The following is a 57,671-nucleotide window of genomic DNA, read 5'->3' as shown; positions in this document are numbered from 1 at the left end:
ATCCCGGAATCCCAGGCGGTGCTCAAGGCATCCAACCAGGGCGTACCGGTGATTCTCGACGACCAGAGCGATGCCGGTCAGGCCTACAGCGACACCGTCGATCGCCTGTTGGGCAAAAATGTGGAACATCGGTTCCTTGATGTGAAGAAGAAGGGATTCTTCGAGCGCCTGTTTGGAGGCAACTAACCAATGAACCTTTTTGACTTCTTTCGTGCCAGCAAAAAAGTAAGCACCGCCTCGGTCGCGAAAGAGCGTCTACAGATCATCGTGGCGCACGAGCGCGGTCAGCGCAGTACTCCGGACTACCTGCCAGCCCTGCAGAAGGAACTGGTGGAGGTGATCCGCAAGTACGTCAACATCGGCTCCGATGATGTGCAGGTCGCTCTGGAAAACCAGGGCAGCTGCTCGATCCTGGAACTCAACATCACCCTGCCCGATCGTTGATCGGCACCTACGGGTAACCTGCCACGGCGTGTGGGAGCGGGCTTGCCCCGCGATAGCGATTGGTCATTCACATCGCATCGCGGGGCAAGCCCGCTCCCACACGCCGTTGGCGTTTGCAGAGAACACGCAATGCCGCTTTCCAATGTTCACGTCCTCTATGAGGATGACGCGATCCTGGTGATCAACAAACCGACCCTGCTGCTGTCTGTGCCCGGGCGCGCCGACGACAACAAGGATTGCCTGATCACCCGCCTGCAGGAAAACGGCTATCCCGACGCCCTGATCGTCCATCGCCTGGACTGGGAAACCTCGGGGATCATCCTGCTGGCCCGCAATGCCGACAGTCACCGCGAGCTGTCCCGGCAGTTCCATGACCGTGAAACCGAGAAGGCCTACACCGCCCTGTGCTGGGGCCAGCCGGAGCTCGACAGCGGCAGCATCGACCTGCCCCTGCGCTACGATCCGCCGACCAAGCCGCGCCATGTCGTCGACCACGAGCAGGGCAAGCATGCGCTGACCTTCTGGCGCATCCTGGAGCGCTGTGGCGATCACTGCCGGGTGGAGCTGACGCCGATTACCGGGCGCTCGCACCAGTTGCGCGTACACATGCTGTCGATTGGTCATCCGCTGCTGGGAGACCGGCTGTACGCTTATCCTGAAGCCCTCGCTGCCCATGAGCGGCTGTGTCTGCATGCGAGCATGCTCAGCTTCACCCACCCGGTTTCCGGGGAGCGCTTGCGCTTCGAGTGCCCGGCGCCGTTCTGATACACCGTGTCGTTGCTATCGCCGGCAAGGCCGGCTCTTGTAGGAGCCGGCCTTGCCGGCGATAGGGCCGCCACAAATCCCCCGCCAAGTACGCTAAACTCGCGCCACTGCTGTCTGGAGTGACCTATGCGCGATGCACTGAACCAAGGCCTGATCGACTTCCTCAAGGCTTCCCCTACGCCGTTCCACGCCACCGCGGCCCTGGCCCAACGCCTGGAAGCCGCCGGTTACCAGCGCCTGGACGAGCGCGACAGCTGGGCCATCGTGGCTGGCGGTCGCTACTACCTGACCCGCAACGACTCCTCGATCATTGCCTTCAAGCTCGGTCGTCATTCGCCGCTGCTCGACGGCATCCGCCTGGTTGGCGCGCACACCGACAGCCCGTGCCTGCGGGTCAAGCCACAACCGGAGCTGCAGCGCCAGGGTTTCTGGCAGCTGGGCGTTGAAGTCTACGGCGGCGCCCTGCTGGCCCCGTGGTTCGACCGCGACCTGTCGCTGGCCGGTCGCGTGACCTTCCGCCGTGACGGCAAGGTCGAAAGCCAGTTGGTCGACTTCAAGCTGCCGATCGCGGTCATCCCCAACCTGGCGATCCACCTCAACCGTACCGCCAACGAAGGCTGGGCGATCAACCCGCAGACCGAACTGCCGCCAATCCTGGCCCAGGTTGCCGGTGACGAGCGAGTCGATTTCCGCGCCCTGCTCACCGACCAACTGGCGCGCGAGCATGGCCTGAACGCCGACGTGGTACTGGATTACGAACTGAGCTTCTACGACACCCAAAGCGCCGCGCTGATCGGCCTCAACGGTGAGTTCATCGCCGGTGCGCGCCTGGACAATCTGCTGTCCTGCTATGCCGGCCTGCAAGCCTTGCTCACAGCCGATAGCGAAGAAACCTGCGTACTGGTGTGCAACGACCACGAAGAAGTCGGCTCCTGTTCGGCCTGTGGCGCCGATGGCCCGATGCTCGAACAGACCCTGCGCCGCCTGATGCCCGATGGCGACGACTTTGTCCGCGCCATCCAGCGTTCACTGCTGGTCTCGGCGGACAACGCCCATGGTGTGCACCCCAACTATGCCGACAAGCATGACGGCAACCATGGGCCCAAGCTCAATGCCGGCCCGGTGATCAAGGTCAACAACAACCAGCGTTACGCCACCAACAGCGAGACGGCCGGGTTCTTCCGCCATCTGTGCATGGCCGAAGAAGTGCCGGTGCAAAGCTTCGTGGTGCGCAGCGACATGGGTTGCGGCTCGACCATCGGCCCGATCACTGCCAGCCACCTGGGTGTGCGTACCGTGGACATCGGTCTGCCGACCTTCGCCATGCACTCGATTCGCGAGCTGTGCGGCAGCCACGACCTGGCGCACCTGGTCAAGGTGCTGACGGCGTTCTATCGCAGTCGCGATCTGCCCTGAAAAGCATCGCGGGGCAAGCCCCCACAGGTGATGATGTCCTCCTGTGGGGGCTTGCCCCGCGATAAGCCCCTCTACTGACCTCAATCACACTCCCCCACAGCCATACCCGCTATGCTTGCAGCATAAATTCGAAGCCAAGGACCTTGCCGCATGTCAGCATTCCAATCCCTGTTCCTTCCGGTGATCGCCGGCCTGATCCTGCTGACCGTGGGCTTCAGCATGCGCGAGCGCAATGTCGGCGTGTTCATGATGTGGATCGGCACTCTCGGCATGATCGGCATCATGTGCTGGAAGATCCTCGAGAAACTCAACTGACAAATACACTACACTCGGGCGATTGATCGTTTTGAGGTTGATTGTCCGGTGCCCGCTTTTTTCCGCGTTTTAGCTGTATTTCTGGCGTTATTCATCCTGGCCCCGGCCCACGCTGCCGGCCTGCCAAGCCTGCTTGGCGGCAGCAAAGCCCAGCCCGAGGCCAGCGAGCCACTGGCCCAGTCCCTGGACGAAGTCATCAAGAACCTGGAAAACGACCAGCAACGCAGCAAGCTGCTGGCCGATCTGAAGAAGCTGCGCGACAGCACCAAACAGGCCCAGCCCACTGCCGAACAAGGCGTACTGGGCCTGATCGGCACCACCTTCGCCGAGCTGGAAAAGCAGTTCAGTGGCGACGCCAGCCCGCTCACACGCTGGACCCGCGAACTTGAACTGGCGCAGATCGAACTCGACGCCCGCCTAGTGCCGCTCAAGGAATGGCCACCGATCCTCTTTGGCTTTGCTGCGATCATTGCCCTCTGGAGCCTGTTGGCCTACGCCTTGAACTGGGTCAGCCATCAGGTGCGCCTGCGCTTTGGCCTCACCGAAGAATTACCGCAACACCCGCGCACCTGGGACCTCGTAAGCTTTGCCCTGCGCAAGCTCGGGCCGTGGCTGGTGGCCCTGGTGATCACCGTGTACCTGAGCTTCGCCCTGCCCTCGTCCCTCGGCAAATCGATGGCCATGGTGCTGGCGTATGCCCTGGTAGTGGGGACCTGTTTCTCGGCGATCTGCGTCATCGCCTTTTCCCTGCTCGACGGCCCGCATCGCCATCGCGCCCTGCACATCCTTCGCCATCAGGCCTTCCGTCCGCTGTGGCTGATCGGCAGCTTCGCCGCCTTTGGCGAGGCAATGAATGATCCGCGCATGGCCGGCGCGCTCGGCGATCACCTGGCCCATACCCTGGCGACCCTGGCCAATATCCTCGCGGCGCTGTCCACCGGGCTATTCATCCTGCGTTTTCGCCGGCCCATCGCCCACCTGATCCGCAACCAGCCGCTATCACGACGCCTGACCCGCCGGGCCCTGAGCGACACCATCGAAATCCTCGGGACCTTCTGGTACCTGCCGGCCCTGGTGCTGGTGGCGATTTCACTGTTTGCCACCTTCATTTCCGCCGGCGATACCAGCACGGCCTTGCGCCAGTCGCTGGTGTGCACGGTGCTGCTGATCCTGTGCATGGTCGTCAATGGCCTGGTGCGCCGCCACGGCCTCAAGCCACAACGTGCCAACCGCCGTCAGGCGGTGTATGGCGAACGCTTGCGCAACTTTGGCTACACCCTGGTGCACATGGCAATCTGGCTGGCATTCATCGAGCTGGGGCTGCGGGTCTGGGGCTTTTCCCTGGTCGGCTTCGCCGAAGGCGAAGGCCATGAAGTGGCGGTGCGCCTGCTCGGCCTGGGCGGCACCCTGATCGCCGCCTGGCTGGTATGGATCCTCGCCGACACCGCCGTGCACCATGCCTTGACCCGCTCACGCAAAGGCCTGGCCAACACCCGCGCGCAAACCATGATGCCGCTGATCCGCAACGTGTTGTTCGTGGCGATTTTCATCATTGCGCTGATCGTTGCCCTGGCCAATATGGGCATGAACGTCACCCCGTTGCTGGCCGGTGCCGGGGTGATCGGCCTGGCCATCGGTTTCGGTGCCCAGTCACTGGTCGCCGACCTTATCACCGGCCTGTTCATCATCATCGAAGACTCCCTGGCGATTGACGACTATGTCGATGTCGGCGGCCACCTCGGCACCGTCGAAGGCCTGACCATCCGCACCGTGCGCCTGCGCGATATCGACGGCATCGTCCACACCATCCCGTTCAGTGAAATCAAGAGCATCAAGAACTACTCCCGCGAGTTCGGCTACGCGATCTTCCGCGTGGCCATTCCGCACAGCATGAACATCGACCAGGCCATCAGCCTGATTCGCGATGTCGGCCAGAAGATGCGCAACGATCCGTTGATGCGCCGCAACATCTGGTCGCCGCTGGAGCTGCAAGGGGTGGAGAGTTTCGAATCGGGCTCGGCGATCCTGCGCGCACGCTTCAAGACCGCGCCAATCAAGCAATGGGAAGTGTCGCGGGCGTTCAACCTGGAGCTCAAGCGTCAGCTCGATGAGGCCGGGCTGGATCTGGCGATGCCGCGGCTGAGCGTGCAGGTGATCACCAGCGATGCCAGCACACCGTTCAGCGAAACCGCCAGCAAGGGCTAACCAGCCTCGGCCTTGATGCGGATCGCGTCATGGCGCCAATACTCAAGATCACAGTCGATCAGCCTGCCCTGCTGGTCACTATTGACCCGGGTGATGTGCAGACCGGGGCTGCCGGCTGAAACCTTGAGTGCCAAGGCCGCCGCCACGGGCAGCGCGGTGGGCAGAATCTCGAAACGCACCCTGCCGTATTCGATGCCGTAGTGACGGGCATAGAGCTCGGTCAACGACTGGCTGAGGTCGTGCTCAAGAATGCCCGGAAAATACTCGGGGTTCAGGTAATGCTCGGCATACAGCACCGCGCGGCCATCAATCCGCCGCAAGCGGCAGATCTGGATCACGCTCGACAGCGGCGACAGCTGCAGCCGTGCGCATACCGCTGCGGTCGCCGGCAGTAAGCGCGCCGACAACAGCTCAGTGCGCGCCTCACGCCCCTGTTCGCGGACCATCGCATGAAAGTGGCTGCGCTCGATCAGGTCGTAAGTCAGCCGTTCGGGGGCGACAAACCAGCCGCGCCGCTCCTCCCGGTAAATCAGCCCGCGTGCTTCCAGCTGCACCAGCGCCTCGCGCAGGGTGATGCGCGTGGTGTCGAACACTTCGCTGAGCTTGCGTTCGGCCGGCAGCTTGCAGCCGGGCGAGAGCAGGCCATGCTCGATCTGCTCCTGCAGGGCATGACAGATAGCTGTTACTGCGCGCGGTGGCAGTGGCTGCATCGAAGGTTACCTATCTGGACTAGTCCAGCACCGGCGGCGCGCACAATTGGCGCCTTCAGGGCTATGAGAATAGTGCAAGCCTAGGCAAAGCAGATGAATCTCAGATGACAGCCAAGGTGGTCTACGCTTGATTTTCAAGGGTGCAAGCCCTGACCGGGTGCGGCGCTGGACATCAAATTGTCATGCAACAGGCCTACCTTGGCTCGGGTATTGCTGACCTAGACCAACCGAATCGCAACAACGTCCAACAACACCATTCGCGTTTTGCAAGGCACCCACCAAGGAGCTTCGGATGAAACAGCTTTTTCTGGCATCACTGCTAGGCTCGACCATCGCCCTGTGCACTTCCGCCATGGCCGCCGACACCGACCTCAAGGCCCTCGAAGACGCCGCCCGCAAGGAAGGCGCCGTCAATAGCGTGGGCATGCCCGATGCTTGGGCCAACTGGAAAGGCACCTGGGAAGACCTGGCGAAAAAATACGCTCTCAAGCACATGGACACCGACATGAGCTCGGCCCAGGAAGTGGCCAAGTTCGATGCCGAAAAAGACAACGCCAGCGCCGACATCGGTGACGTCGGTGCCGCCTTCGGCCCGATTGCAGTCGCCAAGGGCGTGACCCAGCCGTACAAGCCCAGCACCTGGGATCAGATCCCGGACTGGGCCAAGGATAAAGACGGCCACTGGGCCCTGGCCTATACCGGCACCATTGCTTTCATCATCAACAAGCAGTTGGTGAAAGAAGCAGACATGCCCAAATCCTGGCATGACCTGGAAAAAGGCAAGTACAAGGTCGCCATCGGCGACGTGAGTACCGCTGCCCAGGCCGCCAACGGTGTACTGGCCGCCGCCCTCGCCTACAAGGGTGACGAGAAGAACATCGAACCGGGCCTGGAGCTGTTCACCAAGCTGGCCCAGCAGAAGCGCCTGTCGCTGGCCAACCCGACGATCCAGACCCTGGAAAAGGGTGAAATTGAAGTCGGCGTGGTCTGGGACTTCAATGGCCTGAGCTATCGCCAGCAGATCGACCCGACGCGCTTCGAGGTGCTGATCCCGTCTGACGGATCGGTAATCTCCGGCTACACCACCATCATCAACAAGTACGCCAAGAACCCCAACGCCGCCAAGCTGACCCGTGAGTACATCTTCAGCGATGCCGGGCAGATCAACCTGGCTAAAGGTCACGCCCGGCCGATCCGCGCCGAGCACCTGACACTGCCGGCTGAGGTACAGGCCAAACTGCTGCCCAATGAGCAGTACAAGGCGGTGCAGCCAATCAAGGATGCCGCCGCCTGGGAAGCGACTTCGAAAAAGCTGCCACAGATGTGGCAGGAGCAAGTGATCATCGAGATGGAGTGATCCCTGATCGCGGGGCAAGCCCACTCCCACCGGATTTACCACCAACCCGGTGGGAGCGGGCTTGCCCCGCGATGCGGTCACCGCCTATTGCGGAGAAACCATGAACAACAACGTCATCCTGGTCCTGCTCGATGGTCTCAACCATCAGGTCGCGCACCACGCCATGGGCCATCTGCACGCCTATGTCGAGGCCGACCGCGCGGCCTTGTATCGCCTGGAGTGCGAACTGCCGGCACTGTCGCGACCGCTGTACGAATGCATCCTCACCGGCGTAGCACCAATCGACAGTGGCATTGTGCACAACAACGTCACCCGCCTGTCCAACCAGCGCAGTATCTTCCACTACGCCCGCGAAGCCGGTCTGGGCACCGCCGCGGCGGCCTATCACTGGGTCAGCGAGCTGTACAACCGCTCGCCCTTCGAGCCGCTGCGTGATCGTCACACCCATGCGCCCAAGCTACCGATCCAGCACGGCTTGTTCTACTACGCCGACCATTACCCGGATTCACACCTGTTCGCCGATGCCGAGTACCTGCGCCGCCGCCATGCACCGAACTTCCTCCTGGTGCATCCGATGAACATCGACGACGCCGGCCACCGCCATGGTCTGGACAGCAGCCAGTACCGCAACAGCGCGCGCAGCGCTGACATCCTCCTGGCCGACTACCTGCAAACCTGGTTGCAGGAGGGCTATCAGGTACTGGTCACCGCCGACCACGGCATGAACAACGACCGCTCGCACAACGGTCTGCTGGCCGAGGAACGTGAAGTGCCGCTGTTCGTGTTTGGCGATGCCTTCAGCCTCGACCCCGCTGCCAAACCGCTGCAAACCGAACTGTGCGGGACGATCTGCGAACTGCTCGGCGTGCCCCATGACAAGCCGGTGTGCCGGGAGTTGCTCAAGTGAATTCGATCAAACGCAGCAAGTGGCTGGCGTCACTGTGCCTGCTGCCTTTTGCGCTGTTTTTCATCATTTTCCAGATCGCCCCGCTGGCCTGGGTGGCGATCCACAGCCTGCAAGCCGAAAGCGGCTGGGGGTTGGCCAACTTCAGTAAAGTGTTCGCATCGAGGTTCTACCGCCAGGCGATCCAGCACAGCCTGGAGATCAGCTTCTGGTCGAGTGTGTTCGGCATCCTCATCGCCATTCTCGGCAGCTATTCATTGCGCAAGGTCGACTCGCGCCTGCGCGACTTCGTCAACGCCTTCGCCAACATGACCAGCAACTTCGCCGGCGTCCCGCTGGCCTTTGCGTTCATCATCCTGCTCGGTTTCAACGGCGCGCTGACCATGCTGCTGAAGCAGGCCGGGATCATCGAGGACTTCAACCTCTATTCGAAGACGGGCCTGATCATCCTCTACACCTACTTCCAGATTCCGCTGGGCGTACTGCTGCTCTACCCGGCCTTCGACGCCCTGCGCGAAGACTGGCGCGAGTCGGCAGAACTGCTCGGTGCCAACGCCTGGCAGTACTGGCGGCACATCGGCCTGCCGGTCCTGACCCCGGCGTTGCTGGGTACCTTCGTGATCTTGCTGGCCAACGCCCTCGGCGCCTACGCCACGGTCTATGCCTTGACCACCGGCAACTTCAACGTCCTGCCGATCCGTATCGCGGCACTGGTGGCCGGCGATATTTCCCTGGACCCGAACCTGGCCAGCGCCCTGGCAATGATCCTGGTCGGGCTGATGACCCTGGTGACCGTCGTCCATCAATGGCTGTTGAAGAGGAGCTACCATGTCGCGCGCTGAACCGGGCACGAGCCGCCTCTACCATCGCCTGATGGTCTATTTGCTGTTCATCATCCTGTTGCTACCGCTGGCGGGCACCCTCCTCTATTCATTGGCCACCAGCTGGTCGGCGAGCCTGTTGCCCAGCGGCCTGACCTTCAAGTGGTACCTGGCGCTGTGGAGCGATCCGCGCTTTCTGGCCGCCTTCGCTCAGTCGCTGCTGGTCTGCGTCGGTGCGCTGCTGCTGTCGGTGCTGCTGATCCTGCCGTTGCTGTTCGTGGTCCACTACCACTTCCCGCGGCTCGATGCGCTGATGAACATCCTCATCCTGCTGCCCTTTGCCGTGCCGCCGGTGGTGTCTTCGGTGGGCCTGCTGCAGCTGTACGGCTCCGGGCCGATGGCCATGGTCGGCACGCCGTGGATCCTGATCGGCTGCTATTTCACTGTGGCTTTGCCGTTCATGTACCGGGCGATCACCAACAACCTGCAGGCGATCAACCTGCGCGACCTGATGGACGCCGCCCAACTGCTCGGCGCCAGCACCTTCCAGGCGGCGTTCCTGGTGGTGCTGCCGAACCTGCGCAAGGGCCTGCTGGTGGCCTTGCTGCTGTCGTTCTCGTTCCTGTTTGGCGAGTTCGTCTTCGCCAACCTGCTGGTCGGCACCCGCTACGAGACCCTGCAGGTGTACCTGAACAACATGCGTAACAGCAGTGGTCACTTCAACAGTGCCCTGGTGATTTCCTATTTCCTCTTCGTGCTGGTGCTGACCTGGGCAGCCAACCGCCTGAACAAGGACAAGTCCTGATATGAGCTTTGTCAGCGTACAGAATCTGCAAAAAAGCTATGGCGCAAGCCCGGTGTTCACCGACATCAACTGCCAGATCCAGCGCGGCGAATTCGTCACCCTGCTCGGCCCGTCCGGTTGCGGCAAATCCACCCTGCTGCGCTGCATTGCCGGGCTGACGGCGGTCGACAGTGGCAAGATCCTCCTCGACGGCAACGACCTGGTGCCCCTGAGCCCGCAAAAACGCGGGATCGGCATGGTATTCCAGAGCTACGCGCTGTTCCCCAACATGACCGTGGAGCAGAACGTCGCCTTTGGCCTGCGCATGCAAAAGGTCAATGCCGACGACAGCCGTACCCGCGTGCGCGAGGTGTTGCAGCTGGTGGAACTGCAGGACTTCGCCAGCCGTTATCCGCATCAGCTGTCCGGTGGCCAGTGCCAGCGTGTGGCCCTGGCCCGCTCGCTGGTCACCCGCCCGCGCCTGCTGCTGCTCGATGAACCGCTGTCGGCGCTGGACGCACGGATTCGCAAGCACCTGCGCGAACAGATCCGCCAGATCCAGCGAGAGCTGGGCCTGACCACCATCTTCGTCACCCATGACCAGGAAGAGGCACTGACGATGTCAGACCGGATTTTCCTGATGAACCAGGGCCACATCGTCCAGAGCGGCGATGCCGAAACCCTCTACACCGCGCCTGTGGACGTGTTTGCCGCTGGCTTTATCGGCAACTACAACCTGCTCGACGCCGACAGCGCCAGCCGCCTGCTGCAGCGCCCGGTGCACTGCCGCCTGGCGATCCGCCCGGAAGCCATCGCCCTGAGCCTTAGCGGTGAGCTGGAAGGCCAGGTACGCAGCCACAGCCTGCTGGGCAACGTGATCCGCTACCGCATCGAAGCCCGCGGGGTAGAATTGTTGGTCGATGTACTCAACCGCTCGTCCGCCGACCTGCACCCGGACGGCCAGCGGGTATCCTTGTCGATCGATCCCACCGCCCTCTGCGAAGTTGCCTGAGGGTTGCACAGGAGTTCTTCTGAACATGGCACTAGCGATTTTCGATCTGGATGAAACCCTGATCCACGGCGATTGCGCCTCGTTGTGGAGCGAACAGATGGCTCGCCTTGGCTGGGTCGATGGCGAATCCTTCCTGCGTCGCGACAAGGAACTGATGGACGCCTACGGCAGAGGGCACCTGGCCATGGAGGACTACATGGCCTTCAGTCTGGACCCCTTGATCGGGCGTACACCGGCTGAAGTCGATCACCTGGTGGGGCCGTGGGTGGAAGACTTCATCGAGCCGATCATCTTCAGCGATGCGACCAAGACCATCGCCGCCCACCGCAAGGCGGGGGACCGGATTCTGGTGATTTCCGCTTCGGGAACCCATCTGGTCGGGCCGATTGCCGAACGTCTGGGCATTGATGAAATTCTGGCTATCGAACTGGAAGTGATGAACGGGGTGTATACCGGCAAGACCGTCGGCACCCTGACCTACCGTGAAGGCAAGATCACCCGCTTGCTGGAATGGCTGGATCAGCAAGAAGAGAACCTGGAAGGCGCGAGTTTCTATTCCGATTCGCGTAATGACCTGCCGCTATTGCTGAAGGTGGATTACCCGCATGTGGTCAATCCGGATCCGGTGCTGCGAGAGCAGGCCGAGAAGGCGGGCTGGCCGATTCATACCTGGAGCTGATTGAAGCCATCGCGGGGCAAGCCCGCTCCCACAGTTTTTTCACCCTCCCTGTGGGAGCGGGCTTGCCCCGCGATCAGCGGCTCACACCAGACTCTCGTCGATCACCAGCACCAGCTTGCCCGACACCTGATTGCTGGCAAGCTCGGCAAACGCCGCCTCGGCATCCTTGATCGCAAAGGCCTTGGCCAGTTGCGGCTTGAGCCGTCCTTCGCTGAACAGCGGCCACACCTGCTGCCCCAGATCACTGAGCAAGTCAGCCTTGAACTGATCATCGCGGGTGCGCAACGTCGATCCCAGCACCTGTACGCGCTTGACCAGCAACTGGGCCAGGTCCAACTCAGCCTTGCGCCCGCCCATCAGACCGATGATCACCCAGCGTCCGTCCCGGGCCAGCAACTTCAGGTTGAGCTCGGCATAGTTGGCCCCAACCGGATCGAGGATCACGTCGAACGGGCCGAAATCACTCAGGCCGTTGAGGTCTTCGCCGCGTACCACGCCCCCGGTGGCGCCGAGGTCTTCGCAGTAGGCCAGACGTTCGCTGGAGCCGACGCTGACCCAGCACGGGCTGCCAAAGGCCTTGCACAGCTGGATTGCCGCCGAGCCCACGCCACTGGCGCCGGCATGCAGCAACACCTTCTCGCCTGGCTTGAGCCCGGCCAGTTGGAACACATTGAGCCAGGCCGTGGCGTAAACCTCAGGAATCGCCGCCGCTTCCTGCAGGCTCAAACCCTCCGGCACCGGCAGCACATGACGTGCATCAACCACGACTTCTTCGGCCATGCCACCACCGGCCAGCAGCGCGCAAACCCGGTCACCGACCTGCCAGGAGGAGCCAGCGCCCACTTCGCTGATCACCCCGGAGCACTCCAGGCCAAGAAACTCGCTGGCCCCCGGTGGCGGCGGGTAGAGCCCGGCTCGCTGTAGCAGGTCGGCACGATTGAGGCCGGCTGCAGCCACGCGAATTCGTACTTGACCGATATCGCAAACTGGACTTGTCGTCGCAACCCACTCCACATGTCCGTCAACGCCTTGCAATGCCTTCACAGTGCCTCCATAGTTGAGTCATGACTGAGCCCGGGTGCTGTAGCCCCGGGCTTTTTGCATTATGCGTCCGGTTTTCATGGAACCGGCGAATTCAAAGACGGCCTAATATGCGTGATCAATTGTCCCTACGTCGAATCAGCATGAAGCATTTTTTGCCAAGCACCACCCTCGCACTGTTGATCGGTCTGGGCAGCCTGCCGTTGGCGGGCAATGCATGGGCCGCCAACAGCTGGGATAAACTCCAGCCCGATCGCGATGAAGTGGTCGCCAGCCTCAATGTGGTCGAGCTGCTCAAGCGCCACCACTACAGCAAGCCGCCGCTCAACGATGCGCGCTCGGTGATCATCTACGACAGCTACATCAAGCTGCTCGATCCGGCACGCAGCTATTTCCTGGCCAGTGACATCGCCGAGTTCGACAAGTGGAAGACCCAGTTCGACGATTTCCTCAAAAGCGGCAATCTCGACCCTGGCTTCACCATCTACAAGCGCTATCTGGACCGGGTCAAATCGCGTCTGGACTTCGCCCTGGCCGAACTGAACAAGGGCGTCGATAAATTCGACTTCACCACTAAAGAGACTCTGCTGGTCGAGCGTAAGGACGCGCCCTGGATCAAGACCCAGGCCGAGCTCGACGACCTCTGGCGCAAGCGCGTCAAGGATGAAGTCCTGCGCCTGAAAATCGCCGGCAAAGAGCCCAAGGCGATCCAGGAGCTGCTGACCAAACGCTACAAGAACCAGCTCACGCGCCTGGACCAGACCCGCGCCGAAGACATTTTCCAGACCTACATCAACACCTTTGCCCAGTCCTACGACCCGCATACCAACTACCTGTCGCCGGACAACGCGGAAAACTTCGATATCAACATGAGCCTGTCGCTCGAAGGTATCGGTGCGGTGCTGCAAAGCGACAACGATCAGGTCAAGATCGTCCGTCTGGTCCCGGCTGGCCCTGCCGCCAAGACCAAACAAGTGGCCCCGGCCGACAAGATCATCGGCGTCGCCCAGGGCGACAAGGAAATGGTCGACGTGATCGGCTGGCGCCTGGACGAAGTGGTCAAGCTGATCCGCGGACCAAAAGGCTCAGTGGTACGCCTGGAGGTCATCCCGGCCAGCAACGCGCCGAACGACCAGACCAGCAAGATCGTGCCGATCACCCGCGAGGCGGTGAAGCTTGAAGAGCAGGCGGCGAAGAAGTCGGTGCTCAAGCTCAAGCAGGATGGCCGTGACTACAAGCTCGGCATCATCGAGATTCCGGCCTTCTACCTGGACTTCAAGGCCTTCCGTGCCGGTGATCCGGAGTACAAGAGCACCACCCGTGACGTGAAGAAGCTGCTCACTGAACTGCAGAAGGAAAAAGTCGACGGCGTGGTCATTGACCTGCGCAACAACGGCGGCGGCTCCCTGCAGGAAGCCACTGAGCTGACCAGCCTGTTCATCGACCAGGGCCCGACCGTACTGGTGCGCAACGCCGATGGTCGTGTCGACGTGCTCGAAGACGAAAACCCAGGTGCCTTCTACAAAGGCCCGTTGGCCCTGGTAGTCAACCGCCTGTCCGCCTCGGCCTCGGAGATTTTTGCCGGCGCCATGCAGGACTACCACCGCGCTTTGATCCTCGGCGGCCAGACCTTCGGTAAAGGCACCGTGCAGACCATTCAGCCGCTCAACCATGGCGAACTGAAGCTGACCCTGGCCAAGTTCTACCGGGTTTCCGGGCAGAGCACCCAGCATCAGGGCGTACTGCCGGACATCGATTACCCGTCGATTATCGACACCAAGGAAATTGGCGAAAGCGCCCTGCCCGAAGCCATGCCCTGGGACACCATCCGCCCAGCGATCAGGCCTGCGGTCGATCCGTTCAAGCCGTTCCTGGCCCAGCTCAAGGCCCGCCACGACAGCCGCACCGCCAAGGACCCGGAGTTCGTTTACATCCGCGACCGCCTGGCGTTGACCCAGAAGCTGATGAACGAGAAGACTGTCAGCCTCAACGAAGTCGAACGCCGTGCCCAGCATACCGATATTGAAAGCAAGCAGCTCGCCCTGGAAAACACCCGACGCAAGGCCAAGGGCGAAGAACCGCTCAAGGAACTGAAGAAGGAAGACGAAGACGCGCTACCGGCCGAGCCAGACGATACCAAGCCGGAAGACGACGCCTACCTGTCGGAGTCCGGACGGATCTTGCTCGACTATCTGGGCCTGAATTCGGCTGTGGCAAAAAATAACCCATAAAAGGGTGATGGCAAAATAATGTGACTGTGCCTCTATTGCGTCATTAAACAGTCATGATTCTGTCGTGAAATAAGGGACTGAGCGCCGCTGGCCTCAGTCCCTTTTTTCTAGGTAGTGCAGCCATGACCGTGACCGAACAGCTCAGCGCGTTGAGCACCATTCTTGCTCAAGGCGCCTTGCACAGTCTGTTCCAGCCCATAGTCTGCCTGTCTGAGCGGCGTATCCTCGGTTACGAAGCGTTAAGCCGCGGCCCCTCAAACAGCCCGCTGCACTCGCCGATCAATCTGTTCGCCGTGGCCCGCCAGGCCGGGCGCCTGACCGAACTGGAAGTGGCCTGCCGCGAGAGCGCCTGCCGGCGATTCAGCCAGCAGAACCTTGAAGGCAAGTTGTTTCTCAACGTCTCGCCCGAGTCGCTGCTGGAGCCGCAGTACCAGTCCGGGCGCACCCTGAAGATGCTCCATGACCTCGGCGTACCGCCCAGCCGGGTGGTTATCGAACTGACCGAGCAGACCCCCACCGACGATTTTCAGCTGTTGTTCAATGCCCTGCACCACTACCGCGACATGGGCTTTTCGATTGCCCTGGATGATCTCGGTGCTGGATATTCAAGCCTGCGCTTGTGGTCGGAACTGCGCCCTGACTACGTCAAGATCGACCGCCATTTCATCGACGGCATTCACCTCGACGCGGTCAAGCGCGAGTTCGTCGGCTCCATCCTGCAAATCGCCCGGGCCTCGCGGGCCCAGGTGATCGCCGAGGGCATCGAGCTTGCCGAAGAGCTCAAGGTGTTGACCGAAATGGGCGTCGACCTGGTCCAGGGTTATCTGCTCGGCCGTCCTCAAGAGCAACCGTCTCGGGACATCCAGCAGATGCTTGGCAGCCCCAATCAGGATATCCAGGCACTCAGCGAAGACAGCGGCAACCTCGCCGCCCTGCTCAACGAACAACCCGCGGTGAACCAGGACACACCGACGGCGCAGGTACTGGAGCTGTTCCGCCGTCAGGCCAACCTCAACTCCCTGGCGGTGCTCAACGAGCGCCGCCAACCCTGCGGTATCGTCCACCGTCATTCGCTGTCCGATGCCCTGCTCAAGCCGTTTGCCACTGACCTGTTCGCACGCAAACCGATCAGCCGGCTGATGAGTGATGACTTCCTGGCAGTGGAGCTGACGCAGTCACTGCAACAAGTCAGCCGCTTGCTCACCAGCCGTGCGCGCCAGCGCATCGAAGAAGATTTCATCATTATCCACAATGGCCGCTACCAGGGCCTGGGCCGGGTGATCGATGTACTCAAGCTGATTACCGAACAGAAGATCCAACAAGCCCGTTATGCCAACCCCCTGACCTTGCTGCCCGGCAACGTACCGATCCAGCAGTGCCTGACGCGCCTGCTGCAACAGCAACGTGAAGCGACGATCTGTTATGTGGATATCGACAGTTTCAAGCCGTTCAATGACATCTACGGCTATGCCCGCGGCGATGAGGTGCTGTTGTGCCTGGCCCAATGTTTGAACGAACGGGTCGACCCCAACCATGATTTCGTCGGCCACATCGGCGGCGACGATTTCATGCTGGTGCTGGGCTCGGCTGACTGGGAGCGCAGGTTGCAGTTGCTGCTGGATGACTTTCAGCGCCAGTGCCGGCGCTTCTACCGCCCGGAGCATATGCAGGCAGGGTGTTTTATAGCCCCAAACCGTCAAGGGCAGCGCCAGGAGTTCGCCCTGCTGTCGCTATCGATCGGCGTGGTGCAGTTGCGCCCGCAAGCCTGCGCCGACCTCGATGCCGGGCAACTGGCGGAGTTGGCGTCACAGGCCAAGCATCAGGCCAAAGACCTGAGCGGGTACAGCCTGTACCTGATCGATACGGCGCCGACGGTTCAGGCTTCTTCTTTTTCCGGGTAGCTGTATTCGAACACCCGCACCACCTCCGAAGCATGCCAGGAAGCAGCGGCCATACCGTCCGATGGCCCGGAAAAACGTCCCAGGCGCTCCACGCACTCAAAGAAGCCGGTACGCGGCAAACGGCTGGCGCCCTGGCTGATGACCAATGAACTGCGCAGCGGCTGTTCAGCACGGGCATCCAGTGCCGCCAGATGCTCCAGGGCAGCTGTGAGGGTCTGCATCGCCGGGCTTGGCAGCTGCAGACGCTCGAGCAAGGCGCGGTAGGTCAACAGGTGGCGTTGGCGGCGGGCCAGGTCGAGCTCGCCAAGCAAACCTTCCCAGTGCTGGCGGCTGATCCGCACACTGCTCACGACGGCTCGCTCCATCCCGCCACCCCCAGCTCCCAGGCCAGGCTGCGGCGAATCGCGGCATCCGGCTGGCGTTCGCCACTCTCGATCAGAGCCAGGTACACCGGACTGATGCCAACACTGCGCGCCAGTTGTTCCGCTGCCAATCCCTTGCCCTCACGCAAACGCGCCAGCTCGCTGAAACTCGGCAAGCTGGCGCTTTGTTGAGGAGTGGCCTGTGTGTGTTCGACAGCTGCCGCTTCAAGCTGGCCGGCGGCTTTCAATAGTGCCTGGTACTGCTCCCAGGGTACAACCGCATACTCGGGTTGACCGTCCCGGCTGATGACCTGAATACCCATTACAACCCCCTTGTAGGATTACGATATGTAATCGGTAGGCATAATCCTTATGCCAATTATATTACCAGCCAGCAAGGGTGTGCAGGGTGCTGATGTAATTAGCCTTTTGGCTGCTCCAGGCGCAAGGCTTCGGGGGTAGCTGGCAAACGTTCGACGACCCGTAGTTTTTCCGGTGCCTGGCGATGGCGCCAGGCGCTGAAAGCGGCCAGTTCATCAGACACCGCTTTGAGCACCCAGGCCAACACGGCGATGTCATCGAGCATGCCGACACCCAGCAACCAGTCCGGGATGGCATCCACGGGGCTGACGAAATACAGCAGGCCGGCTACCACGGTCACCAGGGCCTTAGGGCTGATGGTCCGGTACTCTCCACGCCACCAGGCCAGGCACAGGGCCTGCATCAGGCCTACGTCTTCACGCAGCTTGCTTAGCCGCGGGCCTTTACGCGCCACAGCAAAAATCAGCGCCGGTAGACGGCCACGACTGAGCAAGCGCTCGGCCAACGGCAGAAAACGAGCGAAGGTCCACGGTGCTTTCATACAGCCTCCAGGGCACGACCGAGGGAAAGGTTATCCACATTTATTGTGGATAACCTTGTGAACAGAGCTATTTTTAGAGCTCAGGGCGCCCGCCTGGCAAGGGCCTGGCTTAAATCGGGCGTTTTTTACACACCTGTTTCAATGGCGCAACCGTTTTACCCATCCTGCACCTTTTCTGCGTCAGGTCCAGCTTTTCAGACCGCCCCGGGTCGATGGGGTTCGAGTCGATTGCAGAAACGACAACGCCCCGTCGAGACGGGGCGTTGTCTATACCGCGCGAGGATTACTCGGCAGCAGCGTCGGCATCAGGCTTGGCCTGATCCTTGATACCCAGCAGTTCCAGTTCGAAAACCAGGACCGAGTTGGCCGGGATCATCGGGCTCGGGCTCTGGGCACCGTAAGCCAGGTCGGACGGGATGTACAGCTTGTACTTCTCGCCAACGTGCATCAGTTGCAGGCCTTCGACCCAACCCGGGATCACGCCGCTGACCGGCAGGTCGATCGGGCTGCCACGCTCAACCGAGCTGTCGAAGACCTTGCCGTCGGTCAGTTTGCCTTCGTAGTGAACGGTAACCACGTCAGTCGGCTTTGGCTGAGCGCCGTCGGCCTTCTTGATCACTTCGTACTGCAGACCGGAAGCGGTGGTGACAATACCGGCTTTCTTGCCGTTTTCTTCAAGGAACTTCTTGCCGGCAGCAGCCGACTCTTCGCTCATCTTGGCCAGGCGCTCTTCAGCGCGCTTTTGCAGGGCAGCAAAGGCTTCGACCAGTTCTTCGTCCTTGATTTTCTGTTCTTTCTTGCCGACAGCATCTTCGATGCCTTGAGCAACCGCTTTTGAATCAAGGTCGTCCATGCCTTCCTGAGCCAGGCTCTTGCCCATGTTCAGGCCAATACCGTAGGAGGCTTTCTGTGCCGGAGTCTTGAGCTCGACGCTGGTCTGCGAATCGCAACCCGCCAGGACCAGACCAACCAGGGCAACCGCAGCCGCCAACCGATGCTGTTTCATGCTATTTCCTTGTTCATGCGCCAATAGGGCAATCGAGTAAAGCCGCGAGCTTATCAGGCGGCCACGACCAATGGCTACCGGCATCAGAGCAAGAAAAGCCGGATAAGTTCAGCCAAGTAAAAGCTTCTTCATACAAAGCTGCAGCCAGTGGCCAGTATTGACGGGACAACGCACTTGGGCAACTTCGCCACTGCGGTTTTGTAGCTGTTTGTAAGATTGCCAGGATTTCAGGGATAGCTGCCGTCGCGGTACTGCCCCGCCACTTCGCGCAGCACGTCGCACAGCCAGCGCGCAGGCAGGCTCATCGGCAAGGCGGCATTGCTACAGATACCGACCGAGCCGCCCGGCTCCTGCACCCCCAGGTCAAGCTCGCACAACTCGCCGCGCCCCAGGTCGATCCGTACCGCATCCCGCGGCGCCACCCAGACCGCGTCGCTACTTTGCACATAGCGGCGGCTCAAGGCAGGCGAAAGGGTTTCCAGGCGCTGCAGCGGCTGCTCGATGGCGCATTGCACGAACAGGCTGTCAGCATGCTTGCGGATGGTCGTGCCGGCCAGCGGCAGCACCAGCGGGTAGCGACCGAGCTGACTGCGCTCAATGGGCTGACGGGCGAGCAATGGATGCCCGGGACGCACCACCAGCGACATCGACTCGCTGTACAGATGCTCGAACAACAGACCCTGGATTTGCGGGCTTTCGGTCATGCGCCCGATCACCAGATCAAGCTCGCCGACATGCAGTTGCGCCAGCAGGTGCGCACTCGGCCCGGTGGCAACGCTGACCACCAGCGCCTGATGACGCTGATGCAGGCGGCACAGCACCTCTGGCATCAGCAGGCTTTCGACCGTGGACAGCACTCCGATACGCACCTGTGGCGGGGCATGTTCTTCACCGCGCAAGGTACTCACGCCTTCACGCAAGGCTTGCACGCTGGGCCCGGCATAGCGCATGAAACGCACCCCGGCCGGGGTCAGCTCGACGCCCTGCTTGCTGCGTTCGAACAGGCGCGTTTGCAGCAGCTCTTCAAGCTCCTTGAGGGTCTTGGAGATGGCCGGCTGACTGATCGCCATGGCATCGGCGGCCTTGGCGAAACTGCCCTGGCGGGCGATTTCGAGAAAGCACAGCAGGTGGCGGAATTTGATGCGGGTGTCTAGGTTCATGCCCCGGAGTTTATAGGAGCATCAACCTGGGTGGGAGGCAGTCTAATGCAATGATCCCCCTCTGTGCGAGGCTTCAGTGGGAGCGGGCTTGCCCCGCGATTGCGGTTAATCAGCTACACCGCATCGCGGGGCAAGCCCGCGCCTACAGGCCTAGCTCCACCTGCTCCCCCCTGATCCGCACCGGCCACACTTGCAAGGCCTGCTGCGAATCTTCCAGGCAACGCCCATCGCTCAAGCTGAAATGCTGCTTGTACAACGGCGCCGCCACTACCAGCTCGCCCTTGAGATGCCCCAACAATCCGCGACCGATCACATTGGCCCCGGACTTGGGGTCCTGGTTGTCGAGCGCAAACACCGGCGTGTCCTGCTCCGGCAGGTAGAACAACGCCACCTGCCGGCCTTCGAACCACACCACCACCCCCGATTGCGCAACCAGGTCCTGGCGGCTACAGACCACTTGCCAGTCTTGTGTTTGCAGGTTTACAGCGACATTGGACAGGCTCATCAGAGCACCTCTTCAGTGGTCGGAATCAAATGAAGCTCAGCGGCAGCGATCGGCCGGCGCTGGCCACGCTCGCGAACAAAATGCACGCCCGGGTCTGGACGCTGGTCGTTGACGAAAGTGCGGAAGCGCTTGAGCTTTTGCGGATCCTTGAGGGCATTGGCCCATTCGCACTCGTAGCGATCGACCACCTGTTGCATCTGCGCCTCAAGCTCAGCGCCCAGGCCCAGGCTGTCGTCGATGATCACCTGCTTGAGGTAATCCAGCCCGCCCTCCAGGCTTTCACGCCAGACCGAGGTGCGCTGCAATTTGTCGGCGGTGCGGATGTAGAACATCAGCACCCGGTCAATCAGGCGAATCAACCCGGCGTCATCAAGGTCGGTGGCGAACAGCTCGGCATGGCGTGGACGCATGCCGCCGTTGCCGCAGATGTACAGGTTCCAACCCTTCTCGGTGGCAATCACGCCGATGTCCTTGCTCTGCGCCTCAGCGCATTCGCGGGTACAGCCGGATACGGCAAACTTGAGCTTGTGCGGCGAACGCAGGCCCTTGTAGCGGTCCTCCAGGGTCAGGGCCATCTGCACGCTGTCCTGCACGCCATAGCGACACCAGGTGCTGCCGACACAGGACTTGACCGTGCGCGTGGATTTACCGTAGGCGTGACCGGTTTCAAAGCCGGCTTCGATCAGCTCACTCCAGATCGCCGGCAGCTCGTGCAGCTGGGCGCCGAACAGATCGATACGCTGGCCGCCGGTGATTTTGGTGTAAAGGTCATATTTTTTCGCCACCTGGCCGATGACGATGAGCTTTTCCGGGGTGATCTCGCCAGCGGGAATTCTCGGCACCACCGAGTAGGTACCGTTCTTCTGCATGTTGGCCATGAAGGTATCGTTGGTGTCCTGCAACGGCACCAGCGAAGGGTCCATGATCGGCTGGTTCCAGCACGAAGCGAGGATCGAGCCGACCGTGGGTTTGCAGATATCGCAGCCGACCTGACCACGGCCATGCCTGGCGAGCATTTCCTCGAAGCTGAGGATGCCTTCGACCCGTACCAGGGCGTAGAGCTCCTGACGGGTGTAAGCAAAGTGTTCGCACAGGCTCTTGTCGACGCTGACGCCACGGGCGATCAGTTCGTGCTCGAAGACCTGCTTGAGCAACGCCGCGCAACCACCGCAACCGGTGCACGCCTTGGTCTGCTGCTTGAGCTCGGCGAGCTCGCCACAGCCGTTGTCGATGGCAGTGCAGATCGCGCCCTTGCTGACGTTGTGGCAGGAGCAGATGGTGGCGCTGTCCGGCAAGGCATCGGCCCCCAGGGTCGGTGCACCGGAGGATTGCGGCAGGATCAATGCCGCCGGATCGGCCGGCAGGGCGATGCCGTTCTGCACGTACTGCAGCAGGGTGTCGTAGTAACTGTTGTCACCCACCAGCACCGCCCCGAGTACGCGTTTGCCACTGGCATCGACCACCAGACGGCGGTACGCCGAGCTGGCTTCGTCAATAAAGCGGTAACTGCGGGCACCCGGGGTCGCGCCGTGCGCATCGCCGATCGAGCCGACATCAACGCCAAGCAGCTTGAGCTTGGTCGACATGTCAGCACCGGTAAAGCTGGCGGCATCTTCCCCAGCCAGCGCTGCCGCGACATTACGGGCCATGCTGTAGCCCGGAGCGACCAGACCGAACACACTACCGTTCCACGAGGCGCACTCACCGATGGCATAGATGTGTGGATCGCTGCTGCGACAGTTGCTGTCGATCACCACCCCGCCGCGCGCGGCAACCTCCAGAGCGCTGCCGCGGCCCAGGCCATCCTGCGGACGAATCCCGGCGGAAAACACAATCAGGTCTGTTTCGAGAAACTCACCGCCCTCGAAGTTCATCCGGTAGCGATAGTCTTCACCGGCCACCACCGACTGGGTCGCCCGCGACAGGTGCACGCCCACCCCGAGCGCCTCGATCTGCGCACGCAAGGCGGCGCCGCCTTCAGCGTCCAGTTGCACCGGCATCAAGCGCGGGGCGAATTCCACTACGTGAGCTTCCAGGCCCAGCGACTTGAGGGCGTTGGCCGCTTCAAGCCCGAGCAAACCGCCACCGACCACTACGCCACGCCGGGCATCGGTGGCCGCCGCGCGGATGGCATCGAGATCATCGAGCGTGCGGTAAACCAGACGCGAAGCGCCCTCGCAGCCCTCGATTGACGGCACAAACGGATAGGAGCCGGTGGCCAGGATCAGTTGGTCATAGGCGTAACGTCCCGTCGAGGTCAGCACTTGCCGACGCTCGCGGTCAATTTCCAGTACCGCTTCGCCCAAGTGCAGATTTACCCCGTGCTCGGCATACAGACCCGCAGCGCCGAGAGCCAGGGTTTCAGCGCAACTGCCGCTGAAATATTCGGACAGGTGCACACGGTCGTAGGCACGCTGGCGTTCCTCACCGAACACCCGCAGCTCGTAACGGCTCAGGGCGCCGCGTTCGATCAGTTGCTCGACGCAGTGATGCCCGACCATGCCGTTGCCGACGATGATCAGTTTTTCGCGCTGGGCGATGGTCGTTGCTGCATTCATACCCGATCCTCACTCAAGGCCATTCACGGTGGCTGTGCTGCTGGGGCGAGCCCCGAAAAACAAAAAAAGGCGCCTGGAGCCGAAGCTCCAGGCGCCTTTGCCTGGTCGTTTTATGTAGTTCCGGGTGCGGATCGCCATTGACCCGCTGGAACGTTGTAGTAGTGCAAAAGCAGGGACCGTGCCAACTGCCAAAGCCTTTGAAACCGGGCCTTTTCGCTAGCGCAAACGGCAGTTATCGACCCAGGCTGGTGCACCCCTCCCCCTTATGGGGCACTCAATACACATCGCGCAAATAACGTTTGCTGCGGCTCAATTGAGCAACGTAGGCGTCGGCCTGCTCGGTGCTCAACGCGCCGTGTTCAGCGACCACCTGCTTGAGCGCGGCATCGACGTCCCGGGCCATGCGCTCGGCATCACCACAGACATAGAAGTGGCCGCCCTCCTCCAGCCAGCGCCAGAGTTCGGCGCCGTGTTCAAGCATGCGCTGTTGCACATAGATTTTTTCCACCTGGTCACGTGAAAACGCTGTGTCCAGGCGGGTCAGATGCCCGTCGCGCTGCCAGGCCAGGAGTTCGTCGCGGTAATAGAAATCACCGGCCGCTTTCTGCTCGCCGAACAGCAACCAGTTACGCCCCTTGGCGCCTTCGGCCTGACGTTCCTGCAGGAACGCCCGGAACGGCGCGACACCAGTGCCGGGGCCGACCATGATCACCGGCGCGTCGCCATCCTTGGGCAAGCGAAAATGTGCGCTTGGCTGGGCGAAAATCTCCACTTCACACTGTGTGGCACGATCAGCCAGGTAGGTTGAACAAACCCCTTTACGCTGGCCATAACGGACAGTGGAAACCGTCAGGTGAACTTGGTCAGGGTGAAACCTGGCGCTGGAGCTGATCGAGTACAAGCGTGGCTGCAACGGTTTGAGCAGGCTCAGCCAGGTCTCCAGGTCGAGCGCCGGCTTGAAGGCATGCAACAGGTCAATCAGTTGCTTGCCCCACAGCCATTGCTTGAGCAGCGCTTTGTTCTGCGGTTTCAACAGGTCCTGCAGGTGCGTGTTGCCACTGTGCAGGGCAATGGCTTCCAGCATGGCCGGCGTGATCCGGGCGAGTTCCAGGTGCTCACTCAAGGCGGTGGCCAATGACATGTCGGCCTGGCCCTTGAGGCTTACTACTTGGCGAGCATCCAGACGGGTCGCCGCGAGCAGCTCGTCCACCAACGCCGGGCAGTTGCGCGGCCACACGCCGAGGGCATCGCCGGCCTGATAGTTGAAGCCGCTGTCGGCCAGGTCGAAAACGATTTGCCGGGTTTCCTTGTTGGCGCCCGGGCTGTTGAGCAGGCGGTTTTCCAGCAACCTGGCGGGCAGCGGCTGCTGTTTGCTGAAGCCCGTGGCCACTGGCTTGGACACAGGCAAGGCCAGCGTCTGCTGCTCCCGCCCGAACTTGGCCAGCAGCGCCTGCAACCACTGCCCTGTCGGCGCGGCGAAGTCGCCCTCGCAATCAACCCGTTCCAGCAGGCGCTGGCCGCCCAACTCGGCCAGGCGCTGATCGAGCTTGCGACCGAAACCACAGAACTGCTCATAGCTGGAGTCGCCCAGCGCCAGCACGGCATAAGGTAGACCGGCGCAACGTTGCGCATGCTCGCCCTGTAAGTCCTGCCAGAACGCCACGCCGCTATCCGGTGCGTCGCCGTCGCCAAAGGTACTGGCGATCAGCAGCAAGCTGGCGGGACTGTCCAGCTGCGCCAGCGCGACATCCTCCATGCAGCTCAACTGCACCGGCAGGCCAAGCTCGCGCAGGTGTTCGGCGCACTGTTCGGCCAGGGCCTGGCCGTTGCCGGTTTGCGAGGCCCAGAGCAGCAAGTGCTGGTCTTGCATCGAGGTGAGCGGTTGCTCGACTTGCAATGCACTGATGCGTTCGCCAGCGACCCGGCTCAGGGCCACCGCGCAATACTTGAAAGCCGGTTGCAGCGACAACGGGTCGACGGCGTCGCTGGTGACGGCGTTGATGGCGAGATTGTCACCGTAGACATCATTCCAGTGAAACGGCGCAAAACAGTTGCCCGGCAATACCCGCGTAGTGATGCGAGCGGGCAACACCGCCTGGCCGCGCCGCGAGCGCACTTGCACCTGGTCCTTCTCGGCAATGCCCAGACGCTCGGCATCTTCGGGATGAATCTCGACGAAGGGGCCGGGATCGAGCTTGTTCAACGCCGCGACTTTGCCAGTCTTGGTCAAAGTGTGCCATTGGTGCTGAACCCGCCCGGTATTGAGCACCAGGGCAAATTCGTCATCCGGCAGTTCGGCGCTCGGCAGGCACGGCCGGGCAAAGAAACGGGCCTTGCCATTCGGAGTAGCGAAGGCAATGGCCGGCGCCTGGCCTGCGGCATCACGATAGAGCATCTGGCTGACCCCATCATTGCGATAACGCAGCGGGCTGCGGCGGTCTTCACGCCCCGGTTCACACGGCCATTGTTGTGGTGCCTGACGCAAACCGGCGTAGCTGACACCGCGCACATCGTAACCCGTGGCCGGATTCCAGGCCTGACGGATCTCGTCGAACACCGCTTCGGCACTGTCATAGCTGAACGCCTCGGCATAGCCCATGGCACAGGCAACACGGGCAATGATCTGCCAATCGGGCAAGCTGTCGCCTGGCGGCTCGACAGCCTTGCTCATCAACGTCAGGTTGCGTTCGGAGTTGACCATCACCCCTTCGCCCTCGGCCCACAGCGCGGCGGGCAGGAGGATATCGGCATAGCGATTGGTTTCGGTATCGAGAAAGGCATCTTGAGTGATCACCAATTCGGCTCGCTGCAGGCCATCGATCACCTGCTGGCGGTTGGCAACGCTGGCCACCGGGTTGCTGCAGATAATCCAGCAGGCCTTGATCTGCCCAGCCGCCAGTTGCTCGAACAGGGCTACGCTGCCGTCACTGCTTTCGCTGCGCAGACTGCCAGCGGGTACCTGCCAGAGCCGCTCGACGAAAGCGCGGTCACTCTCGACCAGGGCCGAACGCTGGCCGGGCAGGCCGGGGCCCATATAGCCCATCTCGCGCCCGCCCATGGCATTGGGTTGGCCGGTCAGGGAAAACGGCCCGCTGCCGGGCCGGCAAATGGCCCCGGTGGCCAGGTGCAGGTTGCACAGGGCGTTGGTCTGCCAGGTGCCATGGATGCTCTGGTTCAGGCCCATGGTCCAGCAGCTCATCCATTCCGGCGCCTGGCCGATCCAGGCGGCGGCCTGACGGATATCGGCCTCGGCAAGCCCGGTGATGGCGGCGACCCGCTCGGGCGTGTAGTCCTCGAGAAAGTCCGGCAGGGTTTCCCAGCCTTCGGTGTAACGTTCGATGAAGTCATGGTCACAATGACCATTGTGCTTGAGCAGATAGAGCAGGCCATTGAGCAGCGCCAGGTCGGTGCCCGGCTTGATCTGCAGGAACAGGTCGGCTTTGTCGGCGCTGGCACTGCGTCGCGGGTCGACGACAATCAGCCGGGCACCGGCTTTGAGCCGGTCGAGCAGGCGTAGAAAGAGGATCGGATGACAGTCGGCCATGTTTGCGCCGATGACGAAGAACACCTCGGCGCGATCAAAGTCCTGATAGCTGCCCGGCGGCCCGTCGGCACCCAGCGACTGCTTATAGCCGCTACTGGCGCTGGCCATGCACAGGCGCGAATTGGACTCGATATGGCGGCTGCGGACGAAGCCTTTGGCCAGCTTGTTGATCAGGTACTGCGCCTCCAGCGACATCTGCCCGGAGACATAGAACGCCAGCGCATCAGGCCCATGCTCGTCAATCACTGCACGCAAACGCCTGGCCGTCTGTGCAATGGCTGCATCAACAGGCGTCTGCAGCGGATCGCGCTGACGCTGGTCACGCAGGTACGCCTGCTGCATGCGCCCGGATTCGCGTAGCGGCTGGTGCGCGGTCAGGCCCTTGGTGCATAAGCGGCCAAAATTGCTCGGGTGTTGTTTGTCCCCGCTGACCTTGGTCACCCGGTTGCCCTCAACCGTCATGACGATGCCACAACCCACACCACAATACGGGCAAACGCTGCGCACAGTGCTGCTGCTCATCTGCCAACCTCCTGCTTGCGCAAACAAAAAGGCGCCCTGTCGCCCCGGCTTGTGAGAACAAGCGGGAGCAACACGGCGCCTTTGTCGTGAACGGGGCAATCTGCGTTGATTGCCGGATGTTCAAGCATTAGCAAGGGTCGCGCCAGAACGGCGCAAGCCCGTTGCCATGGGCTTGCGCTTGAAACTGTCGCGAAATCTTTGCACCGTCTTGGGCGGGCATGCACCAAGGCGGCCCACTGCAGATTTGCTGCTACCTCTATGGCTCTTTACAATTCGCGCCACTTGGGTCGGGCCCCGCACATCCCTCTACCGCCCCCCGGAGTTTTTTCATGGAAGAAATAGAGCAGCACTGGCTGTTTGCCCTGTCCGCGCCCATGGCCGCCCTCAACGGCGCCAGCTACACCGCCGCCACCTATTACGAACCGGCAGACGATGACGAATCGGACCTGCAGAAATGGTGGGGCATCAGCAATCGCCGACAGTTGCTGGACATGCTGCACATGGCCGATGACGGTCATGCCCGCGAAGTCAGCAATGCCTATTGGCAAGCGGCGCGCTGCCTGCCCAGCGAATGGCACGACGCGCTGGAGCAATTGAACCCGCGCCAACGCATCCAGTACCAATTCGCCTACCGCACCCTGGCCGACTGTGGCCCGGGGGGCGTACGCGCCTGGGACCTGGGACGCATGGGCTTCCTGCTGCGCAGCGGTCTGCGCAAAGGCTATGTCAGCGCGGATGAAAGCCTCTGGCTGCAAGGTCGCCTGGCCCTGCGCGCGCGTCATTACTACAACGATTGGAACACCTACCTGGCGGGCTACATCTATGGCAAGGCGCTGTGGAATTGCTCCGACAGCAGCGACGATGAGCTGGCCCAGGACCTCGCCCGCCAAGGTGATGAACACTGGAACCGCTGCATTCTCAACAACCTGCGCAATGGCGCCAGCGAACTGCTCACCAGCCTGCCGTGGGACCTGACGTTGAACCTGCCTGAACGCCCTGACACGCTGGAAGAGGATGCCTGGTCATGAGCTGCTGGATACGCCTGGGCATTGAGCCGACCAACGACCCTGAGCTCATTCGCGGTGCCTATCGTGCACGCCTGCCGCACCACCACCCGGAAACCGACCCGGAGGGCTTCCAGGCCCTGCGCCAAGCCTATGAAGCCGCCTTGCAACTGGCCCGTGACGAGAGCCTGGCAGCGACGGATCAAAGCCCGATGCCCGTCGAGGCCGGCCCTGTCGAGCGCACTCAAGCAGCCTTCGCACAGTTGCTCGAAGATTCGGCCCGGCGCTTCGATCCCGCCGCCTGGCAAGCATTTATCGAGCAGCTTGAGCAGTTGCCCCTGGATGACCTGGAACCGGTGAGCTGGAACCTGCTCTACAACCTGATGCAGACCAGCCCGTTATCCCACAACTGTGTACAGTTGCTGGCTTCGCGCCTAGGGTGGTCCAGCCAGCTACTGAAACTGGAACAACCGGAACAGGCCGAAGCCTTCCTCGAACGCATGGCCGAGCCGGACCCGTTCGACACCGCGCTGATGAAGGATTGGTCGCCCGCCGCGCAGGTGGAGACCTTGTGGTTCACCCGTAGCCTTGAATATCTGTTCCATAACCGGCCACTGTCCGAGTACAAACGTTTCGCCACCACTCACACCTGCATGGCCTTGCCCGCGGATGAGGCCTTTATCCAGCGCTTGCTGGTGCAGTTCAGCCAGGCCGGCATCGCCAGCAAAACCTTCTGCGCGATGGTTGCCGAGCAACAGCGCCAGGCACCGGACGATCTCGACCTGCTGTATATGCTGGCCTGCCAGAGCAGCGACAGCGGCCAGGAAGAACTCGCTCGCCAGTGCTGGACCCGCCTATGGCGTGAACACCAACATCCCCGGGCCGCACGCTGGCTGCTGGAGCTGTGTCGCAAGCACCAGCCACAACGCTTGCCCTTGCTGATCCAGGCTTTCGATCGACTGGAGCCGGTAACCACCTGGCCCGACAATCTTGAAGCGCCAGCGCAGGCCTGGGGCAGCCCGGCACAGCGCCCGGAAACCCTGACGCGCTGGTTCGAAGCCGCGCGCAGCGGGCTGCCCGGCATTGCTGGCACCTTTGTCGACTGGCGGATGGACGGTGATGACGAACAGCCTGTGCTGGCCTGGCTGCTCGAAGACCAGCAAGACGCTCAACTGCAGCGTCTGTACCGCCACGCCTGGGCGCTGCATCGAGGCGACAGCGGATTGCTGCGCCAGATCATGGCCGAAGCGCCCGGCGATGATCCGCTGGATGCTTTGATCCTCGAAGGTTTCCAATACCAGGCCGCACAACAGCTGCGCTGGCTGAACGAATCACCGCTTGCCCTGGCTCTGAGCTCCTTCATCAATGATCCTTCAGCCCAGGCACAACTGCCCGAAGCCTTGCGCGAAAAAAACCTGCGACCGGTGTGCCGCGACTGGATGCGCCGGGTGCGCAGTTACCCGGCCACAGGCCTGATGCGGCTGGCTGAGGCGTTCAAGCCGGGCGGAATGTTCCCGGCACCTTATGCACTTGAGCTACAGGCGCAACTGGCCGCGGCCGCTATCGAGCTGCCTCGCCCTCCCGCCGATGAAGGCCTGTGGACCTGGCACCGGCAGAACCTGTTCATGCTGGCCCTGATCGACCAGCCGGAACGTTGGCTGGCGATGACCTCGCCCGCCTTGCTGGCCATGCCCTACCCTGCCGATCACCCGTTTGCCCCACTGCAGCAGGTGCTGCTGCGCCTGCAAGCGGAGCAAGGCAACCTGGAGGGGCTGCTGGGCTGGCTGGACGACAGTGATCCGGTTCAGCAGTTGATGGGCCAGCGCCTGCTCAGCGTCCAGCAGGTGCTGGACAGCACCAGGCTACCAAGTAACGCGCAGCTGTTTGCCTGCCTTGAGCGCGATCCGGGCGCCTTCGAAGACGACATGCTCGGCCTGATGCTGCTCTGTGGCGTGCTGTATCACGACCCAGGCCTGAACGCTGAGCAGCACCGCGAACTATTGCAGCAGATCGCCAACCTGACCTGCGCGCAGGACTGGTTCGAACCGTTTCGCAACGGGCTGATCAAGGGCGAGCCGGTACGCCCGCCAAGCAAAGTGCTCGAAGAAGAATATTTGCTCAACAGTACGATGTTCTATACAGCGCTTGACGCCCTGAAGAGCCTGGCGCGCTACGGTCACGCCGGTGTGCCGAGGGTCAAAGTGCTCAAGGAGCTGCAACGCGCCAAAGACTTCCCAGGCATGGATACCGGCATTCGTGCCGCGATGACGGCGTTGCTGTCCTGGTCCGAACGCTTGTTGTTGGCCAATTCCAGCAACCAGCCGGTGCCAGCCTCGCATATCTGGAAACTGGGTAGCCGCCTGAGTCGCAAGGGCTATGGCGTGCAGGTGATCGGCAGCATCATCCTCGGACCGCTGTTGACCCTGATGGCCGGGAGCATGCCGTTACAGATCCTCTTCGGCCTGCTGTTCGTCGGCCTGCTGGGCAGTGCCAGCCTGCGTCGTTTGCACGATATGGGCCGAGGCATCCCGACGCTGATTCTGTTCGCGACGCTGCTGCCGTTCCTGCACTTCCTGCCGCTGGTGCTGCTGATCCTGCCGGGTGAACCGCTGCCCAATCGCTACGGCCTGCCATCGGTGAACGCCGCGCAAAACAACTTGCAGGCGGGCCTGCAGGCTGCGTTGCGGCGCTTGAACGGTTAGAACCGCAGTTGCTCCAGTGCCTCGCTGAGGCGCTGGCGCTGACGGCTGATCTGCTCGGGCTGCTGGCTGGCCAAGGCGCTGGAAAAGTCGTCCAGCCAGCTACCGATCCGTTCGCGATCATCCCCCAGGCTCTGCATCCAGGCCCGCTCCAGACGAGCCAGCAGGGTGCGGTTGGGCAACGCATCGCGTGGATGGATTTTCAGCCCCGCGAGCCGCGCATGGCTGGCCTGCCGCGCCTGCGGATCAAGCCCGGTGGGGCTGCGGTCAATGCTGTGACTATGCTGCCTGCCGGTGTCGAGCAGGGTCACGTCAACCTCCAGCAGGCCGTTGATGTCATAGCTGAAGCGCACATCCAGGCTCTGGATGCTGCCATTGGGCGTGAGCGCAATATCGAAGGCGTCGACAAAGATATTGTCACGAACCCAGGGCCGCTCCCCCTGGTACACCTCGATCCGGATCATCTTCTGCTCGGCATGGGTACTGCTGAAACGCTTGACCCTGGACGTCGGGATCACCGTGTTGCGCTCGATGATCGGCGCAAACACACCGCTGACCTCTTCGCTGCGAGCGGCGCTGATCCCCAGCGTATACGGACAGACATCCGTCAGGATCAGCTCTTCAATGGCCTCGTCGCGGGCCTTGCATGCCGCCTGGGTGGCGGCACCGAGCGCGACGATCGTGTCCGGGTCCAGGTGCCGGTATGGCAGGCGACCGAACAGGGTGGCGACCATTTGTTGCACGGCCGGCATACGCGTGGCGCCGCCCACCAGCACCAGACTGTCGAGGTCCTTGGGGCTCACCCGGGCGTCGCGCAACGCCTGCTCGATCGGCGCCCGGATACGCGCCAGCAACCCGGCCCAGATCTTCAGCGCGCGGGCTTCATCCAGCGACCACTGGCGGTTTTCACCGGCCACCTCACAGTTCAGGTGCTGCTCCCCCTCGCTCAGTTTGCACTTGAGCTGCTCGATGGCATCGGCAAGGCTGGCCAGGGTGTGCGGCACCACTGCCGACGCTTTGAGTTGCCAGTCCTGCAAACAGGCTTGCAGCAGCGCCGCGGTAAAGTCTTCACCGCCGAGGAAGTTGTCACCGGTCGAGGCATGCACCTCAATCAGCGGCAAGGCGTATTCCAGCACCGTGACATCAAACGTACCGCCGCCCAGATCGAAGATCAGCGTGCGCTCAAACTTCTTTTCGTGCAGGCCGTAGGCCATGGCCGCGGCCGTTGGCTCGTTGATCAAGCGTTGCACGCTCAAGCCGGCGAGCTCGGCGGCGAAGCTGGTGCGCTTGCGCTGCTCGTCGCTGAAATACGCTGGCACCGAAATAACCGCTTCGCTCACCGGGCAACCGAGAAAGGCTTCAGCATCAGCCTTCAAGGCGCCGAGCACCAACGCCGAGAGTTCCTCCGGGCTGAACGACTGGTCACCAAGCTCAAGCTTTTTGTCGCTGCCCATGAAGCGCTTGAAGGCGCCGACGGTGCGCTCAGGGTGAGTCGTCAGGCGTGCACGTGCTGGCGCGCCGACCAGAATACTGCCGTCGTCATCGAGACTGACGACCGAGGGGGTGAGGACATCGCCGAGGGCGTTGGGAATGAGTTGCGCCTGACCCTCGCGCCAGACAGCCACCAGGCTGTTGGTGGTGCCCAGGTCGATACCCAGCAAAGGCGCCGGGGAAGTGCGTGCATCCTGCATGATTGATCTCTTGCTCAGTAGGGGCTGGCACGGAGAAAGCAGCGACGTACCAGCATGCTGGTGAATTCTGGGCGAAATCCATAAACAAAAAAAGCGACCCTAAGGTCGCTTTCTTTGTTGCTTCCGGGTGTTCAGTGGGCCCTGGAAGCTAAATATGGCGCAGCGGACGGGACTCGAACCCGCGACCCCCGGCGTGACAGGCCGGTATTCTAACCGACTGAACTACCGCTGCGCGATACACTGAGAAGTGGTGGGTGATGACGGGATCGAACCGCCGACCCTCTGCTTGTAAGGCAGATGCTCTCCCGGCTGAGCTAATCACCCTTTCATCTCGGTGTGGCGCGCATTCTACGGAGCACCGAACACTCTGGCAAGCACTTTTTTAAAAAAAATTTTCAGGCGTTCCAAAGACTTAGCGGACTTGGCCTGAAGCGTCCGCTCGGAGAATAATGCCCTCCTTATGTGTTGAGGAGAGATTTACCCCATGTGGTTCAAAAACCTGCTGACCTACCGCCTGACCCAGGATGTCCCGTTCGATCCCGAAGCACTGGAAACCGCTCTGGCCAGCAAGCCGGCGCGCCCTTGCGCCAGCCAGGAGTTGACCACTTACGGTTTCGTCGCGCCGTTCGGCAAAGGCGAAGATGCTCCACTGGTTCACGTCAGCGGTGACTTCCTGCTGATCGCCGCCCGTAAAGAAGAACGCATCCTGCCCGGCAGCGTGGTGCGTGATGCGGTCAAAGAGAAGATCGACGAGATCGAAGCCGAACAGATGCGCAAGGTCTATAAAAAGGAGCGCGACCAGATCAAGGACGAGATCATCCAGGCCTTCCTGCCGCGCGCCTTTATCCGTCGCTCGATGATCTTCGCTGCCATCGCCCCCAAGCAGGGCCTGATCCTGGTCAACTCGGCCAGCGCCAAACGCGCCGAAGACCTGCTCTCGACCCTGCGTGAAGTGATGGGTTCGTTGCCGGTACGTCCGGTGACCGTGAAGATCGCCCCGAGCGCGACCATGACTGACTGGGTCAAAACCCAGCAGGCCGCCCCTGACTTCTATGTACTGGACGAATGCGAACTGCGTGACACCCACGAAGACGGCGGCATCGTGCGCTGCAAACGCCAGGACCTGACCAGCGACGAGATCCAGCTGCACTTGGGCACCGGCAAGGTGGTGACCCAGCTGTCCCTGGCCTGGCAGGACAAACTGTCGTTCGTGCTCGACGACAAGATGGTCATCAAGCGCCTGCGTTTTGAAGAACTGCTGCAGGACCAGGCTGAAGAAGACGGCGGCGACGAGGCTCTGGGCCAACTCGATGCCAGCTTTACCCTGATGATGCTGACCTTCGGCGAGTTCCTGCCGGCGCTGTTCGAAGCACTGGGCGGCGAAGAGATTCCGCAAGGGGTCTAACGCCACCATGTCCCCGGTGGGGTCGCCGCACCGCCGCTCCCACCGGGGACATATACCCCACCACAGCCTTGCTCCATATATCCAACATGGGCACTATATTGCCCACGGTGAGGACGGCCTCACGACGCACCGCGTGAACATTTCGGGGACGGCCCCATCAACTGCTAGAGATGTCGCATGTCCTGGATCATCCTGTTTTTTGCCGGCCTGTTCGAAGTGGGCTGGGCCGTCGGCCTCAAATACACAGACGGCTTCACCCGCCCCCTGCCCACTGTCCTGACCGTCGCGGCCATGGCTGTCAGCCTCGGCCTGCTGGGCCTGGCCATGAAAGAGCTGCCGCTGGGCACCGCTTACGCTATCTGGACCGGTGTCGGTGCCGTCGGCACGGTGATCGCCGGCATCATCCTGTTCGGCGAGTCCATGGCGCTGGTGCGCCTGGCCAGTGTCGCGCTGATCGTCACCGGCCTGATCGGCCTCAAGGTCAGCGCCAGCTGACCTCGCCCTGCACGGTCAGCGCAAGTCACCACGCAACTGACTGACCCGCTCACGCAACAACGCAGGCTCCGCCGCCTCAACCGGGATGGCGGAGCCGGCTACCAACGTTACCCGCGACCACAAGCGACGGAAAAACCCCTTGGCCGGGTCGCGACTGAAGAAACTCCCCCACAAGCCCTGCAACGCCAGGGGAATCACCGGCACCGGGGTCTGCTCGATGATCCGGATCAGCCCGCCCTTGAACTCATCGATCTCACCGTCAGTGGTCAACTTGCCCTCGGGAAAGATGCACACCAGCTCGCCCTGCGCCAGATAAGCGGCAATCTGCTTGAACGCCCGCTCGTAGGTCTCGAGGTCTTCGTTGCGCCCGGCAATGGGAATGGCGCCCGCAGTGCGAAAAACGAAATTAAGCACCGGCAACCGGTAGATCTTGTAGTACATGACAAAGCGAATCGGCCGGCGTACCGCTCCGCCAATCAGCAGCGCATCCACGAACGACACATGGTTGCACACCAGTAACGCCGCGCCCTCCTCCGGAATCTGCTGCAGGTCGCGGTGCTCGACCCGGTACATGGAGTGGCTGAGCAGCCAGATCATGAAGCGCATGGTGAACTCAGGCACAATCCTGAAGATGTAGGCGTTGACGCCAATGTTCAGCAGCGACACCACCAGGAACAGCTGCGGGATGCTCAACTCGGCCAGGCTCAACAGCACGATCGTGACAATCGCCGATACCACCATGAACAGCGCGTTGAGAATGTTGTTGGCGGCAATCACCCGTGAACGCTCTTGCTCAGGCGTACGCGACTGGATCAGCGCATACAGCGGCACGATATAAAAGCCGCCAAAAACGCCAAGGCCGACAATTGCCAGCAAAATCCACCAGGCCTCGGTCATGCCCAGCAATGCCAGCCAGTCATGCGGCGTCGCCGCTGCCGGAACATCCCCCGAGTGCCACCACCAGAGCAAACCGAACAGGGTCAGGCCGAACGAACCGAACGGCACCAGGCCGATTTCCACCTTGTGGCCGCTAAGGCGCTCACATAACAAGGAGCCCAGGGCGATACCCACCGAAAACAAGGTCAGCACCAGCGTGACAACGGTCTCGTCGCCGTGTAGCCAATCCTTGGCATAGGCCGGAATCTGCGTGAGATAAATAGCGCCGACGAACCAGAACCAGGAGCTGCCGACAATCGAACGCGACACTGCCGGCGTCTGCCCCAGGCCCAGGCGCAAGGTCGCCCAGGATTGGGTGAATATGTTCCAGTTCAGCTTCATCTGCGGCGACGCCGCACTCGCCCGGGGAATCCACTGACTGGACAGGTAACCCAGCGCAGCCACCAAGACCACCGCACAGGCCACCACCGGCGCATAGTGCGTGCTGGACATCATCACCCCGGCGCCAATGGTACCGGCCAGAATAGCCAGGAAGGTGCCCATCTCGACCAGACCGTTGCCGCCGACCAGCTCCTGCTCATCCAGCGCCTGAGGCAGGATCGAATACTTGACCGGGCCAAACAGCGCCGAATGGGTGCCCATGGCAAACAGTGCCAGCAGCATCAGCGCCAGCTGGTTGCTCAGAAAGCCGATGGCGCCGATGGCCATAATGCCGACTTCCGCCAGCTTGATCAGGCGGATCAGCGCATCCTTGGGGTACTTTTCGCCGAACTGGCCAGCCAGGGCCGAGAACAGGAAGAACGGCAAGATGAATAGCAAGGCGCAGAGGTTGATCCAGATCGAACGGTCACCGTCGATGGCCAGTTTGTAGAGTATGGCGAGGATCAACGACTGCTTGAACAGGTTGTCGTTGAACGCACCCAGCGACTGGGTAATGAAGAACGGCAGAAACCGTCGTTTGCCTAGAAGGCGGAACTGCGAGGCTTGACTCATCGTCCGTGTACCTGAGTGGGGCTTTGTCATTGGAGGCACGCAGAGCGGACAAAGCCACAATCACCCAGGTAAATGCAACCTACTTGTGTAACCCGGCAATGCAAGGCGAGACGAACAGCTCACCGCGCCAGGCCCCGCGCACGGTGAGGCTGGCGACCATCATCCACAGACCGGCCAGCGCCACCACCAGCACCAGGCCCATGTGCTGGAAGAAGGCCAATCCCAGCCAGTCACCGAGTTTGAGCGTCGCCAGGGAGTAGACCCCGAGCGGAAAGGTAAAGCCCCACCAGCCCAGGTTGAACGGCATGCCATGGCGCATGTAGCGCAGGGTAATCAGCACGGCGGTGAGCAGCCACCACAAGCCGGCGCCCCACAACACGATCCCGGCGACCAGGCCCAGACCGCGGGCAATTTCACCCAGGTCACCGAAGCCGTTGGCAGCGAAGATCACCGGTGCGTCGGCGCCGAGCAGCAACATACCCAGCGCGCCGGTGCCGATCGGGCCCAGCGCCAGCCAGCTGGAAGCGGCCATGTTAGCGTGGGGCAATTTGTGCAGGGCCATACGCAGCATGAGGATGGTCAGGATGCTGAACGCCACCGGCAGCGACACCGCCCACAACACATAGCTGGTAATCAGCACCAGAAATTGACTGTGGGCATCGACCAGATGCGGCGCCAGCTGGCCACCACTGGCGGCGGCGACTTCAGCGGCAACCACCGGTAACAGCCAGACTGCGGTCATCTGGTCGATGCTGTGCTCCTGGCGGGTGAACATCAGGTAAGGAATGGCCACACCGCACAACAGCGCCAGGCCGACATCGAACCACCAGAGTGCCTCAACCCAGGGCACGATGCCTTCACCCCAGCGATTGACGCCAAACAGCAAGCATCCGTTGAGAATGGTAGCCAGCCCCATGGGGATGGTGCCGAAGAACATCGACACCGTGGAGTGGGCAAAAATCTGTCGTGCTTCGTCGAAAAACATTATCCAGCGTGCGGCATAGAGCCCACTGAAGACGATGAACAGGGCAATGGTCAGCCACCACAAGGCTTCTGCCGGCCCATGCAGGCTGTCGATGCCGATCTGCATCAGGGCCAGGGCCAAGACCCCGGTACCCATGGTCGCGGCGAACCAGTTGGGGGTGAACTGACGGATGACTTCGCGCGGGTGAGCCAGGTGGCTCAACGGGCGCAAGGGTGAAGCAGTCTGTTGCAGGCAGGGCATGGTCGGAGTCTCCTGTAGTCCGGTGACGTGAGACCATCTTATGCTCACAAAGAATATCCATATAACGGGTATTTTCTCTATCTGTTATCGATTTTATATATATGGATCCATAGCTATCCGCCCGCTCCTGCCCAGGCGTATGCTTGGCCGCTGACGGCCCCAACGCAATAACAACAAGGACGTGCCATGCTCGATGCGGTAAGACGCTACAACCCACAAGTGCGCCTGCTACTTGCCACCACCTTTGTCTTGACCCTGGCCCGGGCGATCACCCTGCCCTACCTGGTGGTCTATCTCGCGGAAAACTTCGCCCTGGATATCAGTGGCATCGGCCTGATGATTGGCGGCGCTCTGATTGTCGCCTCGCTGTTGAGCCTGTACGGCGGCTACCTGATCGATACCCTGCGCAGCTACACAGTGATCATCGTCTCGACTCTGGTCTTTGCCATCGCCTTCGTTGCCGCCATCGCCAGCCGCGAATTGAGCCTGTTCTTCACCAGCCTGGTGGTCATCAATCTGGCGCTGGCGGTGGTCGACATTGCCGCCAAGGCCGGGTTCTGTGCGCTGTTAGCGCAGGAAGAACGCTCCGAGGTGTTCTCGATCAAGTACACCTTGAGCAACGTTGCCTACGCCGTAGGGCCCTTTGTCGGTGTGGCGCTGATCATGCTGGATAATCACTTGCCATTTCTGGTTTCGGCGGCGTTGGGTCTGGCCATGTGCCTGTGCTACCGGCGCTGGGGCGAGCGCTCGGCGCGGGCGCAACTGGACGGCAGCCCTCAGGCAGGTTTTCTCAGTGTCGGCGGGCAGCTGCTCAAGGATCGCCGGTTGATCTGCTTCACCCTCGGTGGCGCGCTCAGTGCCGTGGTCTTCGGCCAGTTCACCGCTTACCTGTCGCAATACCTGGTAGTGACCACCAATGCCAGCGAAGCTGCGCGGTATATCAGTTACCTGGTAGCCACTAACGCCATCACCGTCATTGCCTTGCAGTATGTGATCGGCCGACGCATCAGCAGCCGTCAGCTGATGCCCTGGCTGCTGGCCGGCATGGCGCTGTTCCTCGCCGGCCTGCTGGGCTTCTCCCAGGCCCAGTCGCTGCTGGTCTGGTGCCTGGCGATGCTGGTGTTTACCCTGGGCGAGATCATCGTCATCCCGGCCGAGTATATGTTCATCGACAGCATCGCCCCTGAGCATCTGCGCGGGGTGTATTACGGCGCGCAGAACCTGTCCAACCTTGGCGCAGCACTGGGGCCGGTGATCTGCGGATTTGCCCTGGCGCATCTGGTGCCGGTGGCCACCTTCTATCTATTGATTGGCTCGGTGCTACTGGCGGCGCTGTTCTATTACCTGGGAGCTAGGCGCTAACCTCTTTCGCGGGGCAAGCCCGCTCCACCGGATTTACCACCAACCCGGTGAGCGGGCTTGCCCCGCGATTGCCTGACAACCGCCACCCCTGACCTGCGACGCTCTGCCACTGCTACCATGGTCGGCGCTGACGAAGCGCCAGCGGCGTGCCAGACTGATTGATCGAGGTTCGCCGTTACACTGACGGCTGTTTTTGTTTCGGAGTAGTCATGTCGCTGTCCAGTGGGCTGATCGCCGCGGTCGCCCTGGCCTATATGGCCATCATGTTCGCTATCGCATTCTATGGCGACCGCCGCAAGACGCCGCTGCCACCGCGCCTGCGTGCCTGGGTGTACAGCCTGTCGCTGGCGGTGTACTGCACCAGTTGGACCTTCTTTGGCGCCGTCGGCCAGGCGGCCGAACAACTCTGGGCGTTCCTGCCGATCTACCTTGGCCCGGTGCTATTGCTGCTGTTCGCGCCCTGGGTGCTGCAGAAGATGGTGCTGATCAGCAAGCAGGAAAACATCACCTCGATTGCCGACTTCATTGCCGCCCGCTATGGCAAATCCCAGTCCCTGGCAGTGGTGGTGGCGCTGATTTGCCTGGTCGGCGTCCTGCCTTATATCGCCTTGCAGCTCAAAGGCATCGTGCTCGGCGTCAACCTGCTGATCGGCGCCAGTGCCGACGCCACCGGCAGCCGTGTGCAGGACACCGCCCTGGTGGTGTCGCTGGTGCTGGCACTGTTCTCCATCGTCTTCGGTACCCGCAGCCTGGATGTGACCGAACACCACCGTGGCATGGTCCTGGCCATTGCCTTCGAGTCACTGGTCAAACTGCTGGCATTTCTTGCCGTCGGTGCCTTCGTCACCTTCGGCCTGTTCAACGGCTTCGACGACTTGTTCAGCAAGGCACAACTGGCCCCGCGTCTGGAAGGCTTCTGGAACGAGACCATCAATTGGCCGTCGATGGTGGTGCAGACCGGGGTGGCGATGATGGCAATCATCTGCCTGCCACGGCAGTTTCATGTCACCGTGGTCGAGAACATCGAACCGCAGGACCTGCGCCTGGCGCGCTGGGTGTTCCCGACTTACCTGATTCTCGCTGCGCTGTTCGTGGTACCGATTGCCCTGGCCGGGCAGATGCTGCTACCTGGGGTGATGCCCGACTCCTATGTCATCAGCCTGCCCTTGGCTGAATCCCATCCGGCTCTGGCCCTGCTGGCCTTCATCGGCGGCGCCTCGGCGGCCACCGGTATGGTGATCGTCGAAGCCGTGGCGCTGTCGACCATGGTTTCCAACGACATGCTGCTGCCCTGGCTACTGCGGCGCAATAACGCCGAGCGACCGTTCGAAGTGTTCCGCCACTGGATGCTTTCGGTACGCCGGGTGACCATTGTCGTGATCATGCTGCTGGCCTACGTCAGCTACCGCTTGCTGGGCTCCACTGCCAGCCTGGCGACCATTGGCCAGATCGCCTTCGCCGCCGTGACTCAACTGACCCCAGCCATGCTCGGCGCGCTGTACTGGAAACAAGCCAACCGCCGTGGCGTGTTCGCCGGCCTCGCCGCCGGCGTGTTCCTGTGGTTTTACACCCTGGTGTTGCCGATTGCCGCGCATAGCGTGGGCTGGCCACTGGAGCTGTTCCCGGGCCTTGCCTGGCTACATGGCAATCCGCTGAACCTGCCGATCACACCGCTGACTCAAGGTGTGGTGTTGTCGCTGGCCGGCAACTTCACCTTGTTCGCCTGGGTGTCGATCCTTTCCCGTACACGGGTTTCCGAGCACTGGCAGGCCGGACGCTTCATCGGCCAACAGACCAGCGCCCGGCCCAACAGCCGCTCGTTGCTGGCGGTGCAGATCGACGACCTGCTCAAACTCGCGGCACGCTTTGTCGGTGAAGAACGCGCGCGGCAAAGCTTCATCCGCTTCGCCTACCGCCAGGGCAAGGGCTTCAACCCCAACCAGAACGCCGACGGTGACTGGATCGAGCACACCGAGCGCTTGCTGGCCGGGGTACTCGGCACCTCCTCGACCCGCGCGGTGGTCAAGGCGGCCATCGAAGGCCGTGACATGCAACTTGAGGACGTGGTGCGTATCGCCGACGAAGCCTCGGAAGTGCTGCAATTCAACCGCGCACTGCTGCAAGGCGCGATCGAGAACATCAGCCAGGGCATCAGCGTGGTCGACCAGAACCTGCTGCTGGTGGCCTGGAACCGCCGCTACCTGGAGCTGTTCAACTACCCGGACGGTCTGATCAGCGTCGGCCGACCGATTGCCGACATCATCCGCTACAACGCCGAACGCGGCCTGTGCGGCCCCGGCGAAGCCCAGGTGCATGTGGCCCGTCGCCTGCACTGGATGCGCCAGGGCCGCGCGCACACCTCCGAGCGACTGTTCCCCAACGGCCGGGTCATCGAGCTGATCGGTAACCCCATGCCCGGCGGCGGTTTTGTCATGAGTTTCACTGACATCACCCCGTTCCGCGAGGCCGAACAGGCGCTCAAGGATGCCAACGAGGGTCTTGAACAACGGGTCGCTGAGCGTACTCAGGAGCTGTCGCAACTGAATCAGGCACTGACCGAAGCGAAAAGCCACGCCGAAGCGGCGAACCAATCCAAGACCCGCTTCCTGGCGGCCGTCAGTCACGATCTGATGCAGCCGCTGAACGCCGCCCGGCTGTTCTCTGCCGCTCTCTCCCATCAGGGTGACGGGCTGTCGGCAGACGCCCAGCAACTGGTCCAGCACCTGGACAGCTCATTGCGCTCCGCCGAAGAACTGATCAGCGACCTGCTCGATATCTCGCGCCTGGAAAACGGTAAGATCACCCCCGATCCCAAGCCGTTTGCCCTCAACGAGCTGTTTGACACCCTGGGTGCTGAATTCAAGGTGCTGGCCCAGCAACAAGGCCTGGATTTCCGCCTGCGCGGCAGTCGCCTGCGCGTGCACAGCGACATGAAACTGCTGCGGCGGATCCTGCAGAACTTCCTGACCAACGCCTTCCGTTACGGCAAGAGCCCGATCCTTCTGGGGGTACGCCGCAACAACGGCAAGCTGTGGCTGGAAGTCTGGGATCGTGGCCCGGGCATTGCCGACGACAAGCTGCAGGTGATCTTCGAAGAATTCAAACGCCTGGACAGCCACCAGACCCGTGCCGAAAAAGGCCTGGGCCTGGGCCTGGCGATTGCCGACGGCCTGTGCCGGGTGCTGGGCCACACGCTGGAGGTACGCTCCTGGCCCGGCAAAGGCAGCGTGTTCCGCGTCAGCGTGCCACTGGCCACGACACCGACTGCGGCCATCGTCGCCCCGGCTGAGCAAGCCGGGCAGCCGCTGGCCGGAATGCAGGTGCTGTGCATCGACAACGAAGACAGCATTCTGATCGGCATGAACAGCCTGCTCAGCCGCTGGGGTTGCCAGGTCTGGACCGCGCGCAACCGCAACGAGTGCGACGCTCTGTTAAACGAGGGTATGCGTCCGCACCTGGCATTGGTCGACTATCACCTGGACGATGGCGAAACCGGCACCGAACTGATGGCCTGGCTACGCACGCGCCTGGGCGAGCCTGTGCCTGGCGTGGTGATCAGTGCCGATGGGCGCAGCGAGACGGTCGGCCAGGTGCATGCCGCCGGCCTCGACTACCTGGCCAAGCCGGTCAAGCCGGCGGCTTTGCGTGCCTTGCTCAATCGGCATCTGAGCCTGGTGCAGTAAGGGCACTGGCGGCCAGCGGGTCGCCTTCGCTCATGGCCCGTTCAAGCAGATCGGCTGGCAGGCTCTTGCTGGCACGGGCTCCGAGCAATTTGAGCTGTTCGCTGCGGCTGATCAGATTGCCGCGGCCTTCACAGAGCTTGTTGCGCGCGGCGCTGTAGGCTTTATCCACCTGTTGCAGGCGATTGCCCAGTTCGTCCAGGTCCTGGATGAACAACACGAACTTGTCATACAGCCAGCCCGCACGCTCGGCAATTTCCCGGGCATTCTGGCTCTGGCGCTCCTGCTTCCACAGGCTATCGATCACCCTCAGGGTCGCCAGCAAGGTGGTTGGGCTGACGATGACGATCTGCCGGTCGAAGGCTTCCTGGAACAGGTTCGGCTCGGCCTGCAGGGCGGCGGAAAACGCCGCTTCGATCGGTACGAAGAGCAGGACAAAATCCAGACTGTGCAGGCCTTCCAGGCGGTTGTAATCCTTGCCTGACAAGCCTTTGACGTGATTGCGCAGCGACAGCACGTGCTGCTTGAGCGCCGCCTGGGCGATCTCACTGTCGTCGGCAGCTACATACTGCTGATAGGCGGTCAGGCTGACCTTGGAGTCGACCACCACCTGCTTGTCACCCGGCAACATGATCAGCACATCCGGCTGGAAGCGCTCGCCGTCAGCACTTTTGAGGCTGACCTGGGTCTGGTACTCGCGGCCCTTTTCCAGCCCCGCGTGCTCCAGCACCCGCTCCAGAATCAGCTCACCCCAGTTACCCTGGGTCTTCTGGCCCTTCAGCGCCTGGGTCAGGTTGGTGGCCTCATCGCTCAGGCGCAGGTTGAGTTGCTGCAGGCGCTCCAGCTCCTTGGCCAGGGAAAAGCGCTCGCGGGCCTCCTGCTGGTAGCTGTCTTCAACACGCTTCTCAAACGCCTGGATGCGCTCCTTGAGCGGGTCGAGCAATTGCCCCAGATGTTGCTGGCTGGTCTGGGCGAAGCGTTGTTCACGCTCGTCAAAGATCTTGGTCGCCATTTCCGCGAACTGCGCGCGTAGCTCATCACGAGCGCCCTGAAGGTCGTCCAGACGCTGCTGATGGCTTTCCTGCTGTTCACGCAGCTCGGCGCTCAGCGCTGCGCCATGGGCATCCAGACGGCGCAATTCAGCCTCACGGGCACTGCGTTCGATCTGCCAGGCATGAGCAGCGTCGCGGGCGTTGTCACGATCGATCTGCAGCAACTCCAGCTCACGGGCCTGAGCCGCCAGCGTTGCCTGCTTGGCCGCATTAGCCTGGCTCAGGTCACTGATTTCGTCGCGACTGGCGTCGAGCTGGGCGAGCAAGCCTTCCTGGGCCATCTGCACACTGCTCAGACGCTCTTCGAGCAACGCCGCTTGCGCCTCACGGGCAGCCTGGCGCCGTTGCTGCGCAAACACCCAGCCCAGGCAAGGCACTGCGGCCACCATGATACCCAGCACAATGCTGGTCAGATCCAACGCCATTCCCACCCGAACACCCCCGCTCAAATCAACGGCTGAGCTTATCAGCCTTGCCGCTGTACTGCAGTCAAGCGTCTGGCAACTGCTTGAGCAAGCGCCGGGCTTCCTGAGAGCCTTGAGACGCTGCCAGCTCCAGCCAGAAACGCGCCTGTTCGGGCTCGTTGATCTGCGTCTGAGCGCACAAACGACCGTATTCGAGCTGCGCACGCCGGTCTCCGGCGCGCGCGGCCTGACGCAGCAGGTCGTGGCCAATGCGCCGGTCGCGGGCATTGCCGCAATCACGACAGAGCATCTGCCCCAGACGGCTTTGCGCGACCACCACGCCTTGACGCGCAGGTTGCTTGAGCAAGCGCCCGGCAAAATGCTTGACGTTGGGGTTGTCACCCAGGCGCGGGTTGTCGAGCAGCCACAAAGCGACCTTCAAGGTGAAGCGCTGGGGCTCTGGCAAGGGCGGTGGAGCGGAAGAAATTGCGGGGATTCTGGCGCGAAACTTCATAACCAACAGCGAAGGCAACTCGAGAGGCGCGCCACTCTACTCCATTTTTCTGGCAATGGCCCGAGCCCTTTCGATACTTTTTTCAAAATATTTCTGTGTTTATTTATTGACGCTGGCCGCAGCATTTTCTCCTGACAGAAGTCCACGCACTGATTGTCGGACACATCGGAAAAAGCTGGCACGCCCGTCCTAGAGCAAGCGCTCGGGACAATCCACAGAAGCTGTGGATAACTCGGTGGACAACCCCCTCCAGGACCCCGCAAACCCCCATGAAATGGGGCCTTGGCTCAAACTGTCGATTTTTTCACCAGCAAAAATAAGTGTTTTTTTTCATTGACTTAAGTTCTCGGTCAAGTCATTGGCGGGCCCATCAGGTGCTGTTGCAGCGCTGTAACATCGATTGCGCCACGTGTGTACAACCGCCCCAAAGAAAGGCAGATCGCTGCACGAATTTGGCACGTTCCCTGCGTCTGCCTGGTGAAAGCGGGCCTTCACAGAAGACAAAAAACACGAGATACTGATCGGCTCCTCTGATGAAAAGCCATCAAGCCTTGTCAAGACCCGGCCATTGCTGTAGTCTTGCGACCGTTAGTACCAAGCTGAAAGTCAATTCTGGCCAAAGCAGTCCTTACAGTGCCCTGCCCACCTTGGAACAGCGCCTGTTGAAACAAGGACCGGCCCACTTGATGGTTCCCAGGTAAATCACTTCTTACTCTGACCGAACCAACCTGCAGATTGATCAGGATCTTCACCCCGTGGCATAGAACCTCGACCCGGTGTGTTGCCTGCCCTCTGACGTACCTACCAGTCAGCCCCAGCGCCACATGATAAATGCGCCCAAAACTGGCTGCCCTGTTCCAGTCAGGTTCTTCGCCCAGACCAAATCCCGGCGTTACTGGAACGTTTTAAGTGTGCACGGATCGAAACCGTGTCTATTGCAGGAACATCTAATAACTATGACTCACTCTATCCATACTCAGGCTGCGATTCGCACCCTTTCCCAGGCATTTGCCCCATTGAACTGCTTGATTCTGGCGTCGCGCAAAGGCGGCTTCAGCTTCACCCTGGTCAACGAGCACGGCATTGCCCGTCACAGCGAGCGCCTGTACCCCGAGCAGTACAGCCAGTCCGAGCCGCTGCAAGCGGTCATCGAGCGCACCCGCCAGGCCCTAGTCGCCTGACCCCGCAGCGCTGCAACAGCTCAAGCCCCGCCCTCTGGCGGGGCTTTTTTATGCCTGTCGGCCTACCGAGGGGACTAGCTAGCAGGCCCCTGGCTAATCACCCCACGGCATATGATTTATAACCAAAAGCCGCAAATGTTTTAAAAACAGACCTTTACGCCGCGTATATGACACTACACTTCAACTCAAGCGGCAAACGCCGCTTCCGGCGGGCCTGACCGACTCTCCAGCTGCCAAGCTCCAGCGCCCGCCGGCCAAATTCAAGTTCGAGGGCATTATGGGTATCGCCGCCAGCGAGTTGAGCCAATTTGTCATCCGCCCGACCCTGATCTACCTGGACCGCCATTGCGCAAGCGCCGAAGCATTGTTGCTGGGTGTTGCCGCCAGCCAGTCCGCACTCGGCTCAGCCCTGCATGATCGCCGCGGGCACGGCCTCTACCGTATCGGCGAAATACGCCACCAAAGCATCTGGGACCAGTTTCTGGCCCGCGACCCGGAACTGGCCAGCCTGGTCCGCGGCCTGGCCAGCCAGCATGCCTTCCTCAGCGGCCCGCACCTGGAACTGACGGTCAACCTGCGCTACGCCACCGCTATCGCCTGGATGCTCATTGAGGAACAAGCTCCCCAACTCCCCGCTGCCGACGATCTACTTGGCCTGGCCCGCATCTGGCGCCAGACCTTCCAGCCCCAGGGACGCCTGCGCGACTTCACCTGCGCCTGGCAAACCTGCATCGCGCCCGTGACTCTTGAAGCCTGCTGACAGTCACTGAACTCCAAGTTCGGAAAAATCCCACAAATATGGTCGGATTGTCCTACAAAACCGCTCTATCTCCTGCGATATAGCCTGTAGCGCTGCGGGCGAAATGTTGGTAGTTTTCGCCCCGGAGATCCCAAGGAATTCTAATAATGAAAAAAGTTATGCTCAAAACCTCTCTCGGCCTCGCCGTCACACTCGCCTCGACTCAATTGTTCGCCAGCGGCTTTGCCCTCAACGAACAGAGCATCAGCGGCATGGGCACAGGTTTCGCGGGGCGTTCTTCTTCTGCCGATGACGCCAGCACCGTATTCGGCAACCCTGCCGGTATGTCGCGCCTGAAGCGCGAACAAGTCACCGTGGGTGGCGCAGCCATTATTGCCAAGTCTGATATCAGCGGCAGTGGCACTTTTGGTGGCAGCAACGACGGCGACATGGTGCCAACCGTCGGCGTACCGTTGGGCTACTACGTCAAGCCAATCGATGATCACTGGGCTTTCGGTATCGGTATGTATGTACCGTTCGGCCTGGTCACCGACTATGAAGACGGCTTTGCCGGCCGTTACTTCGGCAGCAAAAGCGAAGTGCAGATCGTCACCCTGCAGCCAACCATCAGCTATGCCTTCAACGACAAGGTTTCGATTGGTTTCGGCCCGACCATCAACCGCATCGATGGCACCCTGGAATCTGCTGCGTTGAACCGCGGCTCGCCGGGCAGCAATGACGGCAAAGTGAAGATTTCCGGTGACGACACTGCCATCGGTTACAACATCGGCGTTCTGGTGCAGGCAACCGACAGCACTCGCGTCGGTCTGACCTATCACTCGATGGTCGATTACAAGCTCGAAGGTGACACCAAAATTTCCGGTGCTGGCTTCGGTCCGTTCAACGGCAGCAAGTTCGACGCTACGCTGAAACTCAAGACCCCGGAATCGGTCGACTTCTCGGTCACTCACGAGCTGGACGCCAACTGGACCTTGTATGCCGGTAGCACCTGGACACGCTGGAGCCGCCTGGAAGCCATCACCGTCAACAACGAGGGTGTCCCAGCCCCATTGAATCCATCGCTCGGCCAGATCAGCGAAGAGCAGAACTGGCATGACACCTGGGCTCACGCCATCGGTGCGGCCTACAAGCTGAACAAGCAATGGACCCTGCGCACCGGTTTTTCGGTTGACCAGTCGCCAACCAACAACCACGACCGTTCGCCGCGCATCCCGACCGGCGATCGCAAGGTGTTGAGCCTGGGCGCCGGCTACAGCCCGACCGACGACATGACCATCGACCTGGCCTACTCCTACCTCTGGGAAGAAGACACCAAGATCAACCAGAGCAGCCCGACCAAGGGTTCGTACAACGCCAAGTACGAGAACAGCGCTCATGGTCTGGGGGCGTCGCTCACCTACCGCTTCTGATTCAGAAGCTAGCGACAACATAAAAAACCGCCAATATTGGCGGTTTTTTTCATGGCTGCGAAGCGATGGCCTTCTCGATAGCGGCCGTGAACTCGGGATCATCCGGCTTGGTCAGGCTGGAGAAACTGGCGACCACCTTGCCTTGGCGATCGACTACATACTTGTAGAAGTTCCACTTCGGTGCACTGCTTTGCTCGGCCAAGCCCTTGAACAAGGCAATAACATCGTCACCACGCACCGGCTGCGGCTTGGTCATGGTGAACGTGACACCATAGTTGGCATAGCAGACCTTGGCGGTTTTCTCGATGTCGGCGTCCTCCTGCTTGAAGTCGTTGGACGGCACACCGAGCATCTCCAGACCCTGTCCGTGATAAGTCTTGTAGACGCTTTCAAGCCCCTCAAACTGCGGGGCGAAGCCGCAGTAGCTGGCGGTGTTGACTACCACCAGCGGCTTGCCGGCAAAACGCTCGCATAAATCGATCTGCTCCTTGCCACGCAATTCCGGGAGAGTGCCCTGTTTCTCAAGCAGCGCCGGACAGTCAGCCGCCTGCGCCGACGCCGCCGCCATCAGGGTGAACAGTGGAACCAACATCCAGCGTGTGCGCATCGTCGTCTCTCCATTGAGCCAGCATTTATTGCTCAGAATACGCCTAGCACACGCCCATGCCCAACTGCATCAACGCCAGGCCACCTTCATGCCAGCCCCACCAGGCCAGGGCCAGCAGCAGTAGCCCGGCCAAGGCCAGGAGCCCGCGCTGGGCAAAACGGTTCATGCCGCTTGCGCCTGCAGGCGCGCCACAGGACGTTCGCGCACCGGCCAGTTAAGCGCCGCCGCCAACAGGCTGAGCAGGATCGAGATTTGCCAGACCAGGTCGTAATTGCCGGTCTGGTCGTACACCACGCCACCCAGCCAGCCACCGAGGAACGCCCCCAACTGGTGGAACAGGAAGACGATACCGCCGAGCATCGACAGGTTGCGCACACCGAACAAGGTCGCGACGGTGCCATTGGTCAACGGCACCGTCGACAGCCACAGCAGGCCCATGGCGATGCCGAACAGATAGGCACTGAACTGGGTAACCGGCGCCCACAGGAACAGCACGATGACCACCGCGCGCAACAAATACAGCGCCGTCAGCAAGCGTGGCTTGGACATCCGCCCACCCAGCCAGCCGGCGGTGTAGGTACCGACGATATTGAACAAGCCCACCAGCGCCAGCACCGTGGTGCCAATGGTTGCCGGCAAGTGCTGGTCGACCAGATAGGCGGGTAGATGCACGCCGATGAACACCACCTGGAAACCACAGACGAAAAAGCCCAGCGCCAGCAACCAGAAGCCGGAATGCGAGCAGGCCTCACGCAGTGCCTGACCCAGGCTCTGCTCGACACCCTGGCTGGGCAATGGCCGATCTTTCAACAAGCCCACCAACGGCACGATGAACGCCACCAGCAAGCCCAGCACCAGCAACGCTGCCGACCAGCCCAGCCAGCCAATCAGGCCAAGAGTACCCGGGAGCATGGCGAACTGACCGAAGGAACCGGCGGCACTGGCAATCCCCATGGCCATGCTGCGTTTTTCTGCCGGCACGGCACGACCGACCACGCCAAGGATCACCGAGAACGAGGTGCCGGAAAGGCCAATACCGATCAGCAGACCAGCACTCAAGGACAGGGTCACCGCTGAATCCGACATCCCCATCAACACCAGGCCTACGGCATAGAGGATGCCGCCGACCATCACCACTTTTGCTGCCCCGAGACGGTCGGCCAAGGCCCCGGCGAAGGGCTGCGCCAGGCCCCAGATCAGGTTCTGCAAGGCAATGGCGAAGGCGAATACTTCACGCCCCCAGCCGAACTCTGCGCTCATCGGCGCCAGGAACAGGCCGAAGCCATGCCGCACACCCAGCGAGAGCGCCAGGATCAACGCCGCCCCCAGGAGAATCCAACCACTGGTTCGCCATACCGATGTCATTATTGTTCTCTCCAGACTGCCGCAAGGTCAAACGGGTATATACCCGCTTTTAAGTCGAAAAAAGGCTCATGCCAGTATTTCCAGCAGACGCACCAGTTCATCACGCTGCCCTTCACCCAGGGTATCGATCAGGCTCGCCTGGGCCTTTTCCCAGGCAGGTTCGGCCACTCGCAAGCGCTCATGACCCTGCTCGGTCAGCAGCACCAGACGATTGCGCAGATCGCGACCTTCAGTCAGCGCCACCAGCCCTTCCGCTTCCAGCACCCGCAGGTTTCGCCCCAGCGTACTGCGATCCAGGCCCATGGCCTCGGCCAGGGTCGAAATACTCGGCTGATCGAGACGACGCAAATGCCGTAGCAGGGAAAACTGCGCGACGTTAATCCCGAAGCCTTCAAGGGCCTCGTCATAGTGCCGGCTGACCCCACGGGCAGCGCGACGCAGATGGGTGCAGATGCATTCACTGGTCAACATGGGTACGTGTATATACCCGCACATTTATCGGCGCAAGCATTTCCTCATCAAACTACGGCTGCAGGCGTTTTCGAATTGGCTCGAATTCGGCTGTGGCCTGGCGTTTCAGCGGGTCGGGGCGTCCCTGCTCTATCGCCTGCCAATAAGCCCAGGGCACCTTGGCGCTGCCCAGCTCATAGTCCATGCCATCCCAGCTGTCTTCCCGAAAGCTGTAAAACGCCCAGTGCAGCTTGGCTTGGTCCAATGTACCCAGAACATCCTCCAGGTATTGTCGGCACCCTGCCAAGCGGCGCATGCAACCAAATTCACCGGCCACCAGGCGGCTGGCAGGCACTTGCCGGGCCTGCGCCCACTGCAACGGGCTTTGCAGATAAACCTCAACCCTGGCGCGGTCCCACGTTTGTTGCTGCCCGGCAAATTTCACAGGTCCGGGATAGGCATAAGGTTTTGCCCGGTTCATGTTTGGTGCGCTAGTGGCCTGATAGGGTTCATACATATGGAAGCTGTACAGCACGCGCGCATCCGCCAATGCCACAGGCCAATAGACAAAGGCATCGGCACCGGCATACCAACCGGCATCGACCATCACTGGCGTCAGCGGGTCCACTTCACGGATAGCGGCGATGACCTGCGAATAGAAATCAGGCAAATCACGGGCGCCGCCCTGTTGTTGCTGATACCAGGCCCGCATCTCGGCGGCGCTTGCATGCTCGGCAAGCCCGCCCATCTTCTCCGGCGCCGGCTCGTTGATCAGGTTGTAGGCGGCAATTGCCGGATGGTCCTTGAGCGCTGCGGCCAGATCACGCCAGAACGCGGCTGATTGCGTCCACCAGGCCTTGCCCTGCCAGAGGCGGTCGTCGAATCGATCATGATTGTTCTGCGCCCAGCGCATGCCCGGTAATGACAACGGCGCGATGACCACCTTGAGCCCGGCGGCATGGGCAGCATCGAGCGTCTTGCGCAATTGTGCCAGGTCCTCGGCGGCCAGCCCTTGGTAGCCGTCGGCATCACCCAGCAGGAAGTCACGCCCGGCAGGCTGCCACTTGTCATAAGACAGCCGGACCCAGCTAGCACCGTAGTCTTTGAGCGCCTGGAAGTATGCCTGATCAGGCGGCAGTCGATTGAAACTGTTGCCACCGTGACGTGGCGCATCCCAGAAATTGATCAGGTCCGCAGCCTGGGCGCTGCCGAATACACAACACAGGGCCAGCAGCCCGCCTTGCAATACTTCTCGCATTTGCCACCTCCCGACCAGAAAGGGGGCAGCATACGCCTGTGACAGCCTAGGGAAATGGCGGCCGTGATTGCCAGAAACTACAGCGTCAGACTGAGTAGAACCGCCAACTCCAGCAGTTCCAGTAGCGCACCGGCGGTGTCACCAGTGGTCCCAGCCAATCGACGAATCATCAACCGACGAAAAAAGAAAAAAACTACACCCGCGACAGCCAAAACATACAAACCTTGCAGACCTGCCAGACACAGACACAGGATACAACTGGCAAGCAGCACCCATCCCCCGCTACGGCGTGGCGCGTGATCGGCCAAGGCCTGGCCCAATCCCCCGGCGCGCACATAGGGCGTGGACAGAAACAGCCCGAGCAATGCTGCCCGGCCGAGCAACGGTGCCAGTATCAACAACAGGCCCTGCCCCCGCTCCACCAGCACCAGCACGGCGCAGAACTTGAGCAGTAACACCAGCACCAGCGTCACCACGGCAATCGGCCCGCTGCGCGGGTCTTTCATGATCTCCAGGGTGCGCTCACGGTCACCGAAGCCGCCCAGCCAGGCATCGGCACTGTCAGCCAGGCCATCCAGGTGCAGACCACCACTGAGCAGGACCCAGGCACAGAGCAACAAGGCGGCGTGCAGCAGCAACGGGCTGCCGTCGAGCACGGCGCTCAGGCCCCAGAGCAGCACGCCAAACAGCAGCCCCACCAGCGGATAGAACAGCAGCGACCGGCCCAATTGCTCAGGTGTCGGCATCCCCGGCAAACGCACCGGAAGGCTGCTGAGAAACTGCAAGGCAATCCAGAACGCCAGCATCTCAGTGCATTTCCCGCAGACTGCCGTCGGCCTGCACTTCAAGGCGGCACAAGGCGCCATGACCGACTTCGACCTGCAGTAACTGTTCACGGGGCAAGCCCCTGGCCCGAGCCAGCAACAAACGCATGACGCCACCATGGGTGACCAGCAACAGGTTCTTGCCAGCATGTTCCTGGTGCAACGCGGCAATGGCTGCCAGCACCCGCCGAGAGAAGTCGGTCAGCGGTTCTCCACCTGGAGGGGTGAACGCATAAGGATCTGCCCAGAACCGCCCCAACTGCTGCTCATGGGTGAGCATCAGATCAGCGGCGCTGCGCCCTTCCCACTCACCAAAATGCAACTCCTGCAACCTGGGCGCCAACTGCACCGGCAGGCGCATTTGCTCACCCAGCACGTGGGCAAAACGGGCACAGCGCTGCAAGGGTGAGCTGACCAGAACCTGCCAGGGCCCGGCTGCGTCCACAGCAGCCTGCATCTGCGCCCAGCCCTTGGCGGTCAGCACATCATCGAGACTACCGCGCAGGCCACCGCCCAGCTCGGTTTCACCATGGCGCAGCAAGTCGATAATCATGCTGGACGGTCCGCCACCGCGGCTTCGGCGAACGTCGCCATCTGCCCGTGCAGGTCGCAGGCCAGACGCAATACGGGGACCGCCAACGCCGCACCACTACCCTCGCCCAGACGCAAACCGAGCTCCAGCACCGGTTCTGCATCCAGTTCGGCCAGCACCCGACGGTGCCCGGGCTCAGCGCCGCAGTGACCAAACAACAGCCAGTCACGGCAGCCCGGGTTGATCCGCACCGCGACCAGCGCGGCGACGGTACAGATAAAGCCATCGATCAATACCGCGACCCCGGCCTGGGCGCAGCCCAGATAGGCCCCGACCAAAGCGGCGATTTCAAAGCCACCAAAGCAGAACAACTGCTGCAACGGATCATCCGCCAGGTCCTTGTGCAGTGCCAAGGCGCGCTCGATCACCTCGGCCTTGTGGCGAACGCCAGCGGCATCCAGGCCAGTACCGGGACCGCTGAGCTCGATCGCCGGGCAACCGAGCAAGGCACACGCCAAGGCACTGGCAGCGGTGGTATTGCCGATGCCCATCTCGCCGCCAATGAACAGCTGGGCGCCGCTGGCCGCCGCGCGCAAGGCACTCTCACGACCACCTTGCAGCGCTTGCATACCCTGCTCCCGGGTCATTGCCGGGGCCGTGGCAAAATTCGCCGTGCCTGGCCCCACCCGCAGGTGACGCACACCCGGCAGGCTCAAGTGCGGGTCGATGGTGCCCAGGTCCACCACCTCCAGCTGGGCATTGAGCTGACGCGCCAGCACACTGATCGCCGCACCACCGCCAACAAAGTTCTGCAGCATCTGTCCGGTCACCGCCTGGGGATAGGCGGAAATACCTTCGGCGACCACCCCGTGATCGCCGGCGAAGATTGCAATGCTCACCTGGTCCAGGCGTGGCTTGAGTTGCCCCTGCAAACCGGCAAGTTGTACAGCGATCAGTTCCAGCCGCCCCAGAGAGCCGGCCGGCTTGGTCAATTGCTGCTGACGCGCCAGGGCCTGGTCGCAGGCAGCCTGGTCAACGGCGCGGCAGGCATCAAGCCACCAGTTGTGACTCATGGTGCAGTTCCTTTCAGGGTAAGAGGCAGGCCAGCGACGGTCAGCACCACCCGCTGGCAACGTTCGGCAATCGCCTGGTGCAACCAGCCGGCTTCATCGACATAGCGACGGGTCAACTCGCCCAGCGGCACAACGCCAAGACCGGTCTCGTTGCTGACCAGAATGATTTCGCCCGGCAACTCGGCCAGACAATCAAGCAGCGCCGTGCGCTCGGCCAGCAGACGTTCCGGGTTGTCCAGCATCAGCAGGTTGGTCAGCCACAGGGTCAGGCAATCCACCAACAGGCAGCGCTCGGCGCTGGCGTTGGCGCGCAGCACCTGGGCCAGCGCTAGCGGCTCTTCAATCAGCGCCCAACTGGAGGGCCGGCGCTCACGGTGCAGTTGCACCCGGGCATTCATTTCGCCATCCAGCGGTTCACTGGTGGCGATGTAGGTGACTGACAAGCCGCTACGCTCGGCCAGTTGTTCAGCCAGGCGGCTCTTGCCGGAACGGGCGCCACCAAGGATCAGGTTGAGCATGTCAGTTCAGTCCGCACAGTTGGCGTAGGCAAGTGGTATCCAGGTGCTGCTCGACCAGGTCAGCCAGACGCTCGATGTCGCGCTCACGCAGCGCTTGGTAATCGACCTGCTCGACCTCATGCAAACCGGCCCAGCGCAACAATGCCGCGCACGCTTGCGGGCTTTCGAACAGGCCGTGCAGGTAGGTCGCGAGGATCTGTCCGTCGGCACTGATGGCGCCATCGCTGCGACCGTCTGCCAGCTGCACGGCAGGCCGCTCCAGCGCCACGCCCTGGGTCACCCCGGCATGGATCTCATAACCGCTGATCGGCGCCTGCTCCAGCTGCAAGGTACCCGCGACGTTACGCAACTGCTTGTGCGCTTGCAGCACGGTGACGAAATCGAGCAAGCCCAGGCCATCGCTACTGCCGGCCACGCCTTCCAGCCCAAGTGGGTCTTCCACTCGTTGGCCAAGCATCTGCAGGCCGCCACAGATGCCCAGCACCTTGCCGCCGTAACGCAGATGCCGGGTGATGGCCTGATCCCAGCCTCGGGCGCGCAGTTGCGCCAGATCGCCGCGCACGCTCTTGGAGCCCGGCAGGATGATCAGGTCAGCTGGCGGAATCGGATCGCCAGGGCCAATGAACTGCAGGTCGACTTGCGGGTGCAGGCGCAGCGGGTCGAAATCGGTGTGGTTGCTGATGCGCGGCAGCACCGGCACGATCACTTTGAGTGCGCGCGCCGCCTTGTCACCCTGGCGCTGGTCGATACCGTCCTCGGCTTCCAGGTGCAGGTCCATCACATACGGCAGCACGCCCAGCACCGGTTTGCCGGTGCGCGCCTCAAGCCAGTCCAGGCCCGGTTGCAACAATGCGATGTCACCCCGGAAGCGATTGATGACAAACCCTTTGACCCGCGCCTGCTCGCTGGCCGACAGCAGTTCCAGGGTGCCGACCAGATGGGCGAACACCCCACCACGGTTAATATCGGCAATCAGAATCACCGGGCAATCCACCGCTTCGGCAAAGCCCATGTTGGCGATATCGCCGGCACGCAGGTTGATCTCCGCTGGTGAGCCGGCCCCTTCGACCACCACCACCGGGTACTGGGCACTCAAGCGCTGGTGAGACTCCAGCACCGCCTGCATGGCAATGACCTTGTAGTCGTGGTACGCCACCGCGTTCATGCTGGTGACCGCGCGACCGTGAACAATGACTTGAGCGCCGGTGTCGCTATTGGGTTTGAGCAAAACCGGGTTCATGTCGGTGTGCGGCGCCAGTCCCGCGGCCTGGGCCTGAACCGCCTGGGCCCGGCCGATCTCGCCGCCGTCGGCGGTCACGGCACTGTTGAGCGCCATGTTCTGCGGCTTGAACGGCACCACCGCCACGCCCTGGCGCAGCAACCAGCGACACAGTGCGGTCACCAGGGTGCTCTTGCCGGCATCGGAGGTGGTGCCCTGCACCATCAGGGTATTCATGGCTGCTCCTTGCGGTAGTCGTTGAACGCCTGGTGCAGGCGCTGAAAGTCCTGCTCCGTGGCCGGCAAGCCGAAGCGCAGACTGGCAGGCTGGTGGAACAGACGCAACAAAATGCCCCGTCGGGCCATGAACTCATGCAGCAGCACCGCTTGATCGGTGACCAGGTACTGGAACAGATCGCAGCCACCTGCTGGGGCAAAGCCTGCGCTGCTCAGCAAGTCTGCCAGACGTTGGCTAGCTGCCGCGCAGCGAGATATCTGCTGCTGATGCGCTGCGCTGTCGAGCAGGCAGGCCTGGCCGAGAATCCGCGTTGGCCCGCTGACGGTCCAGGGTCCCAGTAGTTCGGCCAGGCGTTGCAGCAAAGCCGGCTCAGCCAGCACAAAGCCCAGACGCACACCGGCCAGGCCAAAGAACTTGCCGAACGAGCGCAACACGATCAGCCCCGGACGTTGCGCCTGGGCGCCGATGCTGTGCTGCGGGGAGTTGTCGATGAAGGCTTCATCGACCAGCAACCAGCCACCGCGCGAGGCCAGACGGGCGTGCCAGGCCAGCAACTGCTCAGCCGTAAGCAGGCAGCCAGTCGGATTGTTCGGGTTGACCACCACCAGCACATCCAGGCTGTCGAGCCGCTCGTCCACCTGCTCGCCCTGCAGCTCAAGCACCTGATGCCCGGCGCGACGCCAGCCCTCGGCGTGCTCGGCATAACAAGGCGACAACACGCCAACCGTGCCGCGCGCACGCAGGTGCGGCAAAGCCTGGATCGCAGCCTGGGAACCGGCCACCGGCAGCACCTGCTCGACCTGATAGTACTCGGCCGCAGCCTGTTCCAGACCATCGTCGGTTTCCGGCAAACGCGCCCAGGCTCGCAGCGGAATTTCCGGAATGGCGTAAGGCCAGGGGGCAATACCGCTGGACAGGTCCAGCCAGTGCTCCCGGGCAATACCGTAGTGCTGCACTGCGCGCTGCAGGCGCCCACCGTGCTCAAGCATAGAATTCAGCCCCCAGACACAACAGCAGCAGCCACAACCACACGCCCTGGCAGACCAGGCGCCAGCCACGCTCAATCGACTCAGCATCAGCCACCGGGCCTTCGCCCAGTTGCGCGCGCTCGTGCAATTCACCGTGATACACCGCAGGGCCACCCAGCTCCACAGCCAGGGCACCGGCGCCTGCGGCCATCACCGGACCGGCATTGGGGCTGTCCCACAGCGGCGCCTGACGTCGCCAGCACTTCAGCGCCAGTCGGGTCTTGCCCAGCAGCGCATAGGTCAGCGCCACCAACCGCGCCGGGATGTAGTTGAGCACATCATCGATACGTGCGGCGGCCCAGCCGAAACGCTCGAAGCGTTCATTGCGATAGCCCCACATGGCATCCAGGGTATTGCTCAGGCGATAGAGGACCACACCCGGCGCGCCCGCCACGACAAACCAGAACAGTGCGGCGAACACCGCATCGCTGCCATTCTCCAGCACCGATTCGGTGGCTGCGCGCGCCACCGCTGTTTCGTCCAGTTCGCGGGTTTCGCGGCTGACCAGAAAGCCGACGCGACGGCGCGCCTCATCCAGGTCATCACGGCGCAAGGCATCGGCCACCGGGGTCACATGTTCGCCCAAGCTGCGCAGGCCCAAGGCGCAATACAAGGCCAGGACCTCGACCAACCAGCCGATGTAAGGCAACCAGGACAGCAAGGTGGCTAACAGGGTCAGGGGAAT

At 61.9% G+C, this 57,671-nt stretch carries 50 protein-coding genes and 2 tRNA genes (2 of these 52 only partly in view); 23 read left to right on the top strand and 29 right to left on the bottom strand.

Annotated features, from left to right (window positions below):
* From minD to C6382_RS19450, 6 genes are all read left to right on the top strand, one after another.
* A protein-coding gene (minD, locus tag C6382_RS19470) for a septum site-determining protein MinD (protein WP_107025977.1) crosses the window boundary here: on the top strand, nucleotides 1-186 show its final stretch. It extends 627 nt beyond the left edge of the window; only the last 186 of its 813 coding nucleotides appear in the window; the start codon falls outside the window, past its left edge; its stop codon occupies nucleotides 184-186.
* 3 nt (nucleotides 187-189) lie between these two features.
* The gene (minE, locus tag C6382_RS19465) at nucleotides 190-444 is read left to right on the top strand and encodes a cell division topological specificity factor MinE (protein WP_010224188.1); all 255 of its coding nucleotides are present in this window, start codon (nucleotides 190-192) and stop codon (nucleotides 442-444) included.
* Nucleotides 445-573: 129 nt separating this feature from the next.
* Nucleotides 574-1,209: an RluA family pseudouridine synthase gene (locus C6382_RS19460; protein WP_107025976.1), complete on the top strand. Its 636-nt coding sequence runs from the start codon at nucleotides 574-576 to the stop codon at nucleotides 1,207-1,209.
* Nucleotides 1,210-1,335: 126 nt separating this feature from the next.
* Complete coding sequence (locus C6382_RS19455) at nucleotides 1,336-2,625, top strand: M18 family aminopeptidase (RefSeq protein WP_107025975.1); 1,290 nt, start codon at nucleotides 1,336-1,338, stop codon at nucleotides 2,623-2,625.
* Between the two features lie 150 nt (nucleotides 2,626-2,775).
* Nucleotides 2,776-2,940, top strand: coding sequence for a hypothetical protein (locus C6382_RS24160; RefSeq protein WP_178082800.1), 165 nt, complete (start codon nucleotides 2,776-2,778; stop codon nucleotides 2,938-2,940).
* A gap of 48 nt (nucleotides 2,941-2,988) precedes the next feature.
* Complete coding sequence (locus tag C6382_RS19450; protein WP_107025974.1) at nucleotides 2,989-5,145, top strand: mechanosensitive ion channel family protein; 2,157 nt, start codon at nucleotides 2,989-2,991, stop codon at nucleotides 5,143-5,145.
* Here the strand turns inward: C6382_RS19450 and phnR are convergent.
* On the bottom strand, nucleotides 5,142-5,855 hold the full coding sequence (gene phnR / locus C6382_RS19445) for a phosphonate utilization transcriptional regulator PhnR (RefSeq protein ID WP_107025973.1): 714 nt from the start codon (nucleotides 5,853-5,855) through the stop codon (nucleotides 5,142-5,144). The two genes, C6382_RS19450 and phnR, sit on opposite strands and share 4 nt — an antisense overlap.
* 292 nt (nucleotides 5,856-6,147) lie before the next feature.
* On the opposite strand from phnR, the gene C6382_RS19440 reads away from it, so the two are divergent.
* The 6 genes from C6382_RS19440 to C6382_RS19415 all read left to right on the top strand — a co-directional run bounded on the left by C6382_RS19440 (nucleotide 6,148) and on the right by C6382_RS19415 (nucleotide 11,412).
* A complete protein-coding gene (locus C6382_RS19440; protein WP_107025972.1) occupies nucleotides 6,148-7,212 on the top strand; it encodes an ABC transporter substrate-binding protein in 1,065 nt (354 codons plus the stop codon).
* A 100-nt stretch (nucleotides 7,213-7,312) separates the two neighbouring features.
* Nucleotides 7,313-8,119, top strand: coding sequence for an alkaline phosphatase family protein (locus C6382_RS19435; protein ID WP_107025971.1), 807 nt, complete (start codon nucleotides 7,313-7,315; stop codon nucleotides 8,117-8,119).
* 5 nt (nucleotides 8,120-8,124) lie between these two features.
* The gene (locus tag C6382_RS19430; protein WP_178082804.1) at nucleotides 8,125-8,958 is read left to right on the top strand and encodes an ABC transporter permease subunit; all 834 of its coding nucleotides are present in this window, start codon (nucleotides 8,125-8,127) and stop codon (nucleotides 8,956-8,958) included.
* Nucleotides 8,945-9,742 (top strand): ABC transporter permease, encoded by a 798-nt coding sequence (locus C6382_RS19425; protein ID WP_107025969.1) that lies wholly within the window; start codon nucleotides 8,945-8,947, stop codon nucleotides 9,740-9,742. The genes C6382_RS19430 and C6382_RS19425 overlap by 14 nt, the downstream gene beginning before the upstream one ends.
* A 1-nt stretch (nucleotide 9,743) precedes the next feature.
* Nucleotides 9,744-10,733 carry an ABC transporter ATP-binding protein gene (locus C6382_RS19420; RefSeq protein WP_107025968.1) on the top strand — a complete coding sequence of 330 codons (990 nt, stop codon included), beginning with the start codon at nucleotides 9,744-9,746 and terminating at the stop codon, nucleotides 10,731-10,733.
* Nucleotides 10,734-10,758: 25 nt separating this feature from the next.
* Nucleotides 10,759-11,412 carry an HAD family phosphatase gene (locus C6382_RS19415; RefSeq protein ID WP_107025967.1) on the top strand — a complete coding sequence of 218 codons (654 nt, stop codon included), beginning with the start codon at nucleotides 10,759-10,761 and terminating at the stop codon, nucleotides 11,410-11,412.
* 81 nt (nucleotides 11,413-11,493) lie between these two features.
* Here C6382_RS19415 and C6382_RS19410 read toward each other — a convergent pair whose 3' ends face one another.
* Entirely contained in the window at nucleotides 11,494-12,456 is a 963-nt protein-coding gene (locus C6382_RS19410) for an NAD(P)H-quinone oxidoreductase (RefSeq protein ID WP_107025966.1), read from the bottom strand.
* A gap of 140 nt (nucleotides 12,457-12,596) precedes the next feature.
* On the opposite strand from C6382_RS19410, the gene C6382_RS19405 reads away from it, so the two are divergent.
* Nucleotides 12,597-14,684, top strand: a complete 2,088-nt coding sequence (locus tag C6382_RS19405; protein ID WP_178082799.1) for a carboxy terminal-processing peptidase — start codon at nucleotides 12,597-12,599, stop codon at nucleotides 14,682-14,684.
* A gap of 122 nt (nucleotides 14,685-14,806) precedes the next feature.
* Nucleotides 14,807-16,585, top strand: a complete 1,779-nt coding sequence (locus tag C6382_RS19400) for a bifunctional diguanylate cyclase/phosphodiesterase (RefSeq protein ID WP_107025964.1) — start codon at nucleotides 14,807-14,809, stop codon at nucleotides 16,583-16,585.
* On the opposite strand, the gene C6382_RS19395 is transcribed toward C6382_RS19400, so the two are convergent.
* From C6382_RS19395 to C6382_RS19360, 8 genes are all read right to left on the bottom strand, one after another.
* Entirely contained in the window at nucleotides 16,561-16,935 is a 375-nt protein-coding gene (locus tag C6382_RS19395) for a hypothetical protein (RefSeq protein WP_133215943.1), read from the bottom strand. The two genes, C6382_RS19400 and C6382_RS19395, sit on opposite strands and share 25 nt — an antisense overlap.
* Nucleotides 16,932-17,270, bottom strand: a complete 339-nt coding sequence (locus C6382_RS19390; RefSeq protein ID WP_107025963.1) for a helix-turn-helix transcriptional regulator — start codon at nucleotides 17,268-17,270, stop codon at nucleotides 16,932-16,934. Before C6382_RS19390 ends, C6382_RS19395 begins: the two co-directional genes overlap by 4 nt.
* 98 nt (nucleotides 17,271-17,368) lie before the next feature.
* Nucleotides 17,369-17,809 (bottom strand): YkvA family protein, encoded by a 441-nt coding sequence (locus C6382_RS19385; RefSeq protein ID WP_107025962.1) that lies wholly within the window; start codon nucleotides 17,807-17,809, stop codon nucleotides 17,369-17,371.
* A 283-nt stretch (nucleotides 17,810-18,092) separates the two neighbouring features.
* Entirely contained in the window at nucleotides 18,093-18,815 is a 723-nt protein-coding gene (locus tag C6382_RS19380) for an FKBP-type peptidyl-prolyl cis-trans isomerase (RefSeq protein ID WP_107025961.1), read from the bottom strand.
* A gap of 227 nt (nucleotides 18,816-19,042) precedes the next feature.
* Nucleotides 19,043-19,975 (bottom strand): pca operon transcription factor PcaQ, encoded by a 933-nt coding sequence (gene pcaQ, locus C6382_RS19375; protein ID WP_107025960.1) that lies wholly within the window; start codon nucleotides 19,973-19,975, stop codon nucleotides 19,043-19,045.
* Between the two features lie 142 nt (nucleotides 19,976-20,117).
* Nucleotides 20,118-20,480 carry a nitrite reductase small subunit NirD gene (gene nirD / locus C6382_RS19370; RefSeq protein WP_107025959.1) on the bottom strand — a complete coding sequence of 121 codons (363 nt, stop codon included), beginning with the start codon at nucleotides 20,478-20,480 and terminating at the stop codon, nucleotides 20,118-20,120.
* Entirely contained in the window at nucleotides 20,480-23,038 is a 2,559-nt protein-coding gene (nirB, locus tag C6382_RS19365) for a nitrite reductase large subunit NirB (protein WP_107025958.1), read from the bottom strand. Before nirB ends, nirD begins: the two co-directional genes overlap by 1 nt.
* Before the next feature lie 274 nt (nucleotides 23,039-23,312).
* Complete coding sequence (locus tag C6382_RS19360; RefSeq protein ID WP_107025957.1) at nucleotides 23,313-27,104, bottom strand: bifunctional nitrate reductase/sulfite reductase flavoprotein subunit alpha; 3,792 nt, start codon at nucleotides 27,102-27,104, stop codon at nucleotides 23,313-23,315.
* Between the two features lie 329 nt (nucleotides 27,105-27,433).
* Here C6382_RS19360 and C6382_RS19355 point away from each other — a divergent pair, with 329 nt between their 5' ends.
* Together C6382_RS19355 and C6382_RS19350 are read left to right on the top strand one after the other, a co-directional pair.
* A complete protein-coding gene (locus tag C6382_RS19355; RefSeq protein WP_107025956.1) occupies nucleotides 27,434-28,132 on the top strand; it encodes a DUF1266 domain-containing protein in 699 nt (232 codons plus the stop codon).
* Nucleotides 28,129-30,810: a DUF805 domain-containing protein gene (locus C6382_RS19350; protein ID WP_107025955.1), complete on the top strand. Its 2,682-nt coding sequence runs from the start codon at nucleotides 28,129-28,131 to the stop codon at nucleotides 30,808-30,810. The genes C6382_RS19355 and C6382_RS19350 overlap by 4 nt, the downstream gene beginning before the upstream one ends.
* Here C6382_RS19350 and C6382_RS19345 read toward each other — a convergent pair.
* From C6382_RS19345 to C6382_RS19335, 3 genes are all read right to left on the bottom strand, one after another.
* The gene (locus C6382_RS19345) at nucleotides 30,807-32,498 is read right to left on the bottom strand and encodes a molecular chaperone HscC (RefSeq protein WP_107025954.1); all 1,692 of its coding nucleotides are present in this window, start codon (nucleotides 32,496-32,498) and stop codon (nucleotides 30,807-30,809) included. The genes C6382_RS19350 and C6382_RS19345 overlap by 4 nt on opposite strands.
* A gap of 155 nt (nucleotides 32,499-32,653) precedes the next feature.
* Nucleotides 32,654-32,730, bottom strand: a tRNA-Asp gene (locus C6382_RS19340).
* Between the two features lie 16 nt (nucleotides 32,731-32,746).
* Nucleotides 32,747-32,822: transfer RNA gene (locus C6382_RS19335), tRNA-Val, on the bottom strand.
* Between the two features lie 160 nt (nucleotides 32,823-32,982).
* Between C6382_RS19335 and rdgC the strand changes: the two genes are divergently transcribed.
* Both rdgC and sugE read left to right on the top strand, forming a co-directional pair.
* On the top strand, nucleotides 32,983-33,903 hold the full coding sequence (rdgC, locus tag C6382_RS19330) for a recombination-associated protein RdgC (RefSeq protein ID WP_028943616.1): 921 nt from the start codon (nucleotides 32,983-32,985) through the stop codon (nucleotides 33,901-33,903).
* A gap of 177 nt (nucleotides 33,904-34,080) precedes the next feature.
* On the top strand, nucleotides 34,081-34,398 hold the full coding sequence (gene sugE, locus C6382_RS19325) for a quaternary ammonium compound efflux SMR transporter SugE (RefSeq protein WP_107025953.1): 318 nt from the start codon (nucleotides 34,081-34,083) through the stop codon (nucleotides 34,396-34,398).
* Nucleotides 34,399-34,413: 15 nt separating this feature from the next.
* Here the strand turns inward: sugE and C6382_RS19320 are convergent, their stop codons facing one another.
* Entirely contained in the window at nucleotides 34,414-36,288 is a 1,875-nt protein-coding gene (locus C6382_RS19320; protein ID WP_107025952.1) for an MFS transporter, read from the bottom strand.
* A gap of 79 nt (nucleotides 36,289-36,367) precedes the next feature.
* On the bottom strand, nucleotides 36,368-37,513 hold the full coding sequence (locus tag C6382_RS19315; protein WP_107025951.1) for a TDT family transporter: 1,146 nt from the start codon (nucleotides 37,511-37,513) through the stop codon (nucleotides 36,368-36,370).
* 186 nt (nucleotides 37,514-37,699) lie between these two features.
* Between C6382_RS19315 and C6382_RS19310 the strand changes: the two genes are divergently transcribed.
* Together C6382_RS19310 and C6382_RS19305 are read left to right on the top strand one after the other, a co-directional pair.
* Nucleotides 37,700-38,875, top strand: coding sequence for an MFS transporter (locus C6382_RS19310; RefSeq protein WP_107025950.1), 1,176 nt, complete (start codon nucleotides 37,700-37,702; stop codon nucleotides 38,873-38,875).
* A 209-nt stretch (nucleotides 38,876-39,084) separates the two neighbouring features.
* Nucleotides 39,085-42,558 (top strand): NahK/ErcS family hybrid sensor histidine kinase/response regulator, encoded by a 3,474-nt coding sequence (locus C6382_RS19305; protein ID WP_107025949.1) that lies wholly within the window; start codon nucleotides 39,085-39,087, stop codon nucleotides 42,556-42,558.
* Here C6382_RS19305 and rmuC read toward each other — a convergent pair.
* A complete protein-coding gene (rmuC, locus tag C6382_RS19300) occupies nucleotides 42,530-43,918 on the bottom strand; it encodes a DNA recombination protein RmuC (protein ID WP_178082803.1) in 1,389 nt (462 codons plus the stop codon). The two genes, C6382_RS19305 and rmuC, sit on opposite strands and share 29 nt — an antisense overlap.
* 178 nt (nucleotides 43,919-44,096) lie before the next feature.
* Complete coding sequence (locus C6382_RS19295; RefSeq protein ID WP_107025996.1) at nucleotides 44,097-44,525, bottom strand: tetratricopeptide repeat protein; 429 nt, start codon at nucleotides 44,523-44,525, stop codon at nucleotides 44,097-44,099.
* Between the two features lie 956 nt (nucleotides 44,526-45,481).
* Here C6382_RS19295 and C6382_RS19290 point away from each other — a divergent pair.
* From C6382_RS19290 to C6382_RS19280, 3 genes are all read left to right on the top strand, one after another.
* Nucleotides 45,482-45,706 (top strand): hypothetical protein, encoded by a 225-nt coding sequence (locus C6382_RS19290; RefSeq protein WP_038608173.1) that lies wholly within the window; start codon nucleotides 45,482-45,484, stop codon nucleotides 45,704-45,706.
* Nucleotides 45,707-45,983: 277 nt separating this feature from the next.
* A complete protein-coding gene (locus tag C6382_RS19285) occupies nucleotides 45,984-46,466 on the top strand; it encodes a hypothetical protein (RefSeq protein WP_107025947.1) in 483 nt (160 codons plus the stop codon).
* Nucleotides 46,467-46,612: 146 nt separating this feature from the next.
* Entirely contained in the window at nucleotides 46,613-47,875 is a 1,263-nt protein-coding gene (locus C6382_RS19280) for an OmpP1/FadL family transporter (RefSeq protein ID WP_178082798.1), read from the top strand.
* 49 nt (nucleotides 47,876-47,924) lie between these two features.
* Here C6382_RS19280 and C6382_RS19275 read toward each other — a convergent pair whose 3' ends face one another.
* The 12 genes from C6382_RS19275 to cbiB all read right to left on the bottom strand — a co-directional run.
* Complete coding sequence (locus C6382_RS19275) at nucleotides 47,925-48,482, bottom strand: glutathione peroxidase (protein WP_107025945.1); 558 nt, start codon at nucleotides 48,480-48,482, stop codon at nucleotides 47,925-47,927.
* 43 nt (nucleotides 48,483-48,525) lie between these two features.
* The gene (locus C6382_RS24425; RefSeq protein ID WP_256589148.1) at nucleotides 48,526-48,648 is read right to left on the bottom strand and encodes a hypothetical protein; all 123 of its coding nucleotides are present in this window, start codon (nucleotides 48,646-48,648) and stop codon (nucleotides 48,526-48,528) included.
* Nucleotides 48,645-49,847, bottom strand: coding sequence for an MFS transporter (locus tag C6382_RS19270; RefSeq protein WP_107025944.1), 1,203 nt, complete (start codon nucleotides 49,845-49,847; stop codon nucleotides 48,645-48,647). The genes C6382_RS24425 and C6382_RS19270 overlap by 4 nt, the downstream gene beginning before the upstream one ends.
* 66 nt (nucleotides 49,848-49,913) lie before the next feature.
* A complete protein-coding gene (locus C6382_RS19265; RefSeq protein ID WP_107025943.1) occupies nucleotides 49,914-50,318 on the bottom strand; it encodes a MarR family winged helix-turn-helix transcriptional regulator in 405 nt (134 codons plus the stop codon).
* Nucleotides 50,319-50,370: 52 nt separating this feature from the next.
* Nucleotides 50,371-51,483 (bottom strand): glycoside hydrolase family 5 protein, encoded by a 1,113-nt coding sequence (locus C6382_RS19260; protein WP_256589152.1) that lies wholly within the window; start codon nucleotides 51,481-51,483, stop codon nucleotides 50,371-50,373.
* Between the two features lie 149 nt (nucleotides 51,484-51,632).
* A complete protein-coding gene (locus C6382_RS19255) occupies nucleotides 51,633-52,361 on the bottom strand; it encodes an adenosylcobinamide-GDP ribazoletransferase (RefSeq protein ID WP_107025941.1) in 729 nt (242 codons plus the stop codon).
* A gap of 1 nt (nucleotide 52,362) precedes the next feature.
* Nucleotides 52,363-52,932 (bottom strand): alpha-ribazole phosphatase family protein, encoded by a 570-nt coding sequence (cobC, locus tag C6382_RS19250; RefSeq protein ID WP_107025940.1) that lies wholly within the window; start codon nucleotides 52,930-52,932, stop codon nucleotides 52,363-52,365.
* Nucleotides 52,929-53,984: a nicotinate-nucleotide--dimethylbenzimidazole phosphoribosyltransferase gene (gene cobT / locus C6382_RS19245; protein WP_107025939.1), complete on the bottom strand. Its 1,056-nt coding sequence runs from the start codon at nucleotides 53,982-53,984 to the stop codon at nucleotides 52,929-52,931. Before cobT ends, cobC begins: the two co-directional genes overlap by 4 nt.
* Nucleotides 53,981-54,502: a bifunctional adenosylcobinamide kinase/adenosylcobinamide-phosphate guanylyltransferase gene (gene cobU, locus C6382_RS19240; RefSeq protein WP_107025938.1), complete on the bottom strand. Its 522-nt coding sequence runs from the start codon at nucleotides 54,500-54,502 to the stop codon at nucleotides 53,981-53,983. Before cobU ends, cobT begins: the two co-directional genes overlap by 4 nt.
* A 1-nt stretch (nucleotide 54,503) precedes the next feature.
* Nucleotides 54,504-55,958: a cobyric acid synthase gene (locus C6382_RS19235; protein ID WP_107025937.1), complete on the bottom strand. Its 1,455-nt coding sequence runs from the start codon at nucleotides 55,956-55,958 to the stop codon at nucleotides 54,504-54,506.
* Nucleotides 55,955-56,947 (bottom strand): threonine-phosphate decarboxylase CobD, encoded by a 993-nt coding sequence (cobD, locus tag C6382_RS19230; protein ID WP_107025936.1) that lies wholly within the window; start codon nucleotides 56,945-56,947, stop codon nucleotides 55,955-55,957. The genes C6382_RS19235 and cobD overlap by 4 nt, the downstream gene beginning before the upstream one ends.
* On the bottom strand, nucleotides 56,940-57,671 hold the 3' portion of the coding sequence (cbiB, locus tag C6382_RS19225) for an adenosylcobinamide-phosphate synthase CbiB (protein ID WP_107025935.1). The gene runs 177 nt beyond the window's last position; 732 of the gene's 909 nt are visible here — the last part of the coding sequence; its start codon lies beyond the right edge, outside the window; it ends in the stop codon at nucleotides 56,940-56,942. The genes cobD and cbiB overlap by 8 nt, the downstream gene beginning before the upstream one ends.

It is taken from the genome of Pseudomonas sp. BBP2017, assembly GCF_003024385.1.
In the GTDB taxonomy this organism is placed as follows: Bacteria; Pseudomonadota; Gammaproteobacteria; order Pseudomonadales; family Pseudomonadaceae; genus Aquipseudomonas.
This window is presented reverse-complemented; position numbering and strand designations above follow the sequence as displayed.

Bases quoted from the DNA above. Each gene is read 5' to 3' on its own strand.
- C6382_RS19455 (WP_107025975.1), top strand. From the start codon at position 1,336: ATGCGCGATGCACTGAACCAAGGCCTGATCGACTTCCTCAAGGCTTCC.
- C6382_RS19425 (WP_107025969.1), top strand. From the start codon at position 8,945: ATGTCGCGCGCTGAACCGGGCACGAGCCGCCTCTACCATCGCCTGATG.
- C6382_RS19345 (WP_107025954.1), bottom strand. From the start codon at position 32,498: ATGCAGGATGCACGCACTTCCCCGGCGCCTTTGCTGGGTATCGACCTG.
- C6382_RS19415 (WP_107025967.1), top strand. From the start codon at position 10,759: ATGGCACTAGCGATTTTCGATCTGGATGAAACCCTGATCCACGGCGAT.
- C6382_RS19280 (WP_178082798.1), top strand. From the start codon at position 46,613: ATGAAAAAAGTTATGCTCAAAACCTCTCTCGGCCTCGCCGTCACACTC.
- C6382_RS19350 (WP_107025955.1), top strand. From the start codon at position 28,129: ATGAGCTGCTGGATACGCCTGGGCATTGAGCCGACCAACGACCCTGAG.
- C6382_RS19290 (WP_038608173.1), top strand. From the start codon at position 45,482: ATGACTCACTCTATCCATACTCAGGCTGCGATTCGCACCCTTTCCCAG.
- minE (WP_010224188.1), top strand. From the start codon at position 190: ATGAACCTTTTTGACTTCTTTCGTGCCAGCAAAAAAGTAAGCACCGCC.
- nirB (WP_107025958.1), bottom strand. From the start codon at position 23,038: ATGAATGCAGCAACGACCATCGCCCAGCGCGAAAAACTGATCATCGTC.
- C6382_RS19440 (WP_107025972.1), top strand. From the start codon at position 6,148: ATGAAACAGCTTTTTCTGGCATCACTGCTAGGCTCGACCATCGCCCTG.
- C6382_RS19270 (WP_107025944.1), bottom strand. From the start codon at position 49,847: ATGACATCGGTATGGCGAACCAGTGGTTGGATTCTCCTGGGGGCGGCG.
- C6382_RS19315 (WP_107025951.1), bottom strand. From the start codon at position 37,513: ATGCCCTGCCTGCAACAGACTGCTTCACCCTTGCGCCCGTTGAGCCAC.
- C6382_RS19405 (WP_178082799.1), top strand. From the start codon at position 12,597: ATGAAGCATTTTTTGCCAAGCACCACCCTCGCACTGTTGATCGGTCTG.
- C6382_RS19275 (WP_107025945.1), bottom strand. From the start codon at position 48,482: ATGCGCACACGCTGGATGTTGGTTCCACTGTTCACCCTGATGGCGGCG.
- C6382_RS19320 (WP_107025952.1), bottom strand. From the start codon at position 36,288: ATGAGTCAAGCCTCGCAGTTCCGCCTTCTAGGCAAACGACGGTTTCTG.
- cobC (WP_107025940.1), bottom strand. From the start codon at position 52,932: ATGATTATCGACTTGCTGCGCCATGGTGAAACCGAGCTGGGCGGTGGC.
- C6382_RS24160 (WP_178082800.1), top strand. From the start codon at position 2,776: ATGTCAGCATTCCAATCCCTGTTCCTTCCGGTGATCGCCGGCCTGATC.
- cobT (WP_107025939.1), bottom strand. From the start codon at position 53,984: ATGAGTCACAACTGGTGGCTTGATGCCTGCCGCGCCGTTGACCAGGCT.
- C6382_RS19360 (WP_107025957.1), bottom strand. From the start codon at position 27,104: ATGAGCAGCAGCACTGTGCGCAGCGTTTGCCCGTATTGTGGTGTGGGT.
- phnR (WP_107025973.1), bottom strand. From the start codon at position 5,855: ATGCAGCCACTGCCACCGCGCGCAGTAACAGCTATCTGTCATGCCCTG.
- C6382_RS19305 (WP_107025949.1), top strand. From the start codon at position 39,085: ATGTCGCTGTCCAGTGGGCTGATCGCCGCGGTCGCCCTGGCCTATATG.
- C6382_RS24425 (WP_256589148.1), bottom strand. From the start codon at position 48,648: ATGAACCGTTTTGCCCAGCGCGGGCTCCTGGCCTTGGCCGGGCTACTG.
- C6382_RS19400 (WP_107025964.1), top strand. From the start codon at position 14,807: ATGACCGTGACCGAACAGCTCAGCGCGTTGAGCACCATTCTTGCTCAA.
- C6382_RS19310 (WP_107025950.1), top strand. From the start codon at position 37,700: ATGCTCGATGCGGTAAGACGCTACAACCCACAAGTGCGCCTGCTACTT.
- rdgC (WP_028943616.1), top strand. From the start codon at position 32,983: ATGTGGTTCAAAAACCTGCTGACCTACCGCCTGACCCAGGATGTCCCG.
- nirD (WP_107025959.1), bottom strand. From the start codon at position 20,480: ATGAGCCTGTCCAATGTCGCTGTAAACCTGCAAACACAAGACTGGCAA.
- C6382_RS19265 (WP_107025943.1), bottom strand. From the start codon at position 50,318: ATGTTGACCAGTGAATGCATCTGCACCCATCTGCGTCGCGCTGCCCGT.
- C6382_RS19435 (WP_107025971.1), top strand. From the start codon at position 7,313: ATGAACAACAACGTCATCCTGGTCCTGCTCGATGGTCTCAACCATCAG.
- C6382_RS19355 (WP_107025956.1), top strand. From the start codon at position 27,434: ATGGAAGAAATAGAGCAGCACTGGCTGTTTGCCCTGTCCGCGCCCATG.
- cobD (WP_107025936.1), bottom strand. From the start codon at position 56,947: ATGCTTGAGCACGGTGGGCGCCTGCAGCGCGCAGTGCAGCACTACGGT.
- C6382_RS19385 (WP_107025962.1), bottom strand. From the start codon at position 17,809: ATGAAAGCACCGTGGACCTTCGCTCGTTTTCTGCCGTTGGCCGAGCGC.
- C6382_RS19390 (WP_107025963.1), bottom strand. From the start codon at position 17,270: ATGGGTATTCAGGTCATCAGCCGGGACGGTCAACCCGAGTATGCGGTT.
- C6382_RS19285 (WP_107025947.1), top strand. From the start codon at position 45,984: ATGGGTATCGCCGCCAGCGAGTTGAGCCAATTTGTCATCCGCCCGACC.
- C6382_RS19420 (WP_107025968.1), top strand. From the start codon at position 9,744: ATGAGCTTTGTCAGCGTACAGAATCTGCAAAAAAGCTATGGCGCAAGC.
- cobU (WP_107025938.1), bottom strand. From the start codon at position 54,502: ATGCTCAACCTGATCCTTGGTGGCGCCCGTTCCGGCAAGAGCCGCCTG.
- pcaQ (WP_107025960.1), bottom strand. From the start codon at position 19,975: ATGAACCTAGACACCCGCATCAAATTCCGCCACCTGCTGTGCTTTCTC.
- C6382_RS19235 (WP_107025937.1), bottom strand. From the start codon at position 55,958: ATGAATACCCTGATGGTGCAGGGCACCACCTCCGATGCCGGCAAGAGC.
- C6382_RS19255 (WP_107025941.1), bottom strand. From the start codon at position 52,361: ATGCTGGCGTTCTGGATTGCCTTGCAGTTTCTCAGCAGCCTTCCGGTG.
- C6382_RS19295 (WP_107025996.1), bottom strand. From the start codon at position 44,525: ATGAAGTTTCGCGCCAGAATCCCCGCAATTTCTTCCGCTCCACCGCCC.
- C6382_RS19460 (WP_107025976.1), top strand. From the start codon at position 574: ATGCCGCTTTCCAATGTTCACGTCCTCTATGAGGATGACGCGATCCTG.
- C6382_RS19380 (WP_107025961.1), bottom strand. From the start codon at position 18,815: ATGAAACAGCATCGGTTGGCGGCTGCGGTTGCCCTGGTTGGTCTGGTC.
- sugE (WP_107025953.1), top strand. From the start codon at position 34,081: ATGTCCTGGATCATCCTGTTTTTTGCCGGCCTGTTCGAAGTGGGCTGG.